General features: G+C 60.1%; 51 protein-coding genes, 1 other RNA gene and 2 pseudogenes. 35 read left to right on the forward strand and 19 right to left on the reverse strand.

The genetic code is table 11. The annotated features are described in order from the left end of the window. The first annotated feature begins 224 nt into the window (after positions 1-224). From ACTQXI_RS04975 to ACTQXI_RS05065, 19 genes are all read left to right on the forward strand, one after another. On the forward strand, positions 225-1,649 hold the full coding sequence (locus tag ACTQXI_RS04975) for a UDP-N-acetylmuramoyl-tripeptide--D-alanyl-D-alanine ligase (RefSeq protein WP_441048615.1): 1,425 nt from the start codon (positions 225-227) through the stop codon (positions 1,647-1,649). A 3-nt stretch (positions 1,650-1,652) separates the two neighbouring features. Beyond that, the gene (gene mraY / locus ACTQXI_RS04980; protein ID WP_154515238.1) at positions 1,653-2,672 is read left to right on the forward strand and encodes a phospho-N-acetylmuramoyl-pentapeptide-transferase; all 1,020 of its coding nucleotides are present in this window, start codon (positions 1,653-1,655) and stop codon (positions 2,670-2,672) included. A 9-nt stretch (positions 2,673-2,681) separates the two neighbouring features. Beyond that, positions 2,682-4,088 (forward strand): UDP-N-acetylmuramoyl-L-alanine--D-glutamate ligase, encoded by a 1,407-nt coding sequence (gene murD, locus ACTQXI_RS04985; protein ID WP_441048616.1) that lies wholly within the window; start codon positions 2,682-2,684, stop codon positions 4,086-4,088. Between the two features lie 36 nt (positions 4,089-4,124). Beyond that, complete coding sequence (ftsW, locus tag ACTQXI_RS04990) at positions 4,125-5,618, forward strand: putative lipid II flippase FtsW (protein WP_441048617.1); 1,494 nt, start codon at positions 4,125-4,127, stop codon at positions 5,616-5,618. After that, positions 5,608-6,723 carry an undecaprenyldiphospho-muramoylpentapeptide beta-N-acetylglucosaminyltransferase gene (gene murG, locus ACTQXI_RS04995; RefSeq protein ID WP_441048618.1) on the forward strand — a complete coding sequence of 372 codons (1,116 nt, stop codon included), beginning with the start codon at positions 5,608-5,610 and terminating at the stop codon, positions 6,721-6,723. Before ftsW ends, murG begins: the two co-directional genes overlap by 11 nt. A gap of 96 nt (positions 6,724-6,819) precedes the next feature. Then, positions 6,820-8,238, forward strand: coding sequence for a UDP-N-acetylmuramate--L-alanine ligase (murC, locus tag ACTQXI_RS05000; RefSeq protein ID WP_441048619.1), 1,419 nt, complete (start codon positions 6,820-6,822; stop codon positions 8,236-8,238). A 5-nt stretch (positions 8,239-8,243) separates the two neighbouring features. After that, positions 8,244-9,155 carry a UDP-N-acetylmuramate dehydrogenase gene (murB, locus tag ACTQXI_RS05005; RefSeq protein WP_154515248.1) on the forward strand — a complete coding sequence of 304 codons (912 nt, stop codon included), beginning with the start codon at positions 8,244-8,246 and terminating at the stop codon, positions 9,153-9,155. 187 nt (positions 9,156-9,342) lie between these two features. Then, on the forward strand, positions 9,343-10,377 hold the full coding sequence (locus ACTQXI_RS05010) for a cell division protein FtsQ/DivIB (protein WP_441548404.1): 1,035 nt from the start codon (positions 9,343-9,345) through the stop codon (positions 10,375-10,377). A 200-nt stretch (positions 10,378-10,577) separates the two neighbouring features. Further along, complete coding sequence (gene ftsZ / locus ACTQXI_RS05015; RefSeq protein ID WP_427719199.1) at positions 10,578-11,729, forward strand: cell division protein FtsZ; 1,152 nt, start codon at positions 10,578-10,580, stop codon at positions 11,727-11,729. Between the two features lie 210 nt (positions 11,730-11,939). Further along, on the forward strand, positions 11,940-12,740 hold the full coding sequence (locus tag ACTQXI_RS05020; protein WP_154515254.1) for a polyphenol oxidase family protein: 801 nt from the start codon (positions 11,940-11,942) through the stop codon (positions 12,738-12,740). Continuing rightward, on the forward strand, positions 12,737-13,573 hold the full coding sequence (locus ACTQXI_RS05025; protein ID WP_154515256.1) for a phosphate ABC transporter substrate-binding protein: 837 nt from the start codon (positions 12,737-12,739) through the stop codon (positions 13,571-13,573). Before ACTQXI_RS05020 ends, ACTQXI_RS05025 begins: the two co-directional genes overlap by 4 nt. 1 nt (position 13,574) lies before the next feature. After that, complete coding sequence (gene pstC / locus ACTQXI_RS05030) at positions 13,575-14,501, forward strand: phosphate ABC transporter permease subunit PstC (RefSeq protein ID WP_441033191.1); 927 nt, start codon at positions 13,575-13,577, stop codon at positions 14,499-14,501. A gap of 3 nt (positions 14,502-14,504) precedes the next feature. Beyond that, positions 14,505-15,410 carry a phosphate ABC transporter permease PstA gene (gene pstA, locus ACTQXI_RS05035; protein ID WP_427727613.1) on the forward strand — a complete coding sequence of 302 codons (906 nt, stop codon included), beginning with the start codon at positions 14,505-14,507 and terminating at the stop codon, positions 15,408-15,410. Between the two features lie 12 nt (positions 15,411-15,422). Beyond that, positions 15,423-16,226 (forward strand): phosphate ABC transporter ATP-binding protein PstB, encoded by an 804-nt coding sequence (gene pstB, locus ACTQXI_RS05040; protein ID WP_089571588.1) that lies wholly within the window; start codon positions 15,423-15,425, stop codon positions 16,224-16,226. Between the two features lie 92 nt (positions 16,227-16,318). Then, a complete protein-coding gene (locus ACTQXI_RS05045; protein ID WP_427719211.1) occupies positions 16,319-17,176 on the forward strand; it encodes a phosphate signaling complex PhoU family protein in 858 nt (285 codons plus the stop codon). Positions 17,177-17,296: 120 nt separating this feature from the next. Continuing rightward, positions 17,297-18,034: a YggS family pyridoxal phosphate-dependent enzyme gene (locus ACTQXI_RS05050; protein WP_441048621.1), complete on the forward strand. Its 738-nt coding sequence runs from the start codon at positions 17,297-17,299 to the stop codon at positions 18,032-18,034. A 60-nt stretch (positions 18,035-18,094) separates the two neighbouring features. After that, positions 18,095-18,823: a cell division protein SepF gene (gene sepF, locus ACTQXI_RS05055; protein ID WP_154515266.1), complete on the forward strand. Its 729-nt coding sequence runs from the start codon at positions 18,095-18,097 to the stop codon at positions 18,821-18,823. Positions 18,824-18,880: 57 nt separating this feature from the next. Further along, the gene (locus tag ACTQXI_RS05060) at positions 18,881-19,126 is read left to right on the forward strand and encodes a YggT family protein (protein ID WP_427719264.1); all 246 of its coding nucleotides are present in this window, start codon (positions 18,881-18,883) and stop codon (positions 19,124-19,126) included. A 62-nt stretch (positions 19,127-19,188) separates the two neighbouring features. Further along, positions 19,189-19,857, forward strand: a complete 669-nt coding sequence (locus ACTQXI_RS05065; RefSeq protein ID WP_154515270.1) for a DivIVA domain-containing protein — start codon at positions 19,189-19,191, stop codon at positions 19,855-19,857. Positions 19,858-20,022: 165 nt separating this feature from the next. Here ACTQXI_RS05065 and ACTQXI_RS05070 read toward each other — a convergent pair whose 3' ends face one another. From ACTQXI_RS05070 to ACTQXI_RS05080, 3 genes are all read right to left on the reverse strand, one after another. Beyond that, positions 20,023-20,553, reverse strand: a complete 531-nt coding sequence (locus ACTQXI_RS05070) for a nitroreductase family protein (protein ID WP_154515272.1) — start codon at positions 20,551-20,553, stop codon at positions 20,023-20,025. Between the two features lie 282 nt (positions 20,554-20,835). After that, on the reverse strand, positions 20,836-21,459 hold the full coding sequence (locus tag ACTQXI_RS05075; protein ID WP_427719219.1) for a DUF47 domain-containing protein: 624 nt from the start codon (positions 21,457-21,459) through the stop codon (positions 20,836-20,838). A gap of 66 nt (positions 21,460-21,525) precedes the next feature. Then, on the reverse strand, positions 21,526-22,575 hold the full coding sequence (locus tag ACTQXI_RS05080; RefSeq protein WP_427719222.1) for an inorganic phosphate transporter: 1,050 nt from the start codon (positions 22,573-22,575) through the stop codon (positions 21,526-21,528). 285 nt (positions 22,576-22,860) lie between these two features. Between ACTQXI_RS05080 and ACTQXI_RS05085 the strand changes: the two genes are divergently transcribed. From ACTQXI_RS05085 to ACTQXI_RS05100, 4 genes are all read left to right on the forward strand, one after another. Further along, a complete protein-coding gene (locus ACTQXI_RS05085) occupies positions 22,861-23,163 on the forward strand; it encodes a hypothetical protein (RefSeq protein ID WP_195838523.1) in 303 nt (100 codons plus the stop codon). Positions 23,164-23,243: 80 nt separating this feature from the next. Beyond that, complete coding sequence (locus tag ACTQXI_RS05090) at positions 23,244-23,939, forward strand: Bax inhibitor-1 family protein (protein ID WP_154515280.1); 696 nt, start codon at positions 23,244-23,246, stop codon at positions 23,937-23,939. Between the two features lie 136 nt (positions 23,940-24,075). Continuing rightward, the gene (locus ACTQXI_RS05095; RefSeq protein WP_441041701.1) at positions 24,076-25,191 is read left to right on the forward strand and encodes a TIGR02452 family protein; all 1,116 of its coding nucleotides are present in this window, start codon (positions 24,076-24,078) and stop codon (positions 25,189-25,191) included. 78 nt (positions 25,192-25,269) lie between these two features. Continuing rightward, on the forward strand, positions 25,270-25,929 hold the full coding sequence (locus tag ACTQXI_RS05100) for an SGNH/GDSL hydrolase family protein (protein ID WP_441016707.1): 660 nt from the start codon (positions 25,270-25,272) through the stop codon (positions 25,927-25,929). A 73-nt stretch (positions 25,930-26,002) separates the two neighbouring features. Here the strand turns inward: ACTQXI_RS05100 and thiD are convergent, their stop codons facing one another. Both thiD and thiC read right to left on the reverse strand, forming a co-directional pair. Beyond that, positions 26,003-26,833, reverse strand: coding sequence for a bifunctional hydroxymethylpyrimidine kinase/phosphomethylpyrimidine kinase (thiD, locus tag ACTQXI_RS05105; protein WP_427719233.1), 831 nt, complete (start codon positions 26,831-26,833; stop codon positions 26,003-26,005). Positions 26,834-27,010: 177 nt separating this feature from the next. Then, the gene (gene thiC, locus ACTQXI_RS05110) at positions 27,011-28,345 is read right to left on the reverse strand and encodes a phosphomethylpyrimidine synthase ThiC (protein ID WP_099431544.1); all 1,335 of its coding nucleotides are present in this window, start codon (positions 28,343-28,345) and stop codon (positions 27,011-27,013) included. A 171-nt stretch (positions 28,346-28,516) separates the two neighbouring features. Here thiC and ACTQXI_RS05115 point away from each other — a divergent pair, with 171 nt between their 5' ends. Further along, the gene (locus tag ACTQXI_RS05115; protein ID WP_154515290.1) at positions 28,517-29,032 is read left to right on the forward strand and encodes a hypothetical protein; all 516 of its coding nucleotides are present in this window, start codon (positions 28,517-28,519) and stop codon (positions 29,030-29,032) included. 40 nt (positions 29,033-29,072) lie between these two features. Here ACTQXI_RS05115 and ACTQXI_RS05120 read toward each other — a convergent pair whose 3' ends face one another. Both ACTQXI_RS05120 and ACTQXI_RS05125 read right to left on the reverse strand, forming a co-directional pair. Continuing rightward, positions 29,073-29,882: a YaaA family protein gene (locus tag ACTQXI_RS05120; protein WP_427795802.1), complete on the reverse strand. Its 810-nt coding sequence runs from the start codon at positions 29,880-29,882 to the stop codon at positions 29,073-29,075. Positions 29,883-29,985: 103 nt separating this feature from the next. Further along, on the reverse strand, positions 29,986-31,383 hold the full coding sequence (locus ACTQXI_RS05125) for an aminopeptidase (RefSeq protein WP_154515295.1): 1,398 nt from the start codon (positions 31,381-31,383) through the stop codon (positions 29,986-29,988). 166 nt (positions 31,384-31,549) lie between these two features. Here ACTQXI_RS05125 and polA point away from each other — a divergent pair, with 166 nt between their 5' ends. Next, a complete protein-coding gene (gene polA / locus ACTQXI_RS05130; RefSeq protein ID WP_441048622.1) occupies positions 31,550-34,300 on the forward strand; it encodes a DNA polymerase I in 2,751 nt (916 codons plus the stop codon). Between the two features lie 276 nt (positions 34,301-34,576). On the opposite strand, the gene ACTQXI_RS05135 is transcribed toward polA, so the two are convergent. Further along, positions 34,577-35,404: a Cof-type HAD-IIB family hydrolase gene (locus ACTQXI_RS05135; RefSeq protein ID WP_441048623.1), complete on the reverse strand. Its 828-nt coding sequence runs from the start codon at positions 35,402-35,404 to the stop codon at positions 34,577-34,579. Positions 35,405-35,958: 554 nt separating this feature from the next. Between ACTQXI_RS05135 and ACTQXI_RS05140 the strand changes: the two genes are divergently transcribed. The 4 genes from ACTQXI_RS05140 to ndk all read left to right on the forward strand — a co-directional run bounded on the left by ACTQXI_RS05140 (position 35,959) and on the right by ndk (position 39,929). Beyond that, on the forward strand, positions 35,959-37,185 hold the full coding sequence (locus ACTQXI_RS05140) for an argininosuccinate synthase (RefSeq protein ID WP_441048624.1): 1,227 nt from the start codon (positions 35,959-35,961) through the stop codon (positions 37,183-37,185). 234 nt (positions 37,186-37,419) lie between these two features. After that, complete coding sequence (locus tag ACTQXI_RS05145; protein ID WP_154515301.1) at positions 37,420-37,590, forward strand: hypothetical protein; 171 nt, start codon at positions 37,420-37,422, stop codon at positions 37,588-37,590. A gap of 118 nt (positions 37,591-37,708) precedes the next feature. Next, a complete protein-coding gene (gene argH / locus ACTQXI_RS05150) occupies positions 37,709-39,139 on the forward strand; it encodes an argininosuccinate lyase (RefSeq protein WP_441044739.1) in 1,431 nt (476 codons plus the stop codon). 385 nt (positions 39,140-39,524) lie between these two features. After that, entirely contained in the window at positions 39,525-39,929 is a 405-nt protein-coding gene (gene ndk, locus ACTQXI_RS05155; protein ID WP_055251725.1) for a nucleoside-diphosphate kinase, read from the forward strand. A gap of 177 nt (positions 39,930-40,106) precedes the next feature. Here the strand turns inward: ndk and rpiB are convergent, their stop codons facing one another. Beyond that, a complete protein-coding gene (gene rpiB, locus ACTQXI_RS05160; RefSeq protein ID WP_427719257.1) occupies positions 40,107-40,574 on the reverse strand; it encodes a ribose 5-phosphate isomerase B in 468 nt (155 codons plus the stop codon). 269 nt (positions 40,575-40,843) lie between these two features. Here rpiB and ACTQXI_RS05165 point away from each other — a divergent pair, with 269 nt between their 5' ends. After that, entirely contained in the window at positions 40,844-42,166 is a 1,323-nt protein-coding gene (locus ACTQXI_RS05165; protein ID WP_441048625.1) for an L-cysteine desulfidase family protein, read from the forward strand. A 354-nt stretch (positions 42,167-42,520) separates the two neighbouring features. On the opposite strand, the pseudogene ACTQXI_RS05170 reads toward ACTQXI_RS05165, so the two are convergent. The 5 genes and pseudogenes from ACTQXI_RS05170 to ACTQXI_RS05190 form a co-directional block, all read right to left on the reverse strand. Then, positions 42,521-42,703, reverse strand: a pseudogene (locus ACTQXI_RS05170) (helix-turn-helix transcriptional regulator); the annotation flags it as partial. Between the two features lie 146 nt (positions 42,704-42,849). Then, positions 42,850-43,203 carry a hypothetical protein gene (locus ACTQXI_RS05175; RefSeq protein ID WP_441031854.1) on the reverse strand — a complete coding sequence of 118 codons (354 nt, stop codon included), beginning with the start codon at positions 43,201-43,203 and terminating at the stop codon, positions 42,850-42,852. A gap of 100 nt (positions 43,204-43,303) precedes the next feature. After that, positions 43,304-43,924: a helix-turn-helix domain-containing protein gene (locus tag ACTQXI_RS05180; RefSeq protein ID WP_117762863.1), complete on the reverse strand. Its 621-nt coding sequence runs from the start codon at positions 43,922-43,924 to the stop codon at positions 43,304-43,306. A gap of 343 nt (positions 43,925-44,267) precedes the next feature. Beyond that, a complete protein-coding gene (locus tag ACTQXI_RS05185; RefSeq protein ID WP_117734980.1) occupies positions 44,268-44,459 on the reverse strand; it encodes an Arc family DNA binding domain-containing protein in 192 nt (63 codons plus the stop codon). Positions 44,460-44,523: 64 nt separating this feature from the next. After that, a complete protein-coding gene (locus ACTQXI_RS05190) occupies positions 44,524-45,543 on the reverse strand; it encodes an SPFH domain-containing protein (RefSeq protein ID WP_117734981.1) in 1,020 nt (339 codons plus the stop codon). 388 nt (positions 45,544-45,931) lie between these two features. Here ACTQXI_RS05190 and ACTQXI_RS05195 point away from each other — a divergent pair, with 388 nt between their 5' ends. Further along, a complete protein-coding gene (locus tag ACTQXI_RS05195) occupies positions 45,932-47,182 on the forward strand; it encodes an MFS transporter (protein ID WP_427719692.1) in 1,251 nt (416 codons plus the stop codon). A 1,407-nt stretch (positions 47,183-48,589) separates the two neighbouring features. Here ACTQXI_RS05195 and ACTQXI_RS05200 read toward each other — a convergent pair. From ACTQXI_RS05200 to trpS, 3 genes and pseudogenes are all read right to left on the reverse strand, one after another. Then, the gene (locus tag ACTQXI_RS05200) at positions 48,590-48,952 is read right to left on the reverse strand and encodes an MGMT family protein (protein WP_199407147.1); all 363 of its coding nucleotides are present in this window, start codon (positions 48,950-48,952) and stop codon (positions 48,590-48,592) included. A gap of 194 nt (positions 48,953-49,146) precedes the next feature. Beyond that, positions 49,147-50,010 carry an HAD-IIB family hydrolase gene (locus tag ACTQXI_RS05205; protein WP_233540280.1) on the reverse strand — a complete coding sequence of 288 codons (864 nt, stop codon included), beginning with the start codon at positions 50,008-50,010 and terminating at the stop codon, positions 49,147-49,149. Positions 50,011-50,146: 136 nt separating this feature from the next. Then, a pseudogene (trpS, locus tag ACTQXI_RS05210) lies at positions 50,147-51,185 on the reverse strand (tryptophan--tRNA ligase). Between the two features lie 298 nt (positions 51,186-51,483). Between trpS and ACTQXI_RS05215 the strand changes: the two are divergent. Further along, on the forward strand, positions 51,484-51,873 hold the full coding sequence (locus ACTQXI_RS05215) for a hypothetical protein (protein WP_441048626.1): 390 nt from the start codon (positions 51,484-51,486) through the stop codon (positions 51,871-51,873). A gap of 87 nt (positions 51,874-51,960) precedes the next feature. On the opposite strand, the gene ACTQXI_RS05220 is transcribed toward ACTQXI_RS05215, so the two are convergent. Further along, positions 51,961-52,719, reverse strand: a complete 759-nt coding sequence (locus tag ACTQXI_RS05220) for an HAD family hydrolase (protein WP_441048627.1) — start codon at positions 52,717-52,719, stop codon at positions 51,961-51,963. Between the two features lie 313 nt (positions 52,720-53,032). Between ACTQXI_RS05220 and rpsA the strand changes: the two genes are divergently transcribed. The 3 genes from rpsA (at position 53,033) to ACTQXI_RS05235 (ending at position 55,853) form a co-directional block, all read left to right on the forward strand. Continuing rightward, positions 53,033-54,199, forward strand: coding sequence for a 30S ribosomal protein S1 (rpsA, locus tag ACTQXI_RS05225; RefSeq protein WP_154515317.1), 1,167 nt, complete (start codon positions 53,033-53,035; stop codon positions 54,197-54,199). 343 nt (positions 54,200-54,542) lie between these two features. Beyond that, positions 54,543-54,904: RNase P RNA component class A (gene rnpB / locus ACTQXI_RS05230), an RNA gene on the forward strand. Between the two features lie 310 nt (positions 54,905-55,214). Beyond that, positions 55,215-55,853: a YigZ family protein gene (locus ACTQXI_RS05235; protein WP_195838524.1), complete on the forward strand. Its 639-nt coding sequence runs from the start codon at positions 55,215-55,217 to the stop codon at positions 55,851-55,853. A gap of 67 nt (positions 55,854-55,920) precedes the next feature. Here the strand turns inward: ACTQXI_RS05235 and ACTQXI_RS05240 are convergent, their stop codons facing one another. Further along, positions 55,921-56,367 (reverse strand): C-GCAxxG-C-C family protein, encoded by a 447-nt coding sequence (locus tag ACTQXI_RS05240; RefSeq protein ID WP_154515321.1) that lies wholly within the window; start codon positions 56,365-56,367, stop codon positions 55,921-55,923. Positions 56,368-56,431 lie beyond the last annotated feature (64 nt).

Here is a 56,431-nt window from a genome sequence, read left to right on the forward strand (position 1 = left end):
GAGTATGATGTCCAGCATCCCGTCCCCGTCTCTTCGATGTTGATGTTTGGCGACATTCATCTTAGGGCGGGGACGGGACATTATTACGTCAACGCTGGTCTAACGGAGAGTCCTGAAAAGGGCTGTCGATTAATCTGGAGGGTGTTCACATGCCCTGCACCACGCATGCGCGGCGCTGGGATACAATACGCCGATAGCATTATTAGGTTTACAGGGGAGCTGCAATGATAGAGATCGCCGTCAACAACCTCGCGGCCGCAACAGGGGCCCGGACCGTGACGGGAGAAGCCGATCGGGTATGCCGTGGGTGCGTTATCGACTCGCGCCAGGTTGAGGAAGGCACGATTTTTGTTGCCTTTCCGGGTGAAAAAGTCGACGGCAACGATTTTGCTTCCCGCGCCATGGAATCGGGCGCCGGTGCTGTTGTGATGACGCGCGAGCCCAACGCCGAGCTTGTATCGCTGGCTCAGCGTAAGGGCTGCGCCATCCTACACACCGATGATCCCGAGGAATTTTTGCTGCGCCTGGCACATGCCTATCGCACGCAGCTTGGCTGCCTCGTGGTTGGCATTACCGGCTCTATCGGTAAGACGACGACCAAGGATGTCCTTGCGGCAGTGCTTGCCAAGCGCTATCGCGTTTGGGCCACCAAGGGTAATTTCAACAATCTGATCGGTATGCCGCTCACGGTTTTGGCCGCTCCTGCCGACACCGAGGTGCTGGTTCTCGAGATGGGTATGAACCATTTTCACGAGATCGAGCGCCTTTCTCGGTCCGCCAATCCCAACCTTGCCATCGTGACCAAGATCGGCACCTCTCATATTGGAATCCTGGGAAGTCGCGAGAATATCGCCCGCGCTAAGTCCGAGATTGTTGGGGGCATGTGTGCCGCCGACGACCTTCTCCCGTTGCTGGTTTTGGGCGGCGAAGACGACTTCACCCCGTTCATTCGTGAGACGTTTGCCGAGCCCGCGGGTATCGACGTGATGCTGGCGGGTGTTTCAGATGTTGATGAGGTTTGCGCCCGCGGCATTCACATTGATGACGAGGGCCGCCCGGTCTTTACGCTTGACTTTGGCATGGGTGAGTCCGTTGACACCATGCTCGCCATTCCCGGCGTCCAGTCCGTTCCCAATGCCGTTAAGGCCGCCGCAGTTGCCTATCGTTTGGGTGTGACCCCCGAGCAGATCGACGCTGCCTTTAGGGGTATCGCGATTACCGGTCATCGTCAGGAGATCAAACACGCCAAGAGCGGTGCCCGCATTATCGACGACTCGTATAACGCCAGCGCCGAATCCATGGCTGCTGGCCTTGACCTGCTGTGCTCGCTTTCGTGTTCCGGCTCTCGAATGGCGATTCTGGGCGAGATGGGCGAAATGGGCGACGAGGCCCCCCGCATGCATGAGCTGGTGGGCGCCTATGCCGCGGCTAAGAAGCTCGATATGCTGGCGTGCGTGGGCGGTGAGCTGGCCGCTCGTATGGCCGAAGCCGCGCGCATGATGGGCATGGACGAGGACCGCATCCAGGTGTTCTCCGATTATCAGCAGGTGCTCGACCGTATGGCCGGCGCACTTGAGAAACATGACGTTGTGCTGGTCAAGGGCTCTCGCTTTGTCGAGCTCGACCGCTTTGTGGAAGGTGTGTGCTAGCCCATGTTCGGGAACCCCGCGTATCCTACATACCAGGCCTTTTTGGGACTTGGCATCGCCGCCGCCATTGCGCTGCTGCTCATGCCGTGGTGGATCAAGCTTCTTAAGGTCGAGGGTATCGGCCAGCAGGTCCGCGCCGATGGACCCAAACGCCACCTGATTAAGCAGGGCACGCCCACCATGGGCGGCGTTGTCATTCTCGTAGCCGTTTCGCTGACGTGCCTTTTGATGGGCAAGCTCACCACCGAGCTTGTGCTCGTGCTGCTTGCCACGCTTGCAACCGGCGTTCTGGGCCTTATTGATGATTTGACCTCTGTCACGCACGGTCGTTCGCTCGGCCTGACGCCCCACGCCAAGATGATTGGTCTCACCATTATCTGCGTCACGTTTACCGTGCTTGCCGTCAGCTGGTGCGGCGTTGCCCCCGAGATTCGTTTTCCCGGCGGTCTGACGATTGACCTCGGTATCTTCTCGACCACCATTGGTGGCCTTACCTTTCCGTGGCTCTACATCGTCTTTTGCTGGCTGATGATCGCCGGTCTTTCTAATGCCGTGAACCTGACCGATGGCCTTGACGGCCTTGCCGGTGGCACCTCCATGATTGCCATGCTTGCCATGGCTGCCATGGCGTTTTTGCACGGTGACGTAAACCTGTCTATCTTCTGTACCGCATGTGCTGGTGCTTGCCTGGGCTTCCTTTGGTTCAACTGCTATCCGGCGAGCATCTTTATGGGTGATACCGGCTCTCTTGCCTTGGGTGCGGCCTTTGCCTGCACGTCCATTATGACCAACACCGAGGTCGTCTCGCTCATCATCGGCGGCCTGTTTATCGTCGAGACCCTGTCGGTCATGATTCAGGTCGTCTACTTCCACTTTACGCATAAGCGCGTCTTCCTTATGGCGCCCATTCATCATCATTTCGAGAAGAAGGGATGGGCCGAGACTAAGGTCGTCATCCGTTTTTGGATTGTCGCTGCCGCTTTTGGCGCTCTGGGCCTTGCCCTGTTTTTCCAGTTGGGATAGTGGTTTTTCATGCCTCTTGCAGATTCCTTTAGCCTGCTCGTCTTGGGCCAGGGTAAGTCCGGTCTAGATGTCGCTCGCTGGGCGCTTGCGCACCCCGAGCGCGTGAGTACCGTTACCGTGTACGGCGGCGGCACGTCCGAGCCCAATGATGCCACGCGCTCGCTCGAGGCGCGCGGGGTATCGTTTGTCTACGGAACCGAGCAGGTCGAGGGCGCGTTTGATGTATGCGTGACGTGTCCGGGCATCTCGGAGTTCTCGGCATTCTTTAAGGCTGGCCGCGATCACGCTGCCCAGATCATGGGCGAGCCCGAGTTTGCCTACCGCCTGTCTCCCAAAAATTGGATCGCCATTACGGGCACCAACGGCAAGACAACCACCACGTCGCTGACCGACTACCTGCTTAAGGCAGCGGGCGAGGCGAGCGTTGCTGTCGGTAATATCGGTGAGCCTCCGGTGAACGAAATCGACGACCGCGCGCATAACGAGTGGTTTGTAGCTGAGCTTTCGAGCTATCAGATCGCAACGACCCAGGAGCTTCACCCCCGTGTGGCGGTGCTGCTCAACATCACCCCCGACCATCTGGGCTGGCACAAGAGCCATAAGAACTATGCGCTCGCCAAGATTAAGCTCTTCGAGAATATGGTCGATGATGACCTTGTGGTTATCGACGTCGAGGATGCCGGTATCCATGAATTCGATGAGTATGTCTACACGCCGGGTCGTCGCATCTGCAAGGTCGCCTTTGACGAGCCTGCGGGCGAGGACGCCGCATTTGTGCGCGATGACAAGATGGTCATTCGCCTGAAGGGCGTCGAGACCCCGCTCATCGCCACGTCCGAGCTCAAAATCTCCGGACATCACAATGTCATCAATGCCCTGTGCGCTGCCACGGCTGCCCTGGCCGTCGGTGCCGATGTCGACGGTGTGTGTCGCGGCCTGGCCTCATTCCAGCCGCTGGAGCACCGCGTTGAGCCCTGTGGCGAGATCGATGGCGTGCGCTTCGTCAACGATTCCAAGGCAACGAACACCGATGCGGTCGAAAAGGCCCTGACGGCGTTTCCCGACGACGACGTGATCTTGCTGCTCGGTGGTCACGATAAGGGCACGCCACTCGAGTCCTTCGCCCGCGTTGTCATGGACAACGTGCGATCGGTCGTCTGCTTTGGCGATGCGCGCGAGCGCTTTACCGCCGCTATGGACGAGGCCGATGTCGATGGTGACGTTGATATCGCTCAGGCTGACGACCTGCGCGACGCCGTCGACGTTGCCCGTTCGCTGTCGAGCCGAGGCGACGTGATCCTGCTTTCTCCCGCCTGTTCTTCGTTCGATGAGTTCTCGGGCTACGAGGAGCGCGGCCGCGTGTTTAAGGACTACGTGGCCCAGCTTGCCGCCGCAGCGAAATCGCAAATGGAATAGGGGCCGCCGGTGAGAGAGGAGAGCCCCCGACAAGGTATGAGGAGGCCCGACTCGGACCGTGCTTCCTCGCAGCGCAGTACGCCGCGTTCCGGTCGCAGCGGGCAGACGCTCAGCGAACGCTATATTGCCGGCGTCCCCGCCCGCATCATGCGCCCTCGTTTGATATTCATGGCGTGCCTGTTTACTTTAGTGTGCTTTGGTCTGCTGATGGTGTACTCGGCGTCATCGGTCGAGGCATTGCACGAGAACGGCTCGGCGACGTTTTTCCTGGTTCGACAGGCTACCTTTGCCGGGGTTGGCGTGCTTGCCATGGTTGCGATCGTTCGCGTCTTGCCGGACAGCTGGTTTGGGGAAAATGTACTTAGGATCTTCCTTATCGGCATGATTCTCTTGCTGTTTGCGGTATTTCTTGTCGGCAGTGGCAGCCGTGGCGCCACGCGCTGGCTCAACATCGCCGGTATTCAGTTCCAGCCGTCTGAGTTTTTAAAGCCGTTTGCCATCGCGTATTCGGCCATCATACTCGACCGTTTCTTTTCGCCCGGTGGCAACATCAACGAGTTCCTTCGTAAGATGGTCGTCTACTTGGGCATTTCGCTCTTTTTGATCTTTATCCAGCCCGATTATGGCACCGTCTTGATCATCTCGCTGACCCTCATGTGTATGGCGTTATTTGCGGGCCTAGACCCCAAGTTTATCATCGGCGTGATCATTCTCGTCATTGTCATGAGTGTGTTTGCGCTTGTTGCAGAGCCGTACCGCATGGTGCGTGTTCAGGTTGCCCTGAACCCTTGGGCCGACGAGTATGGCGATGGCTATCAGGCAACGCTTGCCATCATGGCGTTTGCTTCGGGCGGCTTGTTCGGCCGCGGCATCGGTAACTCCACCATGAAGTATTCGTATCTGCCCGAGGCACACAACGACTATATTCTGGCCATTATCGGCGAGGAGGTCGGTTTTGTCGGGACCGTGCTGCTCTTCCTGGTCTTTGCGATGCTGATTTACTCAGCGTTTCGCATTGCCGAACAGGCTGCGGACCGTCGCGGAGCGCTCATGGCATCGGGTTCCGCAGTCATTCTCGCGGTACAGTTTTTGATCAATGCGCTGGGCATCCTCAACGTGTTTCCCATGACGGGTAAGCCGCTGCCGTTTATCAGCTACGGCGGTTCGTCGATTATCGTATCGCTTATGCTTGCGGGGCTGATCTTGCGCGTCTCGCACGAGAGCGCCCGTCGTGATGAGTACGACCGTCGCCGCGAGAGCTTTGCCGTTATGGACGAGAGCACCGCCGGCGTGCCCCATGTGCGCGGCGATCGCCCTTCGCGCAACGGTTTTACCGTCTTGGATGGCTCTGCGTCCGAGCCGTCGGCTCGTCCGCGCCCGCGAACGGCTCCGCAGGGGCGTCCCCAACGCCCGAACCCCCGAAGCTCGGGCGGCGGATATAATCGAATCAATTTGAATTCGGACCCATCGGCGCGTCTGCGCACCGACGATCAGGGACCGCGCGTACGAAGGGATTTTCATGACCGATAAGATGACCGTTGCTATCGCAGCCGGCGGCACGGCGGGACATATCAACCCTGCGCTTGCCTTGGCTGAGGAGTTGCGCGACCGCGGACATCATGTTGTGTTCGTGGGCCAGTCGCACAAGCTCGAGGGTCGTTTGGTTCCCGAGGCCGGGTTCGATTTTGTACCTATCACGGTCACGGGCTTCGACCGTTCCCGTCCTTGGACCGCGCTGAGCTCGCTGTGGCGCGTCAATAAGGCCAAGCGCTCGCTCGCCAGCCATTTCTCAAAGGTTGGCAAGCCCGATGCGGCTATCGGTTTTGGTGCCTACGTCGAGGTCCCGCTGCTGGGCTGGTGCAAGGACGCGGGCGTTCCGTACCTGCTGCACGAGCAGAACTCTGTTCCGGGTCTGGCCAATAAGATGATGAGTTCCCATGCCGCCCGCGTGTGTATCTCGGTGCCGGCTGCGCGCTCTGTCTTTGAGCGCGAGGGCGACCCCGAGCATGTGCTTATGACCGGTAATCCGGTGCGCCGCTCGGTCATTGAGGGCGATCGCGCCCGCGGCCGCGAGGCACTTGGCGTGCCCGAGGATGCGACGCTGCTGCTCGTCTTTGGCGGTTCACTCGGTGCCCAGCATCTCAACGAGCGAGTAGCCTCGCTCAAGGGCGAGCTGCTGACCCGCGAGAATCTCTACATTTTGCATTCGACGGGAGCCGACGGCTTTGAGGACACCGAGCGCGCTTTGGCGCTGACGTCCGATGAGATGAAGCGCTATCGCGTCCAGCCCTACATTGACGACATGGGCGACATGCTAGCTGCAGCTGACCTGGTGCTCTCGCGCTCCGGCGCCTCGAGCGTGGCCGAGATTGCCGCCCTCGCCGTGCCTTCGGTGCTCGTGCCGTATCCGCATGCCACGGCCGACCACCAGACGACCAATGCGCGTTATCTGGTCGATGCCGGTGCCGGCGTGCTTTGTGCCGATGCCGATATCGATGCTCCGGCGTTTGCCGAGGAGCTGCTGCATCTGGTCGATGACGCCGCAGCGCGCGATGCCATGCGTCAGGCGGCGCGCGGGTTGGCTCAGGACCGCGCCGCCGCACTTTTGGCCGATGCGGTAGAGGGTTTGCGTTAGTTAGACGGGATATCGAGCTTGCGCTCGCGCGGATGAGGTAGGTGCGGTACAGTTAACGGGTTACAGGCAGTGTTTACGCAAGGAGTACACGAGCACATGGCTGATTCCCAGACTGCAACCTCCGCGCCCGAGTTCAAGAGCGCCCACTTTATCGGTATCGGTGGCGCCGGCATGAGCGGCATCGCTCTCGTTTTGCACGAGCGTGGCTATGCCGTTACCGGTTCCGACCTTAAGACCTCGCGCTACATTCGTCAGCTTACCCGTGCTGGCGTGAAGGTTCATGTGGGCCACGAGGCCGCCACGATCGATGAGGTCAAGCCCGACGTGGTCGTGGTCTCTACCGCTATTCCCGAGTCCAACCCCGAGCTTGTGCGTGCTCGCGAGCTCGGTATTCCTGTGTGGCCCCGCGCCAAGATGCTCTCGGCTCTGGGCCACGGCTACACCACCATCGCTGTTGCCGGCACGCACGGCAAGACCACGACGTCCTCGATGTGTGCCACCATGCTCGACCGCATGGGTCTGGATCCCAGCTTTTTGATCGGCGGTATCGTCGAGGGTTACGATACCAACGGAAAGAACGGCTCGGGTGACTACTTTGTCGCCGAGGCCGATGAGTCTGACAGCTCGTTCCTGTTCCTGAACCCCAACGTGGTCATCGTGACCAACGTCGAGGCCGACCATCTCGACCACTACTCGGGCATCGAGGAGATCGAGGCCACCTTTGCCAAGTTTATGGGCCTGGTTGGAGAGAGCGGTACCGTCATCGTTTGCGGTGAGGACCCGCATCTGGTCGAACTCGCCAAGTCGACGGGTCGCCACGTGCTTTCCTATGGCTTTGCCGAAACCAACGACGTCGTCTGCGTGCATCCGGATGTCAAGGGCATTCAGAGCGACTTTATCGTTCGCTTTGAGGATGGGACCGAGCATGCTGTCGAGATCAAGAGCAACCCCGGTCGTCACAACATGCTCAACGCCACGGCAGTGCTAACCGTTGCCCATGTCCTGGGTCTCGACGTCGACGCCGCAGCCGAGGCGCTTTCGAGCTTTGAGGGCGTCCGCCGCCGCTTTACCCATGTGGGCGATATTGACGGCATCACCGTGGTCGATGACTACGGCCATCATCCCACCGAGATCAAGGCGACGCTTGCCGCCGCCTCGTCGCTGGGCTATAAGCATGTTGACGTCGTGTTCCAGCCGCACCGCTATTCGCGTTTGCAGGCGCTGTGCGATGACTTTGCCGATGCCTTCGCCAATGCCGATAAGCTGCTGCTCATCGATGTGTTCTCTGCCGGCGAGATGCCGATTCCGGGCGTAACCTCCAAGATGCTCGCTGATACTGTGCGCGCCAAGCACCCTGGCAAGGAGGTCGTGTACTGCTCCAGCCGTCTCGAGCTCAATCGTGAGCTCGATAAGATGGTAGGTGAGGGCGATCTGCTGCTTACTATGGGCGCCGGCGACGTTACGACCGTTGGCCCCGAGTTCATCGAGTATCTGACTGCCAAGAAAGACGCTTAGCCCCTATGGGTCTGTTTAACGCCGTCATGGCGCTTTCGGGCATGATCGACACGGATGTAGTCGAGGATGAACGCCTTGCGCGTCATACGAGTTATCGTATCGGCGGCAAGGCCGACCTCTTCGTGACGTGCCATAGCTATCATGCCCTTCGTCGTGCCGTGGCAGTACTCGACCGTGAGCAGGTGCCGTGGGTCATTATCGGCAAGGGATCTAATCTGCTCGTTGCCGATGCGGGCTATCGCGGCGCCGTCATTTCGCTGGGGCGTGAGTTTCAGCGCACCGTTGTTGCCGAGGACGGTTGCACGCTGACCGTTGGCGCGGGCGTTATGTTCGCACGTTTGGTCAACGATGCCCTGTCGCGCGGGCTTTCGGGCCTTGAGTTTGCGGTTGGCATCCCCGGCTCGGTCGGCGGCGCCGTATCTATGAACGCCGGTACGCGTACCGAGTGGATAGGTTCGCTTGTCGAGGATGTGGTCACGTTTGACCCGGCATCCGGCATTAAGCATTATGCGGGGTCCGAGATTGCCTGGGGCTACCGTGAGTGCAGCCTGCCGCGTAACGAGATTATTCTCGAGTGCGTGCTTAAGCTCAAGCCTGCGCCTAAGGCCGACATTCGCGAGCGTATGGAGCGGTACCTGACGAGGCGCAAACGCACGCAGCCCATGGGTCGCGCTTCTTGCGGGTCGGTCTTTCGCAATCCACCCGACGCGAGCGTTGGCAAGCTGATTGAGGATTGTGGATTAAAGGGTTTTTCGGTTGGCGGTGCGGAAGTTTCGCCCGTACACGCTAATTTTATCGTTAATAACGGTACCGCCTCGGCCGATGACGTGGCCGCGGTTATCAGGCATGTGCACGGAAAGGTGAGGGAGGCGTATGGCATCGAGCTCAGACCGGAAGTCAAATTCCTCGGCTTCTAGAGCATCGAAACCTACCTTCCGCCGCGCCGGAGGGCGTTCCGGCGCACCCGTCCAGCCTCAACGCAAGCCCCCTGTGTCCTCCAAGCCCGCTGGATCCGTACGGTCCGCCAAACGTCCGGTCGTCGGCTCGCAACTTGGTGGACGCCCTGCCGCAAAAAAGACGGTTCACCCGGCTCCGCGCCCCTCGGTGACGCCTAAGTCGGCGATGGGTGCCAAGCCCTCTCGCCCCATAGTGACGCCCAAGCCCTCGCTGGGGGCTAAAGCGACGCATCCCGGTCGTGCGTTGGGCGCTGCCAAGCCGCGCTCGTTGACGTCGGTGCCCGCCACTAAGGCACCTGCGACCAATAAGGGTATCAATCCGCTGTCGTCGCTTGGCGCCATGGCGAGTAAGACGTCCGAGGCCGCCTCTGCCGTTAAGGGCAAGGGCAAAATCGTGGGCGGTATCTTGGCGGCTGTGGCCGTGCTTGCCGTCGTTGCCATCGTCGTTATCAATTCCGGCCTGTTTGCCGCTACCGATATTCAGATCGAGGGCAGCGAGCATGTGACCAAGCACGATGCCATGCAGCTGATCAGTCTGCCCGAGAACACATCGCTCTTCAACGTAAATCCCGACCAGATTACCGAAGATCTCAAGCAGAACCCGTGGGTTTCGGGCGTGGACGTTCAACGGCAGTTTCCCCACACGCTCGTCATTACGCCGACGGAGCGCAAGGTCACCGCGATCGCTTATATAAGTTCCGACGATCTTGCCTGGGCCATCGGCGACGATGACACCTGGATCGCACCGCTTTCGACCTCTGTGGAGGTGGACGACCAGGGAAATGTCGTCACTTCGGGTGAGGGCGCCAACACATTGAGCGGCATCGATGCTGCGTTGGCGCTGGCCAAGCACTACGGGGCCGTGCTGCTTACCGATGTCTCGGCTGATGTCGAGCCGGTTTCGGGGCGGGCTGTTTCTTCCAAGGCCGTTAAAGCGGGCCTGGATTACGTGCGTGGTTTTTCCGGCGAATTCTTGGCGCAGATCAAGGATATTTCTATACCTTCGGTCGAGGCCATCTCGGCGAATCTTGATAATGGCGTTGAGGTCTCGCTGGGCGATTCTGATGATATCGCCAAGAAGGAACGCGTCGTGACCAAGCTTCTGTCGCAGGTAGAGGGCGTAACCTACATCAACGTTCGGTCTCCCGGCAACTATACGTTTAGAAACGCACCGACCGCTTAGCGTCGGTGCGTGGCTTTGTTGAGGGGCCATACCACGCCGTTTATCTGGTTTGTTTGGTTTTCACGGTCAATTATTTGACTGATACGTTCATAATGTGCAAACATAATACGGTTTACCTTTGCATTTACTTTCAACCTGAAGGTTAATGTGCGCAGGGGTCAACCCATGCTATGGCTATAACCTTTGTTCGGAGGACCGACATGCACGAGACAGAGATCAACAACTACCTTGCCGTCATTAAGGTGGTCGGCGTCGGCGGCGGCGGTACCAACGCGGTCAATCGAATGATCGAAGAGGGCATTCGTGGCGTCGAGTTTGTTGCCATCAACACCGATGCTCAGGCGCTCGCGATCTCTGATGCCGATATCAAGGTCCACATCGGCACCGACCTTACCCGCGGCCTGGGCGCTGGCGCCAACCCCGAGGTTGGTCGCAAGGCTGCCGATGAGTCCCGCGATGACATCGCCGAGGCGCTCGCTGGCGCCGACATGGTGTTCATCACCTGCGGTGAGGGCGGTGGCACCGGCACCGGCGCCGCTCCCATCGTTGCCGATATCGCGATGAACGAGGTCGGTGCGCTGACCGTCGCCGTCGTGACCAAGCCCTTCACCTTCGAGGGCCGCAAGCGTAAGAAGAGCGCCGAAGAGGGCATTAAGACCCTTTCCGATTGCGTCGACACCATGATCGTTATCCCTAACGACAAGCTGCTCGACATCGCCGAGAAGAAGACCACCATGCTCGAGGCCTTCGCGATTGCCGATGGCGTCCTTTCCCAGGGCACCCAGGGCATCACCGACCTCATCACCGTCCCGGGCATCATCAACCTGGACTTCGCTGATGTTAAGACCATCATGAAGCAGGCCGGCACCGCCATGATGGGTATCGGTACTTCTTCTGGGGACACCCGTGCCGTCGACGCCGCCCAGCAGGCTATTTCCAGCCCGCTGCTCGAGAGCTCTATCGATGGTGCTACGCGCGTCCTGCTCTCCATCGCAGGCTCCAAGGATCTGGGCATCCAAGAGATCAGCGACGCTGCCGACGTTGTCGCCAACGCCGTCGATCCCGAGGCCAACATCATCTTCGGTACCGTTGTCGACGAGTCCCTGGGCGATCAGGTGCGCATCACCGTTATCGCTACGGGCTTCTCCGACTCTAATGTCAACCGTCAGGACGAGCTCTTCGCTGCCCAGCAGTCCCAGAGCAAGGCTTCCGTTGTCGAGCCTCAGCGTACCGCTCCCGCTGCAAGCTCGGCTCAGTCTGCCCCGACCCGCAATGTCGGCGGTACGGAGCTTCCCAATTTTGGTAACGACCAGTTTGAGCTTCCCGACTTCCTTAAGCGTGGTAGCTTCTAGTTCGTTTTTCTCAACGACCTGCACGGGGTGTATCCATTTGGATGCACCCCGTTTTGTTTCTCGTTTGTAAACGAAAGTCTCCAATCTCTTTACGTTCCCCTTACGTTTGGTTCCTACCGCTGCGGGTATCCTTTTGTAGAAGTATGGCAGCCGTATGGCACGGACTGCTGCGGCTTGGCCGCGATACCTGTGTTATTAGGAGGCTTTAGTATGGCAGCACGTGCGGACAACGTTTCGCGTGTCGACCATGATGGAGTTACGTTGGTAGAGGGCGCGACGCACGATGTCCGCTTTGCCTTCACCGAACGCACTGGCGGTGTTTCCGAAGATGCGTACTCCTCACTCAATCTGGGCTCGCATGTTGGCGATGACCCCTTTGCCGTTCAAGAAAATCGTCGCCGCGTACTCGAGGCCATGGGTATTGCCGAGTGCGAGCACAACCTGCTTGTCCCCAATCAGGTACACGGTGACAATGTCGTGACGGTGACCTCGAACGGCGCCGATGATCTCGAGAACATTCGCGAGCAGATTGCCGAGGGCTGCGATGCCCTCGTCTGCACGGCGCATGAGGTGCCCGTGATGCTTTGCTTTGCCGATTGTGTTCCCGTTGTGCTGGTGGCTCCCGGCGGCTTTGCCGTGGTGCATTCTGGCTGGAAGGGCACGATTGCGCGCATTTCCGCCAAGGCGTGCCAAGCGCTCTGCGAGGCGGCTGGCTGCAAGCCAGACGACATCTCTGCCTATATTGGGCCCCATATCCTGGGTGACGAGTACGAGGTGTCCCAAGAACTTATGGACCGCTTTGCCTCCGAGTTCGCGTGCATCGATGCTGCCGCTTCTCGTATGCTCGATCTTTCCGCCGCCATTCGCGAGGCGCTGATGGACGCCGGCGTCGAAGCGAACGGCATTGTGGATACCAAGCTCTCCACCGTTCGTCAGAACGACCGCTTTTATTCCTACCGCAACGAGGGCGGCACCTGTGGGCGCCATGCTGCGATCGGCGTGATGCTATGAGAAAGATCGCGTCGGTCCTAAGCGCGGCAGTGCTCACGCTTACGCTGTGTGCCTGCTCCTCGGGATCTTCCACGTCTTCTATCACCGTGGCCGGCTCGACCACCTGCCTTCCCATTGCCGAGATTGCGGCCGAGGGCTTTAAGGAGGAGACCGGCACCGACGTGCTCGTCTCTGGCCTTGGCTCTTCTGCCGGTATCGAGGCCGTCAGCAACGGCACGGCTGACATCGCCAGCTCGTCTCGTGGCCTCAATGCCGACGAGCAGAATCTGGGCCTGACCCCGATTGTAATCGCGCACGACGGCATCGCAGTCATCGTGAACGACGATAATCCGGTCGACAACCTCTCGACCGAGCAGCTTCGCGACATATACGCCGGTAAGATTACCAACTGGAAGGAAGTCGGCGGAGAGGACCTGAAGATTCAGGTTATTAACCGCGATGAGGCGTCCGGTACGCGCGAGGCCTTCCGTACCATCGTGATGGACGGCACGCCGTTCGATCGTCGCTCTGCCGTTCTTTCGGGCACGGGCCAGGTACGCGATGTCGTGTCCCGTTCGCGTGGTGCCATTGGCTACATCTCGCTGGGTTTTGTCGAGAGCCTCAACGCTAAGACTTCGGTTAAGGCTGTTTCGGTCAACCATGTCGAGGCATCCGAGAAGACGGTCGCAAGTGGCGGCTACCCCATCTCGCGCGACCTTTACTTCTTTGTGAAGGGTACGCCTTCGCAGCGTGCACAGGACTACATTGACTATGTGACGTCGGAGAAGATGGACAAGCAGATTCGCGAGGCGGGCTTTATTCCCGTCACCAACGACGGAAAGGGGAGTGAGTAGCATGGAAGCACAGGAAACCCCCCAGATTGAGCGAGAGGCTCAGGCGCCCAAAAAGCGTGAGTTGGCGTTGGTGTCGCGCAGCACCTATCTCAAAGAGAAGGCGCTGCAGTGGATTTTCTTTGCTTGCGCGTTCTTGGCGGTCGTCACCGTCATCCTGATTTTTGTCTTTACCACGTACTCGGCGTTGCCCGTCTTTACCGACATCGGTCTGGCGGACTTCTTTAGCTTTACGTGGGCGCCCTCCGAGGGCCACTACGGCATCATGTCGCTGCTGGCGGGCTCTGGTCTGGTGACGGTCGGTGCGCTCGCCATGGGTGTGCCCCTGGGTGTGGGCACGGCCGTGTATCTGGTCGAGATCGCCGGCAAGCGCGTGCGCAGTCTCATCAGCCCCGCCGTCGACCTGCTGGCGGGTATCCCCTCCATCATCTACGGTTTCTTTGGCATGGTCATCATCCGTCCGTTTATCGCGCAGCTGACCGGTGGTCTTGGCTTTGGTGCGCTGACAGCGTGGCTCGTGCTCGCCATCATGATCGTTCCCACCATCACCACGCTCACCATCGATGCCCTCAATTCCATTCCCATGGGCATTCGCGAGGCATCCTATGCCATGGGTGCCACCAAGTGGCAGACCATCTACAAGGTCGTGCTGCCTGCAGCCAAGTTGGGCATCGTCGATGCGATTGTCTTGGGCATGGGTCGTGCCATCGGTGAGACCATGGCCGTGCTCATGGTCGTTGGCAACGCTCCGGTCATCCCGGACAGCATCTCGAGCCCCATCTCGACGCTCACGAGCCAGATCGCGCTCGACATGAGCTATTCCTCGGGCCTGCACCGCTCGGCTCTGTTTGGCATGGGCGTGGTCCTGTTTATCATTTCCGCCGCATTGGTGGGCATCGTCCGTCTGATTTCCAAGAAGAAGAGGGGGTAGGCTATGTCCGATTCCGTTGACACGACGGTCGATACGACCTCGTCGCGCGAACGCATCAAGCGTGCCCTTTCCCATGGTAAGAAGGGCCGCATCAACAAGGATCTGTCCAACAAGATTATGCTCGGCGTGTTTCGCGCCGCGGCCTATATCACCACGCTGGTGCTGGTCGCCATCATCGCCTACGTAGTTATCAACGGTCTGCCGCACATCTCGCTCGACTTTATCTTTGGCTGGCCGCAGGGAGTAAACGCCGAGGGCGGCATTTGGCCCACTATCGTCTCGACCGTCTACGTGACGGCGCTCGCCATGCTCATCTGCACGCCGGTTGCCGTCTTGGCTGCGGTCTATCTGGCTGAATATGCCAAGCAGGGCAAGGTTGTCGACATCATTCGCTATGCTGCCGATGCCCTGGCCTCGGTGCCCTCCATTGTTATGGGCCTTTTTGGCTACGCCTTGTTTGTCGAGGCCATGGGCCTGGGTCTTTCGATGGTTTCGGCCGCCCTGGCGCTCGCACTTCTGATGCTGCCCATTGTCATGCGTACCACCGAGGAGGCAATCCGCGCCGTTCCGCGCTATATCCGTTGGGGCGCATATGGCCTGGGTGCCACCAAGTGGCAGGTCGTCTCCAAGATCGTGCTTCCTTCGGCTTTTGGCCGCATCGCCACCGGCATCGTACTTGCCATCGGCCGCGCCATCGGCGAGACCGCCGTGGTGCTCTACACCATGGGCCAGGCCATCAACCTGCCTATTTCGCCGCTCGATTCCGGTCGCCCCATGACCGTTCACCTTTATCTGCTTGCCAATGACGGCATCAACATGAACGCAGCCTACGGCACCGCGCTTTTGCTGATGGCGATTATTCTGGCCTTCAACCTGTTTGCGCGTTATCTGTCGCGCAAGCGCCGCTAGTTAAGGAGTCCCATGTCCGTCTATCAGTCCGCTCCCACGCTGGAGCAAGCGGCCATCACGGCCAAGGATTTCAACTTTTGGTACGGTGACTTTCATGCGCTGACGGGGCTCGACCTCAACATCGCCAAAAACGCCATTACCTCGTTTATCGGCCCTTCGGGCTGCGGCAAATCGACGTTTTTGCGCTGTATCAACCGTATGAACGACCTTATCGAGGGCACGCGCGTCGAGGGCACCATGACGCTCGACGGCAACGATATCTATGCCGAGGGCGTCGACCCGGTCGACCTTCGCCGCCGCGTGGGCATGATTTTTCAGCAGCCCAACCCGTTCCCTAAATCCATCTACGAGAATGTTGCTTTTGGCCCTCGTCTGCAGGGCGTGACTAGCAAAAGCGACCTCGATGACATCGTGGAAGAATCGCTCAAGCGCGCCAACCTCTGGAAAGAGGTATCCAATCAGCTCAACAAGGATGGTTTGGCGCTCTCGGGTGGTCAGCAGCAGCGTCTGTGCATCGCGCGTGTGCTCGCGGTGCAGCCCGATGTCCTTCTGATGGACGAGCCCTGCTCCGCCATCGACCCCACGTCCGTCTCCAAGGTCGAGGATCTGATGGCCGAGCTGGCGCCCGAGATGACGATCATCATCGTCACACATTCAATGCAGCAGGCAGCCCGCATTAGCGACTACACCGCCTTCTTCTTGCAGGAGGTTGCCGGCGAGCCCGCCACGCTCATCGAGTATGGTCAAACCGACGCGATCTTCACCAGCCCGGTGGATTCGCGGACGGAAGACTATATCACCGGCCGCTTTGGCTGATCGGTGCGACTAGTCCCGAGCCGATCGGACCTGGTCCGGTGCGTATTCACTGTGCGGGCGGCATGACCGCACCCAACTGATTGGAGTGAACCATGCGCAAACTGTTTTCCCGTCAGCTCGTCGAGGCTCGTCACGAGATGTTGAGCATCTACGAGGCTGTAGACCTGGCTCTTCACGACGCCGTGAAGGCCTATGTGACCGACGACCGCAAGCTCGCCACCAAGACCAAGAAGCGCACGCTTTCGATTGACGCGCGCTGCGCCAACCTGGAGGCCGTGTGCTACAACCTGATCGCTACGCAGTCGCCGGTCGCCTCCGACTTCCGCTTGCTGCAGACAATCATCTACGTCGACTTTAACCTGCAGCGCATGACCGATAAGGTTCGCCAGATCTGCCGCGCCACGCGTCATATGGTCAAGGCCGATATCTCGCTGCCCCAGGAGCTCGTCGGTACGGTTGAGGCCGAGGCCGAAGCCGTATACCAGGTGCTGGGCTCGTCGCTTTCCGCGCTCGTCACCAACGACATGTCCATCATCTGCAACTTGGCCGTCGAGGACGAGCCGGTGCATGCGGCCTATGAGAAGTTCTTCCGTACCTTCAACCGCATGGACGCGGGCGAGTTTATGGACGACGACAGCAATTATGACGATCTGCGCCGCGCCATCATGGTTTCGCGCTACCTCGATCGCATCGCCTCGATTTCCATCGATGCCGCCTGCCGTCTGACCTTCCTTTTGACCGGCCAGCGCATGAACGCCGGCGATATCGCCCGTACGGACGAGGATGAGCTCGAGAGCATGCGCGTACCTTCGGGCGAGGGCGTCATCATGAGGCCAGCTGTCGATGCGCGCTTTGTTGCCAAGGTACCCGCTAACGAGGTGAGCGAGGGTCTTCGCTACCTGCTCGAGCACCTCGAGGACGAGGACGATACCGAGGATGACGAGGAGTAGGGTAGCTCCGTTCGTCGAAAGATTGTAAATACCTAAGTGAGCGCGGCCTTGCACATGCAGGGCCGCGCTCTTGCGTTAGCATGGGACTACTTGTATGGCTGTTAGCGGAGGCGATTGGCAATGGATAATTATTTGAACGTGATGCGCGCTCGCCGCGAGCAGATTCTCGAACGCTTTTATGCCGCACTCGATCGCGTGGGCCGTCCACACAATGCCGCACGTCTGATTGCCGTCTCCAAGACCGTTGGCGTCGATGAGACCGTTGCCGCCATCCAGGCAGGGTATCGTCATTTTGCCGAGAACCGTCCGCAGGAGCTTGTTCGCAAGCTTGCGGGGCTGGCGGAGCATCCGGAGCTGCCCGAGGTGCGCTTCGATATGATCGGTAATCTTCAGACCAACAAGATCAATGCGGTGCTGGGTGCGGCCGAGCTGATTCATTCGGTGGGGTCGCTTCATTTGGCGCAGGCTATCTCGAGCCGTGCCGTCCGCAAGATTGAGGCGGGCGAGCTTTCTGCTCCGCAGCATGTGCTGATCGAGGTCAATGTAAGCGGGGAGGAGTCCAAGGGCGGCTTTTCGCCCGATGAGGTTCGTGCCGCGGCTGGCGAGCTTGCGGAACTTGAGGGAATTTGTGTGCAGGGGCTTATGACCATGGCACCCCGGGGGAATAAGGATGTGGCGCGCCGCACCTTTGCCGGGCTGCGTGAGTTGAGGGATGAGCTGGAGACGGCACACCCCGATCTGTGTCTGCCTGAGCTTTCTTGCGGCATGAGCGAGGACTTTGAGCCTGCCCTTGAGGAAGGCTCGACGCTTGTTCGCCTGGGCAGGGTAGTATTCAGCCCGGAGTTTGAAGTAAAATAAGAGCCTGAAGTGCGCGCTGATTGTCAGAGCGCCTGCATTAGACCGTGAGAGGACACAACCATGGGTTTCCTTGACGAAATTAAAAATAAAATGCACCTAGGCGGCCAGCAGGGTTATGACCAGGGTTATGGCCAGGATGATGACTACGGTTACGATGACGGCTATGACGACGGCTATCAGAACAACGGCTACAGCGGTGCTTCGGGCGAGGGCTTCTACACGCAAGATGAACCGAGCAATGGACTGCTGGGGCAGACACGCCGCGGAGAGGCTGAGTCGGTTGCTGTGTACACGCGTTCCGGTCAACTGATCGGCGACGACTCCCGTCACGCTACGACGTACAATCCGCCTTCGCGCTCTCAGGATGCCGCTGCGGGCGGTTATCGTCCCGGCGCCTATGACACGCCGTCAAGCTACGCCGAGAACGCTCGGGTCCGCGCTGCCGCTGTGCCCGCTCCTGCTTCAACGCCGAGCGATGCCTCTGCCTATGCGAGCAATATCATCAACGCCACGCCTCAGTTGCCGGCCTACGTTCTTCGTCCGGAGAGTTATGACGACGTGGAGACGGTCGTGCGCCGCGTGCGTACCAAGCAGCCTGTCGCGCTGATCTTTGTGGGCGTTCGCACCGAGGTCGCCAAACGCGTCCTGGACTTTAGCTATGGCTTTGCCTGCGGCCTGGGCGCTTCGGTCAAAGAAGTGGGCGACCGCGTGTTTATGGTGCTGCCCGCCGGCTGCGAGGTCAAGGATTCGGATCTTAAGAAGCTTCGCGCCGACGGCTACCTTAAGTAAAGACAAGACGAGGAGATTCCCATCAACATCTACACCATCGTTCAGCTTGTCAACACGCTGTTTAATTTTTATTCCACGTTGATTGTGGTCTACTGCTTTATGACGTGGATTCCCATGAAGCAGGGTGGTTTGCTACAGGATATCGCGGCGGTGCTCGACGGCGTTTGCGGCCCTTGGCTCAACCTGTTTCGCCGGTTTATGCCGCCGATGGGCGGTATCGATTTTTCACCGGTCGTTGCGATTATTGCGTTGCAGTTGGTGCAGAAGCTCATTCTGCAGCTACTTATAGGTATACTCGTATAGGACTGGCTCAGTAACCTATGTCGGGCGCTTAGCGCCAAGGCGATGATAAAGGAGAACTTGTTATGGCTATTACCCCTGCTGACATCCAGGCTCAGACCTTCTCTGAGGCCAAGCGCGGCTACGATCCCGCCGAGGTCGACGTCTTCCTGGAGACCCTGTCCTCCGAGGTCGACGCTATGCTTGCCAAGATCGTTGATCTTAAGGGTCGCCTGACCGCCACCGAGCAGCAGCTTGCCGATACGCAGGCTCAGCTTGCGCAGGCCCAGGATTCTGCCGCTCAGGCTGCCCCTGTCGCCACTCCCGCTCCCGATTTCTCCGCTCAGGAGCGTCAGATTTCCGCCGCTCTCATTGCGGCTCAGCAGACCGCCGAGGCGATTGTCAACGACGCTAACGAGAATGCTGACCGCATCCGCAACGAGGCCGACGCCAAGGCCCGCGAGGTCATCCGTCAGGCCCTGACCGAGAAGCAGGCCGAGCTCGAGGAGATTGACCGTCTGAAGGCTTCCCGCGAGGAGTTCAAGGCCGAGTATCTCAAGCTCATTCAGCACTTTATGGACGATGCTCAGAATTCCTTCCCGGCCGATCTGCTGGCTTCTACGCCGGTCGGTTCCGCGGCTTCTCCTGCCGTGACCATGCCTGCCGCCGAGCCGCTGCCTGTCGCTGATCCGGTTGTCCCCGTGGCCGACCCCTTCGCCCCGATTGACAACTTTGCCGCGGACGACCTGGACTAGCGCCAAAACTACAATCTAGCTCTTAAAAGGAGCTCGCGCTTGCGAGCTCCTTTTTTGTAGCTGTATACGGGTTGGGAAACAAAACGCCGAGCTCTGCGTGCGATAGGGCAGAACTCGGCGAACGTTTGAGCGGTAAAAGGTAGATTTTAGGGCATGGGCCAAAAACTACTTGAGAAGGAAATTGGATAGAGGAATGGTGCGGGCCTCGCGATGCTCGGGGTCGGCGATATGGTCGGCGGGATAGCCGCAGACGAGCATGTGGTAGGGATAAACGCCCTCGGGCAGGTTGAACTGCTCGCGGGCTAGCTCGGGCTTAAAATGGCATACCCAGCACGTTCCCAGGCCCTGTTCCTCGGCCTCCATCATCATCTGATCGCAAACAATCGAGGTGTCGATAGCGCTGGAGTTCATCTGATCATAGGGACGCACCCAAGCATCGTTGGTAACGCTGCAAACGAGGAAGATGAGCGGAGCGCCAAAGATGGACCCATCACGAGCAAACCGAGGCTGACAAGCAGCTGCCTTTTCCAGAAGCTCAGGCGTATCCAACACCATCACACGGGTTGGATGATTATTGCAAGCAGAAGGAGCAATGCGTCCAGCCTCAACAATGGTATCCACCACAGCCTGCTCAACAGAACGATCCTCAAACAAACGACAAGAATACCGAGACCGAGCCAGATCCATGTACGACATACAAGCCCTCCAACAATTAAAAATCAAACAAACCCAAAGTAACCTAAAGAGTACCCAAAGCAGCAATCAGTCAAACGCTCACCAAGGGCCAAAGTGTCCGAGCGGGTACCAAAGGTCCCTTCAGCCAAACCCCCATTGCGCTAAAACTATCAGCCAAAGTTCCAATGGTGATACGTAAGGCGAAGGGCCGGCACCTGTTTACTTTCGAACGACTCTGCTACGCAGCCGGAGTGAGAAAGCAAACAGGTGCCGGCCCTTCGCCGCCGGGACGCGTACCCCCAATTAACTGTTCTTCATGACAATCGAATCCACGACATCGGCCACATTCTCGCAGCAGTCGGCGCAGTACTCCAAGAAGGCGTACACGTCACGCCAGGCGATGACCTCGAGCGGGTCCTTGCCGTTGACGTGCAGGTTACGCATGGCGTTGATGTAGAGTTCGTCGGCCTCGGACTCGATGGTGTTGATCTGGATGACGAGCTCGCGCAGCGTTTTGGACTTGCGGTAGTTGGGCAACTCGACCATCAGGTCCTTCATGGCGCGGCAGGCGTCGGTCACCTTGTGGGCGATCACGATGGCATCAGGGTGGATGCTCTGGATGTTGGTGAAGTAGAGGCGCTGCACGACGCCCTCAATACGGTCGAGCACGGTATCGAGCGAGCAGCTCATGAGGTTAAGGTCCTCGCGCTCAAGCGGGGTGATAAAGGCCGTGAGCAGGGCGTCTTCGAGCTCATGGTGCTTCTTGTCTGCTGCATGCTCAATCGCATGCATCTTCTCGAGCATGTCGTGGATCTGCGCGGGGTCAAAGTTCTCAAAAATCTTGGTGAGCAGCTCGGCTGCCTGAACGGCGAAGTCGGCGCAGGCGACGTAGTTGTCAAAGTAGAACGAATCGGGTTTCTTTGCCATGAGTGATCCTTTCGGGGCGAAGACGGGTGGGCGAGGTAATGCGGTCCGGATGGACATTCGGTTTGACTAGAGGAACATCATGAACAGCCTGGCCATGACAAAGCTGATGAGTCCACAGGCGGGGAAGGTGAAGAACCACGTGAACATCATGTCCTTGACCACGCCGAAGTTGATGGCCGAGAGGCGCTTGACGGCGCCGACGCCCATGATGGCGCAGGTCTTGATGTGCGTGGAGGACACGGGGATACCGGTGAGCGTGGCAAGCAGCAGGTTTGCGGCTCCTGCCAGGTCGGCAGAGAAGCCCTGATACTTCTCGAGCTTAACCATGCTCTGGCCGACGGACTTGATGATACGCTCACCGCCCACGCTGGTGCCGATGCCCATGGTGGCCGAGCACAGCAGCATGATCCAGATGGGGATGCCGGCGTCGCCGACGCCGGTCTGTCCGTTGGCAAAGGCGACACCTAAAAAGAGCACGCCGATGAACTTTTGTCCATCCTGCGCGCCGTGCATAAAGCTCATGGCCGCGGCGCTCGCGATCTGAGCATATTTAAAGAAGACGTTGGCACGTCGCCTGTTGGCGGCAGCGAAAAGAATCGAGACGAGCTTGCACAGGACCCAGCCCATGACAAAGCCCAGACCGATGGAGAGCGCCAGGCCGTAGATGACCTTCATCCACTCGTGGACATTGACGCTGCTGGCGCCGCCGAGGGCGATGGCAGCGCCGGTTAGGCCGGCGATGAGGCTGTGGCTCTGCGAGGTGGGGATGCCAAAACGCGATGCCGTGGCGCCGTAGACGACGATGGAGAACAGGGCCGCGCAGAGGCACGCGAGCGCCATGGTGCTGTTTCCGCCAAAGTCGACGATATGGGAGATGGTGTTGGCAACGCTGGCATTAAAGTGCGTCATGATGAGCACGCCCAAAAAGTTGAACGCGGCACTCATGAGAATAGCGGCGCGGGCGGGCATGCAACGCGTGGTGACACAGGTCGCGATGGCGTTGGGCGCGTCGGTCCATCCGTTGACGAAGATGGCGCCGAGCGCGAGGAACACGGTGACGGCAAGGACTGGGTTCGAAACAAGTTGGCCGAGGAAGGCTGAGAACGTTACGTCCATATATGGGCTTTCTCGAAGTTTGCAGAAACGTTACAAAAACATGATAAATCGTATCACCTCCTGCGGGTTTCTTTACCGAGTTCTGACGGGAGAAGTGAATTTTTTGGCACTAAAATTGAATATTAGCCCTGTTGACCGCGGGTGTTCTTTTTGCTAATACGCCGTGAGGACACGTGCGCTCGCTCCGACACCCCAAAACCACAGTCTGTTCGCTTTACAATATGCAAACATGCGTTCGATAATAGGGGCATGGAATATCGACAGACAGATGGCAAAACTCGGCGCGTGCACAAGCAGTATGTGGACGTCGTGGCCCGCATCCTCGCGGGCGGACAAGTTGTGCCGGTTACCGTCTGCTGGGTCGACGGTCGCTGCTTTACGATTGACGAGATTGTCTCGTCTACCGGTTTTGGCCTGACGGTTCACGGCATTCGTACGGCAACCTATAAGGTTCGTTTTGGCGGACATACGACCGAGCTGTATCTGGAAGACCAGGCGCGTGAGCGACCGGATGGCTCGCAGGCTCATCTGATGCGGTGGTGGGTGTGGGCGTTCGACCGCACACTCGAGAGTGAGCGCCGTGGGTAAGAGCGCGCGCCATTCGGGTACAATGGCAGGAATCTTGTCACCTACGGCGCTGTCGCGGCGCTTTTTGAAAGGACGAAATTATGAACGATATCCAGGGCTATCAGAACGGCCCCATCGAGACCGGCGCAAGCCGTGCCAAGGAGATGTCGCCGCGCGCGTACAACCTTGCCATGTCTGCCCTGATCTTTTTGGGTTTTTGCGCTATGGGCGCTGGCGCCTACTTTACGGGCACCATGTCGTTTGCGCGCATGATGATGAGTGGCGCCGCCCTGCCGCTGGTCTTTGGCTCGTTTATCCTGACCATTGTCGGCATCGTCATGATGTCGGCCGCCGCCAGCAAGCAGTCCGTGGGCCTGTCGCTCGCGGGTTACGCGATCTTTGCGAGCACCTTTGGTCTGACCGCGTCGTTTGGCCTTGCCAACTACGACCTGCCCACCATCAACACCGCCTTTATCGCCACTGCCGCCATCACCTTTGTCTTTGGCGCACTGGGCGTGACCTTCCCCAAATTCTTCCAGCGTGTGTACGGCATTGGTTTTGGCATTCTGCTTGCCACGATTCTGGTCGAGATCGTGCTGATGTTCATGGGCGTCTCGCAGACCATCACCGACCTGATCGTGATTGTGGTGTTCGCCGGCTTTATTGGCTACGACACCTATGTGGCCACGACGGTGCCGCCCACGCTGCCCAACGCCGTGCTCATGGCGTCCAACCTGTTCGTGGACATTATCAACGTGTTCCTGCGCATTCTGAACATCCTTGGTCGTCGCGACTAGTGCCAGATTGCAGCGGTGCTTGCCGCGCGCAAATCGATGCGAAAGGCGGTCCTTCGGGGCCGCCTTTTTTGTACGCGGCGGGGTATCATGGATGGGAAAAGCCGATAGCGGCAGCGACCGAGAAAGGTGACCACTTATGGCAGACGTCGACAACAGGAACCGTAACCGTAGGCCCAACCGCGCGGGACAGCCCAATCCCAAGCGCGAGGCCCGTGCCAAGGCCGCCGAGCGTCACGTGGCGACTGTGTCCGAAGCGTGCGCAAAGGATATCGAGCGCTCGCTTGCCGGCGTGCGCGAGTTCGAGGGCATGCCTGCCGGATTTGTCGCGGCGATGAAGGCTAAGGCCCAGGTGGCTGCTGCCGAAGAGCAGGTTGCCGATGAGTCTGAGGCCGCCGAGGTTGCGCCTGCCGAGACCGAGGTCGTGGCCGAGCCTGTGCCCGCAGAGGAAGCCACGGAGACCGAGCCCGCGCCTGCTGCCGAGGAGCCCGCTCCGGTCCTACCCGAGGTCACCGTGCTCGACGCCTCTGCCACGCAGGCCATTCTGGATAACGGCCGAGGCTACGCGCAGTTCTGCGACATGGCCGTGCTCGCCTTTGCCTCGTTCACCAACCCGGGCGGTGGCTACATCCAGGGCTATCTGGGTCAGGAGGCCACGCTCTGTGCCGATTCGTATCTGTACAATGTGCTCGATAAGCAGCGCAAATGGTACGGCGAGAACCGTCGCCGCAACATCAACTGTGAGCTGTACCGCAACCGTGCGCTGGTGGTGCCTGCGGTGCGCTTCGACCGCAACCACGTGCATGCGTACGCCGACGTGATCGTTGCCGCCGCGCCCAACGCCAAGCGCGCTCGCCAGGAGTATCGCGTGGGTGACGATGCCCTGCTGGACGCCCTGCGCGATCGTATCCGCTTTGTGCTGGCCATCTGCGACGAGCTTGGTCGCGAGAAGCTCGTGCTGGGCGCCTGGGGCTGTGACAACAACGGCTTTGACGCCGAGGCCGTGGCCGAGCTCTTCCGCAAGGAGCTCTCATCGGGCGACTTTAAGGTCAAGCAGGTCTTCTTTGCCGTGCCCTCTACGCGCTGGGACGAGGATTTTGCCAAGTTCGAGCACGTGCTGGCAAGCTTCCCCGAGCGCAACGAGGAGTCCTATGCCCAGGTTGCCGCCCGTGCCGCGGCCGCCCGTGCCGCCGAGCAGGCTCATGCCGCTGCCGAGGATGACGAGGATGATGACGACTGGCGCAAGTATCTGTAATCGGTGCGCGCTGACAGATAGGTCGAGCCGGCGGGAGGGGCTGCTCCCGTCGGCTTCTTGCTGAAGGAGGGGTTTGCGATGAAAAACGTCCTGTGCTTTGGTGACAGCAATACCTATGGCTACGATCCGGCGGGCATGCGCGATGGCACCGCGGTGCGCTATGCGCACGATGTGCGCTGGTGCGGCGTGGCCCAGCGCGACCTGGGCGAGGGCTGGCATGTGATTGAGGAAGGTCTAAACGGCCGCACGACGGTGCGCGACGATATGTGCCATCTGGACACCAATCTCAACGGCATCCGCGCGTTGCCGATGCTGCTCGAGGCCCATAAGCCGCTGGACGCCATTGTGATCATGCTGGGCACCAACGACTGCAAGACGGTCTTTAACGTGACGGCTTCCGATATCGCCCGTGGCGCCATGGCGCTGATTCGCGCCGTCCGCGCGTTTCCATGGACCGACGCTGCGCCCTGCCCGCGCATTCTGCTGATGGCGCCTATCAAGATTAAACCGCAGATCGCCGATGTGTACATGACCGACTTTGACGAGCGCTCCGTCGAGGCCTCGGAGCATTTTGCCGAATACTATGCGTATGTCGCTGAGCAGTTTGGCTGCGACTTTTTGAATGCCGCCGATTTTGCCGAGCCGGGCGATATCGATTATCTGCACATGATGCCCGAAAGCCACGAGAGCCTGGGCCACGCCGTGGCAGCCAAGCTCCAAGAGATGCTCGGTCAGTAGCGCAGCCCCAAACCACACAAAGGGGACAGGCGCCTTTGCGGTGGTTTGTGAGGTGGTTTTGGTTGCTGGCTTTTTAGTACTGCCACATGTGGTTGACGGGGCCGGAGCCCTTGCCCATGTTCAGGCCGGCGGCGAGAGCGCCGGTTAGGTAGGCCTTGCCGGCGTTGACGGCATCGGCAAGATCCATGCCCTGGGCCAGCGCGCAGGCGATGGCGGACGAAAGCGTACAGCCGGTACCATGCGTGTTGTCGGTCTCGATGCGCTTGTGGCGGAACCACGTGGTGAGCGGATCGCCCAGGTGGTTGCCCTCGTCATCGAGCGGCGCGGGCTCTGCTAGCACATCGTTGGCCTCGTTGACAAAATGCCCGCCCTTAACGAGGGACGCGCAGCCAAAACGGCGGGTGAGGAGCATGGCGGCATTTTGCTGTGTGCGCTCGGAATCGACCTCGTAGTCGAGCAGCGCCATGGCTTCGGGAATGTTGGGCGTGATGACGGTCGCCAGCGGGAACAGGCGGCGTGTAAGCGCTTCGGCGGCGTCCTCGGCGATGAGACGAGCGCCCGAAGTGGCGACCATGACGGGGTCGACGACGATATTTTGTGCGTCCCAGGCGCTCAGGCGGTCGGCTATGACTTCGATAATCTCGGCAGAAGAAACCATGCCGATCTTGACGGCACTGGGGCGGATATCGTCAAAAACGGCATCGATCTGCGCCGCGACAATATCCGGGGAGATGTTCTGCACGGCGGTGACGCCTAGGGTGTTCTGTGCGGTGATGGCCGTGATGACCGTCTCGGCATACAGGCGGTGCGCCGTGATGGTCTTGATGTCGGCCTGAATGCCGGCGCCACCGCTGGAATCGGATCCTGCGATGGACAGGACAGCTGGTACCTTACTGCGATCCATGTTCGCTCCCTTGTTCGGTCGGATTCAAATGGGTCTCCTGCCCGCATTATAAAGTTGCCCGGGCCGGCTGTATGCCGATCCCGGGCGGGTGGTGCAATCTTTACGTAAATGAAAGAAATTGTTCACACGTCAACAATTGACGAACGCCTTGTGGCCGATTATGGCTCCGGTGACGAGTTAGTCCTCCATGCCGAGGTCGATCGTCGTGCCCTCGAACACCTTGTTGACGGTGCGGACGGCGCACATCTTGCCGCACATGGTGCAGGTGCCCTCGGTGGCAGCAGGGGATTCCTCGTAGCGCTTCTTGCCGGTGACCGGGTCGAGCGCGCACTTCCACATGGCGTCCCAGTCGAGCTTGCGGCGTGCCTGGCCCATCTTGTCGTCCATGTCGCGGGCGTGGGGCACCTTTTTGGCGATGTCGGCGGCGTGTGCGGCAATCTTGGTGGCCATGAGGCCGTCGAGCACGTCCTGGGCGTTGGGCAGGCACAGGTGTTCGGCGGGCGTCACGTAGCACAGGAAGTCGGCGCCGGAACTGGCGGAGATGGCGCCACCGATGGCTGCGGTGATGTGGTCGTAGCCCACGCCGATATCGGTCACCAGCGGCCCGAGCACGTAGAACGGGGCGTTGTGGCACAGGCGCTTCTGCAGTTTCATGTTGGCGGCGATCTCGTCGAGCGCCATGTGCCCCGGGCCCTCGACCATGACCTGGACGCCGGCGGCCCAAGCGCGCTTGCACAGCTTGCCCAGCTCGATCATCTCGGCGGTCTCGGTGGCGTCGTTGGAGTCGTAGAGGCAGCCCGGGCGGCAGGAGTCGCCGAGCGAAATCGTCACGTCGTACTCGTGGCAGATCTCGAGCAGCTCGTCAAAGTACTCGTAGAAGGGGTTCTCGTTGCCGGTGACCTCCATCCAGCCAAACAGCAGTGAGCCGCCGCGGCTGACGATGTTCATGAGACGGCCGGTCTCCTTAAAGGTTTTGGTGACCGACTTGTTGATGCCGCAGTGGATGGTCATAAAGTCCACGCCGTCCTCGGCGTGCGCGCGCACGACCTCGAACAGGTCGTCCTTGGTAAGCTTGACAAGCGGCTTTTCCATGTAGCCGATGGCGTCGTACATGGGGACGGTGCCCACCATGAGCGGCGTCTCGTCGATGAGCTGCTGGCGGAATTGGCGCGTCTTGCCCGAGTTGGAGAGGTCCATGATGGCGTCGGCGCCAAAGTCCTCGGCAATCTTGACCTTCTTCCATTCCTCGGCGGCATCGGCCTTGTCGCCCGAGATGCCCAGGTTGACGTTGACCTTGGTAGACAGGCCCTCGCCGACGCCAAAGGCGCGCATGCCCTTTTTGATATGCACGATGTTGGCGGGAATGGCGATGCGGCCGTCGGCCACGCGCTCGCGGATGTACTCGGGGTCGCGATGCTCGCGCTCGGCAACCTCCTTCATCTGCGGTGTGATTTGCCCGGCGCGGGCGAAGTCGATTTGCGTGACGAGCTTGGGCTCGGTCTGTGTGCTCATTGGCACGGCTCCCTTCGTTGGCATTACCCATATCAGGTTTGCGGGTCAGGGCGGGCGCGCCCAGTCTCAGCCTGCCGTCTTGTCCTGCAAGCTCCCCGTTTATGTGGTGGGCTCAAGTATAGCTCGAATGGGTACGATTGACGCGACGAGCATGCCCGCGGGGAGGCGAACATGGAAGACAAGCATCTGTATCGAGAGACGCAGTGGGATGTGTCGGCCGAGGAGAGCCGCGCCCATCATGGGCTGGTCGCAATTGGTTTCGCGATTCTTGTCGTGATGGTGATTGCCTGTTGTATCTGGACATTTGGCGGGCGTGGGGGAGTTTCCTGGACGTTTGAGGCGGACGATAGCCTGCCGATTATGACGGCGAAGGTCGCGGGTGGCAATACCGTTGCCGCGCCGGGCGACTATTGGTATCCGCGCGACAAGTTTGTGCAACTGCAGCTGAGCGGTGGTTCCATTCCTGGTGAAGAGATCGAGCGTGTGACCTTCGATGCGTCGCTTAGGACGCTGTCGGTCGAGCTCAAAGATCAGGGGGATGTACCCACGACCATGGATATAGCCCTGACGGAATGGCGCCTGGAGCCTCCGTCGGGTGTTGAGGCGTCCGAGGTGGAGCACGTTAAGGTTACCTACCAAGATGGCTCGACGAGCGAGATTGCAAAAGCCGACGGCCTGGCGGAATAGACGCCGTGCCTAGGCAGCACATTCAAAAGTAGTGGTAGTCCTACAAGGCCTGTTCGTTCAGGAAGACCAAAGTGTTTTTATTTGAAAGCTCGGGAAAGTAACGATAACCAACGTCGAACGCGGTGAGCCCGCTTACATCCTCGAACTTGTTTTCTGCCATCCAGCGCACCATGGAGCCGCGCGCTTTTTTGCTGGCGGTCGAGCGTTGGATGGGCTTGCCGTTGCGGATGCCTTCGCCAAAGAGGCATGTGACGACCGTGGCGTCGGTGGTGAGGCGGGTCAGAACGGCTTTGGCGTATTCCGCGCTGGCGAGGTTGACGATCGTGGCGTTGGAGCCTGCCGGAGCGATGACCCGTGCGAGCTTGTCGCCCCAAAACGCGTAGAGGTCTCGGGCATCGTCGACGGCAAGCTTCGCGCCCATCTCCAGCCGATACGGTTCAACGGCATGAAAGGGGCGTACGCATCCGTAAAGGCCCGAGAGGATCCACAGATGGTCTTGCAGCCATGCGAGCTGTGCGGAATCCATCACCTCGGGCGCCATGCTTTGGTATTGAATGCCGTGATAGGACATGACGGCAGGGGAGAGGTGACGGGCGAGTGCGGGATTGTCGAGATCGCCGCTTTGCAAGATGGGCTCGAACTCATGCAGGGTGTTGAGGCAGGGCCCCAGCAGTTTGTCACTCACGTTCCACAGCGCCTGCAGGCTGCCGCTGCCTTCATTCCGCTCGATATCTAGCAGTGCGCGGTGGAGGCGAGCCGTCTCGCGCACAAAGGGTGGAATGCCCAGGACTTCAAAAGCATCTTGGGCCGCGCGCATCTGCTTGGCGGGCGAAATGATGACCTGCAGCATGGACTCTCCTCTGCCAAAAAGGAAGTGGCGGTGTAATACGGTCTGTTTTGGCCGTTTATGGGCCAGTTTAGTCCGTATCTCACCGCAACTGATGAAGGGTTGATTAGGCGCGCTCGATGAAGGCCTTGTAGCCGCGATAGGCCTCGTAGATATCGGCCTTGTTGGCGACCTCCCACAGGGCGTGCATGGACAGGACGGCAACGCCGGAGTCGATGACGTTCATGCCGTACTTGGCCATGATGTAGGCGATGGTGCCGCCGCCGCCCGCGTTGACGCGACCGAGCTCGCAGGTCTGGAAGTCCACGCCGGCCTCGTCCATAATGTCGCGGATGAGAGCCATATACTCGGCGTCGGCGTCGTTGGAACCGCCCTTGCCGCGGCTGCCCGTGTACTTGTTAAAGCACAGGCCGCGACCCATAAAGGCTGCATTCTTGGTCTCGAACTTGCCGGCGTAGCCCGGGTCGAAGCCGGCGGACACGTCAGAGGAGAGCATGCGGCTGTGGGCGAGTGCGCGGCGCAGGGCCAGCGGGCTGCCCTCGCCGGCGAGCGTCATGATCTCGGCGACGGTGTTCTCGAAGAAGCGGCTTGTCATGCCGGTGGCTCCCACGGAGCCAATCTCCTCCTTGTCGACGATGAGCGTGATGCTCGTGCGCTCCACGTTGGCCACATTGATCTGGGCGAGCATGGAGGGGTAGGCGCAGACGCGGTCGTCGTGGCCATAGCCCAAAATCATGGAGCGGTCGAGGCCCATGTCGCGGGCGGGGCCGGCGGGCACGACCTCGATTTCGGCGGAGAGGAAGTCCTCCTCCTCGACGTCGTACTGCTCCTTGAGGATATCCAGGAACATCTGCTTGACGGGCTCGGTGGGAGCGTCCTTGTCGTCCTCGTCAAATTTTACGGGACGGCCGCCCACGATCACGTCGAGGATCTCGGCGTCGACGGCGTCCTTGGCGGGCTTGGACATCTGCTCGCTCGAGAGGTGGATCAGCAGGTCGGAGATGGTAAAGACCGGATCGTCGGCCTTGTCGCCGATGTTGATGTCGACGGTGGTGCCGTCCTTTTTGCAGATGACGCCCACGAGTGCGAGCGGGGAGGCCACCCAGTGGTAGCTCTTGACGCCACCGTAGTAGTGCGTGTCGAGGTAGGCCATGTCGCCGGCCTCGAAGGCGGGATTCTGCTTGAGGTCCAGGCGCGGCGAGTCCACGTGGGCGCCCAGGATGTTAAAGCCCTGCTCGAGCGGGGCGGTGCCCAGGTTGACGAGCATAAGATCCTTGCCGTGGTTGGCGGCGTACACCTTGTCGCCTGCCTTGAGCTCGCGGCCTTCGGCGATCACGGTCTCCAGGTCGACGTATCCCGCCTCCTCGGCCATCTTGATGCCGGTCTTGACGCACAGGCGCTCGGTCTTGTTCTCGCTCAAAAACTGCTTATAGCCGCGGCAAAGCTCCTCGAGCTCCTCGATTTGCTGTGGCGTGTACTTTTTCCATGCGCAGGGACGCTCCATGACGCAGGCTCCTTTCGGATCGATCGTGCTGGTTGTTGTACCGTGAGCCATCGTATCACTCGGGAACGCGCGGTGGCGGGGGAGCTTGATGTGCGGTGGCCGCGGGGCGGGGAGCGTGTAAACTGGAGTGAGCAAGCCGTGCCCAGTCCAAAGCGAGGTATTCAATATGTCTGACAAGCGCCGCACCTTTGCCGTTATCGACGGCAACTCGCTCATGCACCGCGCCTTCCACGCCGTGCCGCCGACCATGAACGCGCCGGACGGTCGTCCCACCAACGCGATCTTTGGCTTTCTGAACATGTTTCTTAAGATGATCGATGCCTTTAGCCCCGACGGTGTGGTCGTGGCGTTTGACAAGGGCAAGCCGCGCGTGCGCATGGAGATGCTGCCGCAGTACAAGGCGCAGCGCCCGCCCATGGACCCCGATCTGCATGCGCAGTTTCCCATGATTAAGGAGCTGCTCACGGCGCTCAACGTGCCAATTCTGCAGTCCGAGGGCTGGGAAGGCGACGATATCCTGGGAACCATGGCGCGCCTGGGTGAGGAGGCCGGCTGCGACATGCTGCTGGTGACCGGCGACCGTGACATGTATCAGCTTGTGACCGAGCACGTCAACGTGGTCTCGACTCGCAAGGGCCTGTCCGACGTGGCGATCATGACGCCCGAGAGCGTGGACGACCTGTATCACGGCATTACGCCGGCGCTCGTGCCCGATTTTTACGGCCTGAAGGGCGATACGTCGGACAACATTCCCGGCGTACCGGGCATCGGCCCCAAAAAGGCGAGCGCGCTCATCGCGCAGTACGGCAGCTTGGACGAGGTCATTGCGCATGCTGACGAGGTCAAGGGCAAGATGGGCGAGAACCTGCGTGCACACATCGACGATGCGCTGCTGAGCCGCAAGGTTGCGACCATCCGCACCGATGCACCTGTCGAGCTCGACTTTGACGCGACGTCCTTCCCATCGTTTTCTGCCGATGAGGTGTCCGCGGCGCTGGGCGCACTTGGCATTACGGCCATGCAGAACCGGTTCCTGGCGCTGATTGGCGGCGAGGGCGGGGTCGTGCCCGCTGCCAGCGCGTTCGAGATACCCGCGGTTTCGCGTGCCGCCGCCGGCGATGCTGAGGCACTTGCTGCTGTGGCGGCCGAGATCTCTCGCACGATTGATGCGGGCGAGTGGGTCGCCGCCGTGGTGGACGATGACAAGGAGGAGGGTGCGCTCTTTGGCCTGACGCGTACGCTGTGGCTGGCGACGTCCAAGGGGCTCTTTGCGCTCGAGGAACCCGATGATGGCACGCCTGCCGCTGTTGAGGGCTTCAATTCTGCCCACGGCGTTATCGCTGGCGTGCTCGCGCGCCTGTTTATGGAGGGCCGCGTGGCGAGCCCGGACATGAAGGCGTTGCTGCATGAGCTTTCGCCCATCGATTCTTCTGAGCCCGAGCTCATGGACCCGCTGGCAGTCGATTCCGTGCGCATCTTTGATACCGTGGTTGCCGCGTACCTGTTGGATTCCGACCGCTCCGAGTTTGACGAGGCATATCTGGCCGATACCTATCTGCAGATGGCGCTGCCTGCGGCGCGCGGTGCGGATGGTGCTGGCGAGGACGCTCCTGCTCCTGCTGCCCGTACCGTGGCGTTGACGCTGGCACTCGTGGCGCCGCTTCGCGACCGCATGGCCCGCGAGAACGCCGCCAACGTGTTCGATGGCATTGAGATGCCGCTCGTGCCGGTGCTTGCCAAGATGGAGCGCGCGGGCATGCTCGTAGATCCCGACCGGCTGCGCAGCCTGTCCGAGGGCCTGGCGACCCAGATCACCGAGGTCGAGCGCAGCATTCGCGACCTGGCAGGTGATGAGACGTTTAACATCGGCAGTCCCATGCAGCTCTCGCACGTGCTCTTTGACGTTATGGGGCTTCCGACCAAGGGCCTCAAAAAGACCAAGCGCGGGTACTATTCGACCAACGCCAAAGTGCTGAGCGACCTTGCGCGCGACCACGAAATCGTGCGCCTGATTTTGGACTGGCGTGAGAAGTCCAAGATTAAGTCGACCTATCTGGATACGCTAGGTCCGCTGCGCCGTGGTGACGGTCGCGTGCACACCACGTACAACCAGACCATCACGGCAACGGGTCGCCTGTCCTCGAGCGACCCGAACCTGCAGAACATCCCGACGCGCTCTGAGCTGGGCCGTACCGTTAAGACGGCGTTTTCGGCAGGCGAGGGCAGCGTCTTTTTGGCGGTGGACTACTCGCAGATCGAGCTGCGTCTACTCGCGCATCTCTCGGGTGACGAGCACCTGGTGCGCGCCTTTAACGAGGGCGAGGACTTCCATGCCGAGACGGCCGCGCGCGTGTTTGGCGTTTCCGTGTCCGAGGTAACGCCCGACCTGCGCAGTCGCGCCAAGGCCGTGAATTTTGGCATTGTGTATGGTCAGCAGGCGTACGGTCTGTCGCAGTCGCTGCACATCTCGATGGCCGAGGCGCGTGGCATGATCGATCGCTACTACGAGGCCTACCCGGGCGTGCGCACGTTCCTCGACAACGTGGTGGCGCGCGCCAAGCAGACGGGCTACGCCGAGACCATGTACGGTCGCCGGCGTCATATTCCGGAGCTCAAGGCCAAAAACCCGCAACTCCGTGGCTTTGGTGAGCGTACGGCCATGAATCACCCCATGCAGGGCACCGCCGCCGACATCATCAAGATCGCGATGGCCCGCGTAAGCCGCCGCCTGGAAGAAGAGGGCTTTGCCGCCCACATGATCCTGCAAGTGCACGACGAACTGGACTTTGAGTGCCCCGTCGACGAAGTCGAGCGCCTCACCGCCATGGTCCGCGACGTCATGGAGCACGTAGTAGACCTCCGCGTACCCCTCATCGCCGAAGCCAGCACCGGCATAACCTGGGCCGACGCGAAATAGGAAAGCGCCCACAGTTCCAAAGTAACTAAAGGCAGAAGGGGGCTCCTTGCCAACAAGGAGCCCCCTTCATTCCAAAAAATCAGCCAAGCATCTAGACACCCAAGACGCCATCTAGGCGGCAAGCAAGTCACCCAAGGACCTGGCCGGGCGAGGCGGGTAAGTTTTTCGTAGATTCCGCACGAGCCGGAAAGCACTTAATGTGCTTTCCGAGCGAGCCCAGGACCTGACCGAACGAAAAACTTACCCGCCTCGCCCGGCCAGGTCCGACGAGCAACGTTACCGAGCCGCCAAGATGGCGTCGATGAGCGTCAGTACGCCCCCGTCGTTGTTGCTCGGAATGCGCCACTTGGCGTGCGCATTCATATGCTCCTCGGCATTGTCCACGATAAAGCTATGCCCGACGCGCTCGAGCATAGGGATATCGTTGTAGGTGTCGCCCACGGCGGCGGCACCGGCGATATCGATGCCCAAGTGCTCGCACAGGTGCGCGACGCCGGCGCCCTTGTCGACGCCCAGGTTCATAAAGTCGATCCACTCGCGGCCCGCATTGGTGACGTAGAGCTGATCCGAGAACGCGGGGTTATAGGTCTCGCGGAACGCAGGCTCAGCGTCGTAGGCGGGGAAGAAGATCGAAATCTTGTTGGACTCGAAATCAATGCCCTCAAAGCTGTCGACGTAGTTGATTGTGTTGTAGTAGACGCTGATCTCGTCGTGGTATTGATGGTCGCGGGCAAGCACGTAGAACTCGTCGAAGCAGCACAGGACGGGAACGGCGCGAGAATCCTCCGAGGCACGAGCGAGCACCTGTTGATACAGCGCCACATCGATGTTGCTCTTATAGATATAGTTGCCGCGATATATCACGCACGCGCCGTTATCGGGGCAAAAAGCGATGCGGTTCTTGATGCCCTCGAACATCTCCTCGAGCTTGGGGGCGGGACGTCCACTGGCGGGGCAGAATACGATGCCGGCTTCGGCGAGCTTGTCCAGGCGTTCGTCAAGGCCTTGCGGCAGCACGCGCTCGTCGGTCAGCAGCGTCTTGTCCATGTCGACGGCGATGAGCTTAATGTTTCCGATATTGGCGTCCGATTCGTAAGTTTGCATAAAAGCGAGCCTTTCGTTTCGAAATTGTTTCAGACGTTATAACCAACAACTCGTAACCAGGCGTATTTTCGCAGGAACGGAGCGTATTTGCACTGCATTTCACAAACTAATGAAAAAACTTTTCAGAAATTTGAATTTGTTGCTTGTGCAGCAGGCACTTTAGCGTAATATAGCGACCATCGAAAACGGAGACGGCAAAAGAGCCGCTTACCGAGGAAAAGGTACCGTTTGCGATATTAGAATTGCGCCCGGCGATGTGTGAAAGGAGAGGCAGATGCAGTTCGTACAGATCATCATCACTGCAGACAATGCTCTCCGACGCCAGCGCGCAATTTCCCGACGACGATAACAATCGTCTCTGTCCGCATGGGGCGAATTGCCTCAACAGAGTCATTTTAAGGTCGTTGGGTTTTAGCACGACATTGCTGCATGTTTCTAGGGCATGTATGTGCTGATTTTTGCTATTTAACCTGATATTGCACGGTACGTGACCTTGAAATGACTTGCAACTGACCGATGTTCTAACTAGCTACCAAGGGCGAAAGGAAACAGCCATGAGCAAGGAAAAAGTAGTTCTCGCATATTCCGGTGGTCTTGATACATCCGTATGTGTCAAGTGGCTCCAGGACGAGAAGAATCTCGATGTCGTTTGCGTCTGCGGCAACGTGGGCCAGGAGGAGACCGGCCTGGATGCCAAGAAACAGAAAGCGCTCGACCTGGGCGTTCTTGATTGCCAGGTGCTCGACCTGCGCGACGAGTTCTCCGATGAGTTCCTGACCAAGGCCATCGCCGCAAATTCCATGTACGAGAACAAGTACCCGCTGCTTTCCGCTCTGTCTCGCCCGCTGCTCGCCAAGAAGCTTGTCGAGGTCGCCCACGAGTTTGGCGCGACCTACGTCGCCCACGGCTGCACCGGCAAGGGTAACGACCAGGTTCGTTTTGAGGCTGCCGTCAAGGCCCTCGACCCCGAGCTTAAGGTTATCGCCCCGGTTCGCGAGTGGGATCTGAAGTGCCGTCCCGACGAGGTCGCCTATGCTCACGCCCACAACGTGCCGGTTCCCGAGGGTGCCAACGACAACCCCTATTCCATCGACGACAACCTGTGGGGTCGTGCCATTGAGTGCGGCCACCTGGAGGATCCCTGGAACGAGCCGCTCGACGACGCCTGGGTTATGACCAAGAATCCCGAGGAAACGCCCGACACCCCGACCTACACCGAGATTGAGTTTGAGGCCGGCAAGCCCGTCGCCGTCGACGGCAAGAAGATGAAGCTCTCCGAGATCGTCATCGCCCTCAACAAGATTTCGGGCGATAACGGCTTTGGTCGCCTGGACCTGGTCGAGGATCGTCTGGTGGGCCTCAAGAGCCGCGAGTGCTATGAGGTTCCCGGCGCCCTGACGCTTATCACCGCCCACAAGGCACTCGAGGATATTTGCGTCGAGGGCGATCTGCTCAAGACCAAGATTAAGCTCGAGCAGGATTGGGCCACCGCCGTGTACAACGGCCAGTGGTACAGCCCGCTCAAAAACGCACTCGACGCCTTTATGGCCGATACCCAGAAGTTCGTGACCGGTACCGTTCGTCTGAAGTTCTTTAAGGGCAACTGCCATGTTGTCGGCCGCAAGAGCCCCTTCAGCCTCTATGACTACGGTCTGGCCACCTACGACCGCGACACCACGTTTGACGAGAAGGCCAGCGCCGGCTTTATCGAGATCGACACGCTGTCGCTCAAGACGTGGGCCAAGGTCCAGGGTCCCAGCTCTGCTGCCGCTCAGGCTTAAGTCTTTCTCCCTTGGTATCCGCGCGGCCCATCCGCGTGATACATAACGGGCGCATGGGGTCCCTACCTTTCGTTATGCTTGCTGACACTTCTTAACATCGGTGGCCCCTACATTCCGCCCGCATATATGATGCCGCGTCTGCGGCTGAGTCCGAGCCCCGCCGGGGTTGTCCGGCGGGGCTCCTTCTATCAATTTGGCGGCTCTGCGCCTATATATATCTGAGGAGTATCCATTATGTTCAATGCTATCGCGCATGCTTTACTTGCCCTCGCGCCCGAGTTCGATGCTGCAAAGGTCGAGGATGTCCCTATGAGCCTGAAGGCATGGATTGACGGCTCGGCAAGCAACGGCTGGCGGGAGTCGATGGGCGCCAAGTGCCTGGTGCGTCACTTCTTTGCAAATTAGCCACATGGTCTCGCGCTCGGTGGGGAATGTGCAAAACTAGCGGTTGATAAATCGCTTTAGCGACATGGCGCTTTGCTTTGGGCGCTTGTTTTGGTATTTAGAGAAAGGGGACGGTTCCATGGCTCTTTGGGGCGGTCGTTTTGAGACAGGCGTGGCCGAGGTCACGCAGGAGTTTGGCGCGTCGCTGCCGGTCGACAAACATCTCTATAAGCAGGATATCGCTGGCTCTAAGGCACATGCCAAGATGCTGGCGGCCCAGGGCATTATCAGTGCAAAGGACGAGCAGGCGATTGCCGAGGGTCTGACCGCAATCGAACAGGATATCGATGCCGGCAACTTCACCTTCGATATCAACGACGAGGACATTCATATGTCCATCGAGAGCGAGCTGACCCGTCGCATCGGCGAGGCAGGCAAGCGCCTGCATACCGGGCGTTCGCGCAACGACCAGGTGGCGACCGATACGCGCCTGGGCGTCAAGGCGCTGGCCAAGGAGCTCATGGAGGCCAATCTTGAGCTGCGCCACGTGCTGGTGGATGCGGCCAAACAGTACAACAAGGTGATTCTGCCGGGTTACACGCACATGCAGCATGCTCAGCCCGTGCTGCTGTCGCATCATCTGCTGGCGTATTCTTGGATGTTCGCGCGCGACTTTACACGCCTGAAGGCCGCCTTTGATGCTGCCGACAACTGCCCGCTGGGCGCTGCCGCGCTTGCCGGTACGAGCTATCCGCTCGATCGTCAGATGACGGCCGCCGAACTTGGCTTTGCGGGCGTGATTCCCAACTCGCTCGATGCGGTTTCCGACCGTGATTTCCTCCTCGACCTGCATTACGCCGGCTCCGTCATGGCGATGCACCTGTCGCGTCTTTCCGAGGAGATCGTGCTGTGGTCGAGCTCCGAGTTTGGCTTTATCACGCTCTCCGACTCGTATTCCACTGGCTCGTCCATCATGCCGCAGAAGAAGAACCCCGATTTTGCCGAGCTTATCCGCGGCAAGAGCGGCCGAGTCTATGGCAACCTGGTGCAGCTGCTCGTGACCATGAAGGGCCTGCCGCTCGCCTATAACAAGGACTTGCAGGAGGACAAGGAGGGCGCGCTCGATACCGCCCATACGCTCATGCAGTGCCTGTCCGTTATGGCCGGTATGATCTCGACCTGGACCGTCAACGAGGATGCCATGGCGCGCGAGTGCGGCGTGGGGCACCTTGCCGCCACCGATGTTGCCGATTACCTGGCCAAGCGTGGCCTGCCGTTCCGCGAGGCCCACGCCGTGGTGGGCCATTTGGTCCTGATGTGCGAGAAGCGCGGCTGCAATCTTGAGGACCTGCCGTTTGAGGTGTTCCAAGAGGCAAGCCCGCTCTTTGAGCACGACATTACCGAGGCGCTCGACATCCCGTCGATTGTCGCTGCACGCACGACCGAGGGCGGTACCGCCCCTGCCGCCGTTGCCGTGCAGCTGCAGCGTGCCCAGGCACAACTCGTTGCCGATGAAGGTGTGCTTGGATCGCTGACCAAGGTCGTCGAGATGGGCCACGGGGCAAAGTAAGGGTTTAGTTGAAGCGGCTTTGGCCATTTATTGATAAATCGTTTTTGCTTTTACGGGCGTCTGTTGCTGCGGGCGCCCGTATTTTGTTGTAATGGGGAAGGGGCTTGTCGAGAACTTCTGTAGGACCTTTGGGCAGGTTGTGAAGGGGGTACGTTCACGGGCGGCAACCGACCGTCCGCTCGGTTCGGTGCGGTTGATGCGCGGTCGGATGGTACTCTAATCGGGCTTCGAAACAGAAGTGACACATATGGAACGTTTTAATAAATTGTAGTGTTTCAATAAACAGTTTTTTGTTTAACTGCAGCTAAAACTCTGTTACGATGCAGTCCAGGCGGGTGCCGGAATGGGACTTGGGCACGCGCGAACCTACTTGAAAGGCTACCTTATGGCTATCGAGAAGACCTTCATCATGATTAAGCCCGACGCTGTGCGCGATCGCAAGATCGGCGAGATCGTCGCTCGCATTGAGCGTAGCGGCCTTGTCATCGAGCGCATGGAGATGACCACGCTCGAGCGTGCTACCGTCGAGGAGCACTACGCCCATCTGGCCGACAAGCCCTTCTTTGGCGGTCTCTGCGACTTTATGACGAGCGGTCCGGTCGTCAAGATGGTCGTTTCCGGTCTCTCCGCTGTCTCCAAGATGCGCACCCTTATGGGCGCTACCAATCCGCTTGACGCTGCCCCCGGCACCATTCGCGGCGACTTCGCTGTCGATGTCAACGCCAACGTGATCCACGGCTCCGACTGTCTGGAGAACGCCGAGATCGAGATCAAGCGCTTCTTTGGCTAAACCAGCTTTGACTCCTCAAAGCTGTTAGCGTGTGGCTTTGGCGCCGCGGAATTCCATCCGCGGCGCCCTTTTTATTCCAGTAGATTTCTAGGTATATCCCAAAAATCTACTAAACAGCCCCCGTCCGGATGTGTGTTCCGGACGGGGGCTGTCGTTAACGTATGGTGTTGTAAGTCTTTAGGCCTCGTCGACGACCTTGAGTCCGCGGGTCTGGTCGATCTCGTTGATGAGATTGACGCGACGCTCGTGGCGGCCGCCCTCAAACTCGGCATCGAGCCACTCGTCGACAATCATCTTGGCGAGCTCGGAGCCCACGACGCGGGCACCAAAGGCGAGCACGTTGGTGTTGTTGTGCATGCGGGAGAGCTTGGCGCTGAAGGGCTCGGAGCACACGACGGCGCGTACGCCCTCGACCTTGTTGGCAGCCAGGCTAATCCCGACGCCGGTGCCACAGATGAGGATGCCCAGGTCGACGTCGCCGTTGGCAACGGCCTTACCCACCTTGTAGCCGGCGATGGGGTAGTCAAAGCTCTCGGAGGTGTCGGTGCCAAAGTTCACGACCTCGCAGCCGCGCTCCTTCAGGTGCTCGGAGATGATGTTCTTGAGCTCGACGGCGGCGTGGTCGTTACCGATACCGATCTTCATGGATGCTTCCTCTCTGGTCTGTGCGGCGAGATTGCTAAAGGTTTTACCGCGTTCGACTGCATGATAGCGCGACTTTTGTGTAAACGCTCGGGCGTTTTTTGCTCAAACGCTTTAGCATGCAATAAGACCGGCTTCTCATGAATAATGCCGCTAATTTGTGCTCGAGCGCCGTCTGCCGGAACCATGGTTGTGGTTTTTGATGCATTGTTATCAAATAAAATAGCGAACTATTTTGAGAGCCCAGCCCGTTATACAAGTAGGAGATACCTATGCCTGCCGATTCCTTTCGTGATACCGCGTTTTGCGATGTTTTGAACCGCGAGCTTGTCTGTGCGCTCGGCTGCACCGAGCCCATTGCCGTTGCCTATGCAGCGGCGCTGGCGAGCCAGACGCTCGGCTGCGAACCCGATCATATGGATGTTGCCTGCTCGGGCAACATCATCAAGAACGTAAAGAGCGTGACCGTGCCTAACTCGGGCGGTATGCATGGTATTGAAGCCGCGGCCGTGCTGGGTGCCGTGGGCGGCGACGCCAAGAGCGCGCTCGAGGTGCTCGAGAGTGTTGACGATAAAGACCGTGCTCGCGTGGCCGAGCTCCTCGCCGATGCCGGCTACTGCGATGTGTCGCTTGTCGAGGGCGTGCCCAACCTCTACATCAAGGTGACTGCCACAGCCGGGGGGCATACCGCGGTCGTCGAGATTACCGACCACCACACCAATGTTACGTGCCATACACTCGATGGCATTCCGGTGTGTGGCAAGTCGGCGGGGGAGTGTGCCGCCTGCGCCGAGCGCGTCGTGGCCGAGCGTGCCGCCGATAACGCCGATACGCCCATGTCGATTGAGTCTATCATTGACTTTATCGAGGACGGCGATGTTGAGGGTGCTCGCGCTGCCGTTGAGCGTCAGATCGAGCTGAACGGTGCCATTAGCGCAGAGGGCTTGGCGCACGCTTGGGGCGCCGAGGTGGGCCGTACGCTGCTGGGCGCTCGTGCCGACGACGTCGCCTGCCGTGCGCGTGCGCGTGCCGCCGCCGGGTCTGACGCCCGTATGAACGGCTGTGCGCTACCGGTCGCCATTGTGTGCGGCTCGGGCAACCAGGGTATTACCTGTGCGTTGCCCGTTATGGAATATGCCGACTACCTGCGCTGCGACCACGAGCGCCTGGTGCGCGCCGTGATGCTGTCCGATCTTATTGCTGTGCATATCAAGAGCTATATTGGTGCGCTCTCGGCGTTTTGCGGTGCTATTTGCGCTGCGTGCGGTGCCGGCGCGGCGATTACCTGGCTGTGCGGTGGCACGCGCGAGCAGATCGGCGCGACGGTCTCCAATACGCTCGGTAACGTGGGCGGCATCGTGTGCGATGGCGCCAAGGCAAGCTGCGCCGCTAAGATTTCCGCTGCCGTTGATGCGGCGATTCTGGGCCACGATATGGCCATGCAGGGCCGCGGCTTCCGTGCCGGCGAGGGCCTGATTCAGGATACGGTGGAAGAGACGATCGCCAGCATGGGCTATGTGGGCCGCGTTGGCATGAAGGATACCGACGTCGAGATCCTCAACATCATGATCGGCAAGACCATCGTCGACTGCTAGGGGCTCTGGGGCACTGCATCTTGTTGTTGAAACTATCGCGCTTGTGGCTGTAAAGCACCTGTCTGCATTGCGGACAGCGAGGATCTCGCGGTATGTCACCAGGTCGTTCTCGCGCTTGATGCGCTCGAGGACGGTTGCGACAACAAGCGCCGCTATCGCCGGCAGGAACGCCGCAGCCGCGGCGACGCCGGCGCCCCAGGTGCCCTCCATCCAGTTAAACGCCGGCGACAGTATCAGCGCGAACGCCACCGCCAGCAACGCGAGCATCAGCACGGCCAGCCATAGCATCCGCGTTCCCATGCGCTTGCGATCTCTTTCGACTGCCTCTTCCATAACGGTCACGTCTCCCTTCACGAGCGTGTCTATGGAGGTGCCGAACAGGATGCTCAGCATGAGCAGGCTCTGGACGTCCGGATACGTCTTGTCCCGCTCCCAGTTGCTGATCGTCTGACGCGATACATAGAGCTTCTCGGCAAGTTGCTCTTGCGAGAGGCCCATCGCCTCGCGCCGCGTCTTGATCTGGTTGCTGATGTCCATCGTCACCTCCCGGTCGTGAAGGAGCGTCCCGCGAACACGTAGGGTGCGCTATCGAATCTGTTGTACATCATATGCGGCAAGGCTTGCCGGGCGCTGCAAAAACTGTTTTGCACGGGGTTTACCTGCATGATTGTTGCTGCGATGGCTTAGCGATGTTGTCGAGCAGTCATCCAAGTGTACAGGCCCATGGCGGCGTAGCCGATTGCGGTATAGGCAACCCCATGGAACGCAAGGTCCTGGCTGCCCTCGACCTTGAGGGGAAACAGGACCGCGGGTCCGATTCCGAGCGCCGCGGGTACCCAGAAGAGCGTCCTCGCGGAGTTCGCGGCGAGCAGGCCGAGGGTGATTGCAGTTGCGGGGAGCACGGGGTAGATCAGCGCCATCATGGCGATCATGCCGGCATCGGGTGGGACGACCCTCACCAGGAGGACGGGGATTGCCCAGCAGGCGCCAACGATTGCGATCAATGCGATGAGGGACGCGCGTACGGTGACGTTCATGGGGCACCTCCTAACGGGAATCGCCCCCATTCTGGCATACATCTTCAGAATGGGGGCTAAGGGGGATACCATTTCGGGGAACGGGTGCGTACCCGCGCTTTTAACTCAGCATCTTGGCGAGCATGCCGATGCCGACGCCCACCAGTCCGCCGGCGATGGCGCCGATGATGATCTGCACCGCGTTGCGCGTGCCCTTGACCCAAGGGTTCATCTCGCGCTCACGGCGCCCCTCGAGCGTGTCGCGATCGACCTGCTCGCCGCGGCTAAACGCCAACACCTCGCGGTACGTGACGAGGTCGTGCTGCTTCTTCATGCGTTCCATATACACGAACGCCACGAGCATCACGACGAGCGCCACGGCGGCAAACGCCGCGGTGGGCGCGATGTGCATGCCCCAGCCCCATTCGAACTGGAACGCCGCCCACGCGCTCAGCACCAAAAACACGACCGCACTCACGACCGTGATTGTGGATAGGGCGTTGTACTTCTTGACCGCTTCGTTCATTACCTGTGCCATGGTTTCCACATCTCCTTTGATGAGGGAGTCCACGGTCACCCCGAACACGTTGGAAAGCAGCAGCAGGCTCTGGACATCCGGATACGTACGGCCGCACTCCCAGTTGCTGATGGTCTGGCGCGACACGTAGATGCGCTCCGCCAGATCGTCTTGGGACAGTCCGAGCTCCGTGCGATGCTCCTTGATGTGCGAGCCCAGCTCCATGCGTTTGCTCCCTAGAGGGTCGGGGCGACCCCTGTCGAGAGCCACCATGTCATTGACGCGAGCATCGTACCATCAAAGGTCTTTATATTTGACCCCCACGGGGCAAAATCGAGCTGTCAAAAGGCTTTATATACGACATCTAGCTGGGAAAAGAACGGTCCCCAAAGGCGGATGCCTCCGGGGACCGGTTGGTGCGTATAGAGGGGGCGAGCTTGCTTTGGGTTGGTGTTGGCCCCGCCGTTCGGCTCGACTTTGGAGCGGCGGGGCTCAGCTCTGCCTCGACCGCGGCGCGGGGCGCGGCTTTGTCCCGACGTCGGCAGCGGCCGAGCCCTGTCTTCCCGGCTTAGCCCTCTTCGCCTTTGGGCGTGCCCTTGAACGAGGGCTCTTTCTTCGGCAGCCTTCCCGCGCGTTTGAGGGCGTCTCGCAAGATCCATTCCACCTGACCGTTGGCGCTGCGCATCTCATCGTCCGCCCAGCGTTGGACGGCCTCCCAGATAGCGGGGTCTATACGGAGTGGATACTGCTTGCGTGCCATGACGTGCCTTCTTGTCGAATGTGCAATTTTGCACCCGTCCCCAAATTACTCATTGGTGTTGGGGTTAGTACAGCGAGCCTGCGTTGAGCACCGGGTGCGCCTCGGATTCACCGCAGAGCACCACCATGAGGTTGCTGGCCATCTGCGCCTTGCGCTCGTCGTCGAGCTCGATGGTGCCGCCGGCAGCCATCTCCTTCACGGCCATGTCGACCATGGAGACCGCGCCCTCGACGATCTTCTTGCGTGCGGCGATGACGGCCTCGGCCTGCTGGCGGCGCAGCATCGCCTGGGCGATCTCAGGGGAGTAGGCGAGGTGCGTGAGACGTGCATCGTCGACCTCGACGCCGGCGGGCGCCAGGCGCATCGCGAGCTCGCGGCGCAGGGCTTCGGAGACCTCTTCCACATTGGCGCGCAGCGTGATGGCGCCGGCGGCATCGGACTCGTCCTCCAGGTGGTCGTAGGCGTACACGCTCGCCACGTGGCGCAGCGCCGTCTCGGCCTGCATGGCGACATAGCTCTGGTAGTCGTCGACGTCGAAGAGCGCCTTGGCGGTATCGGCGACGTGCCACACCACGACGGTTGCGATCTCGATGGGGTTGCCCATTTTGTCGTTGACCTTCAGGCGCTCGCCATTCAGGGTGCGCACGCGGGTGGAGATGGTGGTGGGGTTGCCCTTGGCGGCCTTCTGCGCCGCGGCCTTGGCGGCCTTGGAATCACTCATCTCGAGCTCGATCATCTCGCCGATCCCGGCCGATCCGCCCATGCTCTTGCTAAAGAACGGGTTGGCCCAGAAGAAGCCCTCGTCGCGGACGGTGCCCACGTACTTGCCGAACAGGATGCACACGCGCGCCTGGCCGGGCTGCAGCGAGAAGAATCCGTTGAGTGGGATGAACCACAGGCAAAACGCGAGGATGCTGAGGCCGAGCCCCCATCCGTAGACTGCGGGCGCGTCGACGCCGTCGGGCGTGCTCGCGAGCCCGATGGTGCTCCAGATAAAGAGGCCGATGATGGCGATGAGCGCCACCGCCACGGCGACGAGCATGCCGTAGCCCGACTTGGCCTTGAGTTGCTTTTCCACGCTCATTGTGAGTTCCTTTCACGACTGCGCCGGCGTTTGCGTGACGTCCCCGGCGCCGCGCTCCAGATTGCGATGGGGAGGAGGCGAGTCCCCGAGCAGTCCGTGCGACTGCTGATTGCATTGTGATATCACATTGAGACCAAGTCAAGGAGAATCGGATGCCGTCTCTCATGGCATAAGTGGTTCGGGGCGCCCGGCATCTACGCTCCGTAGAGGTCTTCCTGTTGCATCTTGGCTCGCAAGTCCCTATAATAGCTCCACTCACGGCTGAAGGTTTACCTCTAGATTTGGAAAGGGGAGCTGCACCATGCTTGCTTCCATTTGGCTCTAGCCACGGTCGCGTGAGCGACCGGTACTTCGCTGCATGCCACCGATCGCATCAAAGGATTATTCCATGACACAACCGAACCCCTGCGCTTCTTGGAAGCGCTCGCTCGCCATCGTCTGGATCGGCGAGTTCTTCTCCGTGCTCACGAGCTCCATTCTGCAGATGGGTCTCATCTGGCACGTCACCCTCACCACCGGCTCCGCGAGCGCCCTGTCGTTCGTGAGCCTGGCGGCCTTCTTGCCCATGGCGCTCCTCGGCGCCTTCGCGGGCACCATCGTGGACCGCACGTCCATCAAGCGTCTCATGATCGGCGCCGATCTCTTCATCGCGGCCGTGAGCCTCACGCTTGTCTTCGGCTCGCTTCGGGGCGACCTTTCTGTCGCCGTTGTGGCGGCGGTGCTGTTCGTCCGTGCGCTGGGCAGCACGCTCCATACGCCCGCCTTCAACGCGCTCACACCGCTCATCGCCCCGCCCGAGGTGCTCGGCAAGCTGGCGGGCATGCTGCAGTTCATGCAGTCGGGTAGCTATATCATCGGCAACGCCATCGCCGCGGCGGTCTACCCGGCGTTTGGTCTGACTTTCATGATCGCGCTCGATGTCGCCGGGGCGGTGCTCGCGAGCATCGCGGTGGCGACCTCCGGCATCAAGACGCCGGCGCCCGAGCGCCATACGCCCGAGGAGAACGCCGAGGCGTCGCACCGCGCGGTGCGGGCCTTCCTATTGGAGACGGCCAACGGGTACCGCGAGCTCAAACGCCATCACGGTCTGTTCGCCATGCTCTGGATCGGCTTCGCCTTCTCGGTCCTGTTCTCGCCCATATCCGCGCTGTTCCCGCTCATGGTGTTCGACCATTTTGGGGGCACCACTACGCAGTCGGCTATCGCGGAGATCGCGTTCTCGGTCGGCATGATCGCGGCGAGCGGCTGGATCGGGGCGACGGGTGGCCTTAAGAACCGCGCTCTTTCGTGCACGCTGGCCATCGGCCTCATCGGAGCCGCCGCGCTCGCGGGCGGCCTCGTGCCCCCTTCCGCGCTCGTTGTGTTTCTGGGGCTTACGTTCGCGATGGGGGTCTCGAGTCCGCTGTACAGCGCGCCGCAGATGGCGCTCATGCAGGAGCGCGTCGATCCCGAGTGCATGGGCCGCGTCTTCGGTCTGTACGGAGCGGTCTGCAGCTGGGCTATGCCCGTGGGGCTCGTCGCATCGACCTTGTTCGCGGACGCCATCGGCGTAAGCGCGTGCTTCGTGCTCATCGGTGCTGCAATGGTGATCCTAGCAGGCATCACCTGGGCGATCCCGAGCATCCGCAAGATTGGGTAGCGCTCTGGCGGAGTGCGTTTCGTTTCGGACGGCTCGTAGGGTCGCTGCGACGTGAAGGGTGGTCGACGGTGCGCCTGCGAGGGCGCCGTCGACCACCCTTTTGTTTAATTCGTCTGGCCCGGCGCCGATCATCATCTGTTCGCCGGGCGATTGCGATGCCGCCGCTTGCCGATACGCGGCTCCTTACGTTGTGCGCATCCCATCGTTCTGGCAGCGTTTCCTGCAGTTAATCTCCAGAGCTCGAGGCGGTGGCCCCTATGAGTAATCTGCTCGAATCCATTCTGCGCGTCGGTATGACCGTGTTCATCGTCGGCCCGCTCACTGCATGGGTCGCCCGCCGCGGCGCGAGCGAGCGCAGCGAGGCAACGGACAGCCTCGATTGCTTCACGGTGCGCATGCCCGCAGCCATCCGCACGATCATCGCCTGCTGCGCCGTCGCGTTCGAACTGCTCATGCTGGGTGTCTACGTCTGGCAGGGCGTCTCGCTGGGCGAGTGGGACCACGAACTTGTGTGGTTCGGTCATGCCATGGCGCTCGCGGGTATGGCTATCTGGGCCTTGCTGAGCATCCCGCGTATCGACGTGGACGGTGGGCGCATTCTCTCGCGTAACGCCTTCGGCATCCGCAAGGAGACGACGTTTGGCAACATCACCCGTGCAACGCTTCACGCGCAGATGATGAGGATCGACCTGTTCGAGGGCGACCGGAAGTTCTGCTCGATAAGCCTCGAGGGGGTGTGCTCGCTCAACCTCCTCGCCCGTCTGGAGGAAGAGGGCATCGAAGTCTCGGACGCCGTCGACGGTCCCATGACCAAGGCGGGCCTGTGTTGGTCTGCCATCAAGCCGTTGACGATTGTTTTCAACGGCATGGCCCTCGTCTTCTCGCTCGTCCTCGCCTTCATGGCGGTCTTCACCGACGAGGGTGCGCGCCTGCTCGTGCTCATCCCGTTCCTGTTCCTGTTCATAGGGGGGTTCCTGCCCCTGCTCATGCTCGGCATGCCGGCCCGCGGCATCCTCGAGATCGGCAGGCAGGAGCGCGCGCTCGGTTTCTCCTTCTCCGAGGAGATGGCAAGCCGAGGTGCCACGGGTACTTCGCTTGTCGATGACGATTGGTTCATCGAGATCAGCAACGCCCGCGTCGTGGCGTTTCGCCGCGATTACCTCAAGAAGATCACGGCGCACGAGAACAGCGAGAGCGGCGACCGCTGCACGGTGACCACGAGGGGTGGTCGCAAAATCAAGGTGTATGCAAGCGGGCAGCACGCTCGAGGACCTGCGCACGTGGTTCAAACAGGGTGCCAAGGTCAGAAGCACACTCGACCGCGCGGGGGACGCACTCGAGGCGACCGTTTGATTGGGTTGCCTGCCAAGGATCCAAAACGGGAAGGGGCGCTGTCGGCGCCCCTTGTCATACCAGGCCCGCTGGCCAGCGAGAGGCCTGCAGGTCGACATGTCCGTTGGCGAGGAAGGCAACGCCTTCGTCCTCGAGCAGTGTGCGCTGCGCCTCGGGCCCACCGAAGGCGAACCCCTCCGCGAGGCGTCCGTCGGCGAATACGATGCGATGACAGGGGATGGTGCCGGGTTCCGGATTGACGTGCAGGGCGTATCCCACGTATCGGGCTCGACGGGGCTCACCAACGAGCTTGGCGATCTGACCATATGTGGCAACCATGCCGCAGGGCACCTGGCGTACCATGTCGTATACGCGGTTGAAGAATCCGTCGGTGTCCCGGTCTGCCATGCCGCCCTCACTTTCAATCGATATCGCCATTGTAGTCAAGAAAGGCGCCCCACATGCGCGGGGCGCCTTTCCAAAGAGGTGTTGCGCGAGGGGAGGGAAGGCGCAACGTTCGTGTCGAAGGTCTTTAATTCGCCTGTGCCTTCATTAAGTTAACTGTAGCTAATTCTCTGAGACCCAAGTCGTAGACCGACGAGCACACAGCCTCTCCATAAGTTAATCAAGGGTTACAAATAGAAAGACACAGTGACATGTGGTCGTTGGGGTTCAAGGAATCGCTCGATGAGTTCGGAGAACGCACCCTCAGTCCCAGCCGTTTCAAGGACGACATCGCAATACGGCCGCACGTCGTCGGTGACATTCGCCACGCCGACGCCCAGTCCCGCCGCCTTGATCATGGAGAGGTCGTTTGCGGAATCACCAACGGCGATGACCTCGGACATCGGAATTCCCAGCATATCGGCAAGGCGCGTGAGCCCCGTCCCTTTGTCAACGCCTGCGGGCATGAGTTCGAGGTAGCGCTTGGAGGAGAAGGTGATGTCAACGCCGAGTCGCTCGGCCATCGGCGCGAGCTTGCGGCCCAATTCCTGCAGCTCATCGAAGTCCCAGTCGACGTACAGGATCTTCACGATGCCACGGCCTTCAAGGAATGAGAGGTCGGGATGGTCAGATCCGCGAAAATGAGTGACCCCGGTGATCGATTCCAGATAGTCGCGCTCCCGTGTGGGTGCGTCATTCACGAACACGTGGCCGTCGGCGACGTTGACGTGCATGCAGAGTCCGAGTTCGAGCCCCTTTGCATAGATCGCGTTCGCGCATTCGTTGGAAAGGCCGCAGGTGGTGAGCGGGGTGGGGTCTCCCACGCGGTTGATGAAGCCGCCGTTATAGGAGAGCACATAGCCGTCTTCGATCAGCTCGCGGGCCTCCCCCGAGAAGTTGTCCATGATAGAGGAATACCATCGCCCGCTCGAAGGGACGAACAGCACACCGAGCTCCCTCATGCGTTTGAGTGCTCGGAGATTGGACGCCGGGATGGCGTGGTCGGCATCGAGAAACGTCTCATCCATATCGCTGGCAACAAGTCGGTACATGCAATCCCCCATACAACGTAAAAAACGAGGCGGGCTTATTATCGCCCACCTCGTAAGACCTTGGCTATGTCGAAGGCGTGGACACGTGAAGATGGCCCATTCGCGTGTCGCGGCGCGTTTCCGCGAGCCGGATGGCTTAGTACACCATGCCCATGGCCTCGCGCACCTCGGCGAGCGTGGCCTCGGCGACCTCGTTAGCGCGGCGGTTGCCCTCGTGCAGGACGTCCTTGACGTAGTCCATATCCTGCACGAGCTCCTCGCGGCGCGCGCGGATGGGGGCGCACGTCGTCGGTGACGTACTTCTTGAGCGCGCCTGCGCCGCCCATGCCGATCTCCTCGGCGATCTCGACCTCGGAGCGGCCGGTGCAGATCGCGGCGGTGGAGAGCAGGCCGGACACACCGGGACGGGCTTCGGGGTCGAACGTGATCATGCGCTCGCCGTCGGTCTGGCTCTTCTTGATGCGCTTGGCCGTCTCCTCGGCGGTCATGGAGATGTTGATGGCGTTGCCGTAGGACTTGCTCATCTTGCGCCCGTCAAGGCCGGGCAGCAGCGGCGTGTCGGACAGCAGCGCGTCGACCTCGGAGAACACCTTGCCGTAGCGGTTGTTGAACTTGCGTGCGATGGTGCGGGTGAGCTCGATGTGCGGCAGCTGGTCGCGCCCGACCGGCACCACGTTGCCCTTGCAGAACAAGATGTCGCACGCCTGGTGCACGGGGTAGGTGAGCAAAAGGCCGGTGAGCTCATGGCCGCTGGCCTCCATCTCGGCCTTGACGATGGGGTTGCGCTGCAGCAGGGCCTCGGAGACGAGCGACAAGAACGGCAGCATGAGCTGGTTTGCCGCGGGCACGGCGGAGTGCGTGTAGATCATCGTCTTGTCGGGGTCCAGGCCGCAGGCCAGGTAGTCGATGACCATGTTGTAGACGTTGTCCTAGATGTTGTCGGTGCTGTCGCGGTCGGTGATGACCTGGTAGTCGGCGATGAGCACGTTGGTGTGGACGCCCATGTCCTGCAGCTCGACACGGCTCTTGAGCGTGCCGAAGTAGTGGCCGAGGTGCAGGCGGCCGGTGGGGCGGTCGCCGGTGAGCATGGTGTACTTCTCGGGGTGCTGCGGCAGGTCGGCGCGGATCTGGTTGCTGCGCTCGAGGCTGACCTCATAGCTGAGCTCGTTGGGCATGCTGTCTCCTTTTGGGTTGAGTGCCTGGCCGGCATTGTCGGTCTTGGTTGAAGATGAAGCTACCAGAGAAACGGCGTCTCTTGCCGGAATCAACGATGGTTTTCGCCGTGTCGTCCCGCAGGGTCGTTTCCCTTCTTGGGAAGGAGCCCCTCGATATGCTCGAGCCGCTCCTCATGGGCCGCGTGCGCCGCGCGCTCCTCGGCGGCGAAAGCGGGGTCTTCGGGCGTGACGGTCTCATCTCGCTGTCGACTCCGGTACCACCGCGACGGCGCTCCTGAGCCTGCTCGTCGACAAGCCGGTGACTATCTACACCACCAACGGCTATGCATGTCGGTTTACGGGCGAGCTTGCTGCTAAGGTGGTGGTAATTGGCGGCGACTTCAACCCCGTTACCTGCTCGCTCACCGGTCCTATGGTTGAGAGCGCGCTGCGCGAGCTGTACTTTGACCGGGCGTTTATAGGTGTCAATGCGGTGGACGAGGACCGCGGCATCATGACGCCAGGTTATCCCGAGGCTATCAAAAAACGTATCGTGATGCAGAATTCCCAAGCGAGTTGCGTACTCGCCGATAGCTCCAAGTTCCACGTGTTTTCAAATGTAAAGGTGTGCGACCTGGAGGGCTTTACTGTTATTTCCGACAGGCGCGACTCCAAGATCGGCGAACGCGTCAAAATGATCACGGCCTAGGACACTGGGGCATCGCATCTTGCCCTCAAGCCGTTGCCCACGTAACGAAGCGTGGGGCAAACGTGCGCCCCATTCCTGATTTGGGGACTAGCTTAGTTCGTTGGCTACTTGGTGCTCGTAGAAGGCATCGATTACGGCGTTAAAGTCGCGGGCGAAGTCTTCCATGGTTCCGCGCCAGGTGGCTCGACTGGGTTTTCCCTGGCCAACATAGGCAGTTTGAATACCGCAGGCGGGGCTGGGGAAGTCGCGCTTGGGGTCGTTGCCCACCATAAGGACCTCGTGCGGTTCGAGCCCCATGGCCTGCAGCTGCTCCAGGTAATAGGTGGCATCGGGCTTGCAACGGGTGGCGTTTCCCATGTGCGTCACGAGCTCAAAGGGGGCGTCGGCCAGGTCACCCCAACCCATGCGGCATTCGATGGCCCCCTGGGGAAAGCTGGGGTTGGTAAAGAGTGCGCAACGCAGTCCTGCGTCCCGTACAGCCTGGAGTGCGGCGTGTGCACCCGGCATGGCGTGGGCATTGATGGCATCGTCATTCTTGTACGGGAGAACTTCGCGTTCATAGTAGGTAAAAGCCTCATTGATGAGTGGGTCCGAGAGGCAGATGCCGCACCTGCGCTCGACCTCGGTGCGGTAAAACTCAAGATTGGTGCGATTGTCCGTGCCGCTTCGGCGATTGGCGTTGAGGTCGACCAGGATAGTGCCGAGGCGTGCCATCGTGCCACCGCGGCTGCATCGTCCGATATCCGCGAGCATTGACGAGACATCCTTAAAATAGCGAAGGATAAACGCGTTGAGATTGATGCTAAGAAGCGTCTCGTCCATATCGAAAACGACTGCTTTGAGCACGCGGGCACCTTTCTCGAAAAATCGTTTAGAACGTTGGCTCCGGATACTTTACCCCAAAGCCGTATACTCAACTGCTTATCGTCAACTTATGGAGACGGTCGTTCACAAGATTGCGAAAAAGTCTCCATACGAGTAAAAAATCGCAGTTCACGCTTGAAATCGAAGTGATTTCCACGTAACCTATACGAACGTGATTGCATAAGCGTCACATTAGTATCTGTCGGCTCCCGAGTGTTCCTAAACGTTGTGTGCTTGTCGCACCCTTCTGTAGGTCCTAGCAATCGGGGCCCCGTAGTTCGAAAGGGGTCCACCTTTGAGTGAGATTCAGAACTCGTCCATTTTCTCTCTTGACGATGTCAACGAGGAGGAGATGAACAACCTCATCGACGGTACGATTACCGACTTTGATGAGGGCGATCTCGTTAACGGTACTGTCGTTAAGATCGAGCATGACGAGGTGCTCGTTGACATCGGATTCAAGTCCGAGGGCGTTATCCCGGTCCGCGAGCTGTCCATCCGCAAGGACGCTAACCCTGCAGACATCGTTGCACTCGGTGATTCCATCGAGGCCCTGGTTCTCCAGAAGGAGGACAAGGACGGTCGTCTGGTCCTTTCCAAGAAGCGTGCCGAGTACGAGCGTGCTTGGAACCGCATCGAGGAGAAGTTCAACTCCGGCGAGAACGTCGAGGGCGAGGTTATCGAGGTTGTCAAGGGCGGCCTGATCCTCGACATCGGCCTGCGTGGCTTCCTGCCCGCTTCCCTCGTCGACCTCCGTCGCGTCAAGGACCTCACCTCCTACATGGGCACCCGCATCGAGGCCCGCGTCATCGAGATGGACCGCAACCGCAACAACGTCGTTCTCTCCCGTCGCGTCGTGCTTGAGGAGTCCCGTAAGGCCGAGCGTTCCGAGATCCTGTCCAAGCTCAAGTCTGGCATGCGTCTCCAGGGCACCGTTTCCTCCATCGTCGACTTCGGCGCCTTCGTCGACCTCGGCGGTATCGACGGTCTCATCCACATCTCCGAGCTCTCCTGGAACCACGTCAACCATCCTTCCGAGGTTGTCAAGGTCGGCCAGGAGGTCGAGGTCGAGGTTCTCGACGTCGATCTCAACCGCGAGCGCATCTCCCTGGGTCTCAAGCAGACCACCGAGGATCCGTGGCGCGCACTGGTCAAGAAGTACCCCGTCGGCGCTATCGTCGAGGGCACTGTGACCAAGCTTGTCCCGTTTGGCGCTTTCGTCGATCTGGGCGAGGGCATCGAGGGCCTGGTGCATATCTCCGAGATGGCCAACAAGCACGTCGACCAGCCTTCTCAGGTCACCCACGTGGGCGACAAGGTTCAGGTCAAGGTCATGGAGATCGACCTCGACCGTCGTCGTATCTCCCTGTCTATGAAGTCCGCTGCTGAGACTCTGGGCGTCGAGATCGAGGTTACCCCGCTGCCTTCCGAGAAGAAGGACGAGGAGACCGACGCCGAGTAAATCGGTTTGACGATCACTTGCTTTAAGGGATCCGTCCGCAATGGACGGGTCCCTTTTTGCGTTTGCCGGTGAGGTGCGCAATGCTACTCGTGCGCAACGCTGTCCGGGCTGTTCACGGGGGCTATTGGGTTGTCGGTGCATGAAAATGCCGACATCCCGCCTCGGGGAGGAGGCGGGAACGCACCGAGTAGACGGAGGGGTGCGGAGCGCGGTCGCGTCTCGACTGGCGACGTTGCCCATCGACGACCCTATTGTACCGCATGGCATGGTTCTTGGCATATCGTGTCGAACGCTTGTGTTGTGCCTTTGCCTGCGGCAACGGTGTGTTACACTCTTGCACTGCTGAGTGGGCCAGACGGTCGCGCGATGTGCTGCTTGCGGCACGCGTGAGGAAAGTCCGGGCTCCAGAGGGCGGGATGCCGGCTAACGGCCGGGCGGAGTGATCCGACGGAAAGCGCCGCAGAAAAGAAGACTCCCACCTGCGCCGCAAGGCGTAAAGGGAAAAGCTGAAACGGTGGTGTAAGAGACCACCAGCGTCGTGGCAACACGGCGGCTTGGCAAGCCCCATCCGGAGCAAGCGCGAATAGGAACGCTATGGGCCGGCCCGGTCCGCGTTCGGGTAGCGTGCGTGGAGCTGCACGGTAACGTGCAGACAAGATAAATGACCGTTCACGACAGAACCCGGCTTATAGGCCCACTCGGCACTTTGTTGACGCTGCGACGGCGTCAGCTGGCCGATTTGGCGCTCATTCGTCGGTCGCCGCCATAAGGCGTGCTCCCTCCTCTTTCGGGCCAAATCGACTCAGCTGACGCCGTCTCGCTGTTTTTGCCTGGCCATCGGCAGCCTCATTTCTGTTGCAATCTCGTCTTTCAAGGCACCTTGCTCGCGCTGACGGGTTCTCGCTGTTGGTGACGGCATCATTGGCGTTTTCGCTCTTGTTGGCGAGGACAACGGTGCTGTCTTTGCCGTATTATTGAGGCTGTTTGTTGCCGCGCTTAGTTTTGTTGAGGGGCTTTGTTGGACAGCTACTTTACTCTGCGATCGAATATTGAGGCTTCTGGCGAGTTTGTGGATCGCAAGAGCCGGTTTATTGCCCAGCTGGTCCATATTGAATCCGAGGATGAGGCGAATGCCTTCATCGAGATGGTTCGCAAGCGTCATTACGACGCTCGACACAATGTTCCCGCGTGGATTTTGGTCGATGGACGCGAGCGTCAGAGTGATGACGGTGAGCCGAGCCGCACGAGCGGCATGCCGACGCTCGAGGTGTTGCGCGGCGCTGGGCTCAAAAATGTTTGCTGCGTGGTGACGCGCTATTTTGGCGGCACGCTGTTGGGGCCCGGTGGCTTGGTGCGCGCCTATACCGCGGCGACGCAGGCGGCGGTGGCAGCTGCTCAGGAGGCAGGGCAGGTCGTTGAGATGACGAGCGTCGTGCCTGTTGACGTGCACGTGGCCTATCCGCAGTATGAGCAGGTGCTTCGTTTGGCGCAGGATTCGGGTGCCAAGGTTTCGGATACCGATTACGCGGATGCCGTGACGATTCATTTGGTGTTTAAGGCGGGGGAGCAGGAGCCGTTTTGCGCTAAGATGCGCGAGCTTATGGCGGGGCGCGAGGAGATTGAGGTCGGCGCTCCCAAATTTGCCGAGTTCTAACGGCGACGGCCGGCGTGCTTTTGGATGAATCCCAAGCACGCCGGCCGTCGTTTTCTGTTGCCGCTGTTTACTCGGCGAGCTGCTTTAGCACATCGCAGGCGATCTCGATGGCGTCGTCGATGCAGCCGGGGCAGCTGCGGAGCGGACCATTGTCCGATCCGATGCCCTTGAGCGTGCCGCAGACGGTCGTCGTGTTTTTCGTTTTAAAACGCTTGGCGATTTCGCGCGACAGCTTGTAAGTCTGGCCCTTGGTCTTGGGGTTATCCATGCCGTCGCTCATTACAAAGCCCATGATGGCCACGGCGCCCGAGATGGCGCCGCAGGTCTCGGTCATGCCGCCCATGCCGGCGCCAAAGCCCTCGGTGAGGATAAAGGCGGTCTGGGGGTCGAGCCCGACGGCGGGTGCGAGCGTGCAGGCGACGGCCTGTGCGCAGTTAAAGCCACGGGCGTGGTATTCGGCAGCCTGAGCCTGACAGGCGGTGATGTCGAGCTGGGCAGTATCGATTTGCTTCATCGTTGTCTCCTCGGTAACGGTGTACTCGCCTATAGTACCCTTGCCGATGCATTTGTTCATCGAA

This window comes from Collinsella sp. LCP19S3_C9, from assembly GCF_052121575.1.
In the GTDB taxonomy this organism is placed as follows: Bacteria; Actinomycetota; Coriobacteriia; order Coriobacteriales; family Coriobacteriaceae; genus Collinsella.

Excerpts from the sequence above, each read along its gene's own strand:
- pstC (WP_441033191.1), top strand. The coding sequence starts at position 13,575 with ATGGAAGCACAGGAAACCCCCCAGATTGAGCGAGAGGCTCAGGCGCCC.
- ACTQXI_RS05190 (WP_117734981.1), bottom strand. The coding sequence starts at position 45,543 with ATGAGCGTGGAAAAGCAACTCAAGGCCAAGTCGGGCTACGGCATGCTC.
- ACTQXI_RS05025 (WP_154515256.1), top strand. The coding sequence starts at position 12,737 with ATGAGAAAGATCGCGTCGGTCCTAAGCGCGGCAGTGCTCACGCTTACG.
- ACTQXI_RS05205 (WP_233540280.1), bottom strand. The coding sequence starts at position 50,010 with ATGTACCGACTTGTTGCCAGCGATATGGATGAGACGTTTCTCGATGCC.
- ftsW (WP_441048617.1), top strand. The coding sequence starts at position 4,125 with ATGAGGAGGCCCGACTCGGACCGTGCTTCCTCGCAGCGCAGTACGCCG.
- ACTQXI_RS05180 (WP_117762863.1), bottom strand. The coding sequence starts at position 43,924 with ATGGAGCTGGGCTCGCACATCAAGGAGCATCGCACGGAGCTCGGACTG.
- pstB (WP_089571588.1), top strand. The coding sequence starts at position 15,423 with ATGTCCGTCTATCAGTCCGCTCCCACGCTGGAGCAAGCGGCCATCACG.
- argH (WP_441044739.1), top strand. The coding sequence starts at position 37,709 with ATGGCTCTTTGGGGCGGTCGTTTTGAGACAGGCGTGGCCGAGGTCACG.
- ACTQXI_RS05050 (WP_441048621.1), top strand. The coding sequence starts at position 17,297 with ATGGATAATTATTTGAACGTGATGCGCGCTCGCCGCGAGCAGATTCTC.
- murC (WP_441048619.1), top strand. The coding sequence starts at position 6,820 with ATGGCTGATTCCCAGACTGCAACCTCCGCGCCCGAGTTCAAGAGCGCC.
- murG (WP_441048618.1), top strand. The coding sequence starts at position 5,608 with ATGACCGATAAGATGACCGTTGCTATCGCAGCCGGCGGCACGGCGGGA.
- ACTQXI_RS05070 (WP_154515272.1), bottom strand. The coding sequence starts at position 20,553 with ATGTCGTACATGGATCTGGCTCGGTCTCGGTATTCTTGTCGTTTGTTT.
- ndk (WP_055251725.1), top strand. The coding sequence starts at position 39,525 with ATGGCTATCGAGAAGACCTTCATCATGATTAAGCCCGACGCTGTGCGC.
- polA (WP_441048622.1), top strand. The coding sequence starts at position 31,550 with ATGTCTGACAAGCGCCGCACCTTTGCCGTTATCGACGGCAACTCGCTC.
- ACTQXI_RS05165 (WP_441048625.1), top strand. The coding sequence starts at position 40,844 with ATGCCTGCCGATTCCTTTCGTGATACCGCGTTTTGCGATGTTTTGAAC.
- ACTQXI_RS05140 (WP_441048624.1), top strand. The coding sequence starts at position 35,959 with ATGAGCAAGGAAAAAGTAGTTCTCGCATATTCCGGTGGTCTTGATACA.
- ACTQXI_RS05065 (WP_154515270.1), top strand. The coding sequence starts at position 19,189 with ATGGCTATTACCCCTGCTGACATCCAGGCTCAGACCTTCTCTGAGGCC.
- ACTQXI_RS05115 (WP_154515290.1), top strand. The coding sequence starts at position 28,517 with ATGGAAGACAAGCATCTGTATCGAGAGACGCAGTGGGATGTGTCGGCC.
- ACTQXI_RS05125 (WP_154515295.1), bottom strand. The coding sequence starts at position 31,383 with ATGGAGCGTCCCTGCGCATGGAAAAAGTACACGCCACAGCAAATCGAG.
- ACTQXI_RS05045 (WP_427719211.1), top strand. The coding sequence starts at position 16,319 with ATGCGCAAACTGTTTTCCCGTCAGCTCGTCGAGGCTCGTCACGAGATG.
- ACTQXI_RS05020 (WP_154515254.1), top strand. The coding sequence starts at position 11,940 with ATGGCAGCACGTGCGGACAACGTTTCGCGTGTCGACCATGATGGAGTT.
- ACTQXI_RS05185 (WP_117734980.1), bottom strand. The coding sequence starts at position 44,459 with ATGGCACGCAAGCAGTATCCACTCCGTATAGACCCCGCTATCTGGGAG.
- murD (WP_441048616.1), top strand. The coding sequence starts at position 2,682 with ATGCCTCTTGCAGATTCCTTTAGCCTGCTCGTCTTGGGCCAGGGTAAG.
- ACTQXI_RS05120 (WP_427795802.1), bottom strand. The coding sequence starts at position 29,882 with ATGCTGCAGGTCATCATTTCGCCCGCCAAGCAGATGCGCGCGGCCCAA.
- ACTQXI_RS05240 (WP_154515321.1), bottom strand. The coding sequence starts at position 56,367 with ATGAAGCAAATCGATACTGCCCAGCTCGACATCACCGCCTGTCAGGCT.
- ACTQXI_RS05080 (WP_427719222.1), bottom strand. The coding sequence starts at position 22,575 with ATGGACGTAACGTTCTCAGCCTTCCTCGGCCAACTTGTTTCGAACCCA.
- pstA (WP_427727613.1), top strand. The coding sequence starts at position 14,505 with ATGTCCGATTCCGTTGACACGACGGTCGATACGACCTCGTCGCGCGAA.
- ACTQXI_RS05195 (WP_427719692.1), top strand. The coding sequence starts at position 45,932 with ATGACACAACCGAACCCCTGCGCTTCTTGGAAGCGCTCGCTCGCCATC.
- ftsZ (WP_427719199.1), top strand. The coding sequence starts at position 10,578 with ATGCACGAGACAGAGATCAACAACTACCTTGCCGTCATTAAGGTGGTC.
- sepF (WP_154515266.1), top strand. The coding sequence starts at position 18,095 with ATGGGTTTCCTTGACGAAATTAAAAATAAAATGCACCTAGGCGGCCAG.
- mraY (WP_154515238.1), top strand. The coding sequence starts at position 1,653 with ATGTTCGGGAACCCCGCGTATCCTACATACCAGGCCTTTTTGGGACTT.
- rpiB (WP_427719257.1), bottom strand. The coding sequence starts at position 40,574 with ATGAAGATCGGTATCGGTAACGACCACGCCGCCGTCGAGCTCAAGAAC.
- ACTQXI_RS05175 (WP_441031854.1), bottom strand. The coding sequence starts at position 43,203 with ATGAACGTCACCGTACGCGCGTCCCTCATCGCATTGATCGCAATCGTT.
- ACTQXI_RS05200 (WP_199407147.1), bottom strand. The coding sequence starts at position 48,952 with ATGGCGATATCGATTGAAAGTGAGGGCGGCATGGCAGACCGGGACACC.
- ACTQXI_RS05090 (WP_154515280.1), top strand. The coding sequence starts at position 23,244 with ATGAACGATATCCAGGGCTATCAGAACGGCCCCATCGAGACCGGCGCA.
- ACTQXI_RS05145 (WP_154515301.1), top strand. The coding sequence starts at position 37,420 with ATGTTCAATGCTATCGCGCATGCTTTACTTGCCCTCGCGCCCGAGTTC.
- ACTQXI_RS05095 (WP_441041701.1), top strand. The coding sequence starts at position 24,076 with ATGGCAGACGTCGACAACAGGAACCGTAACCGTAGGCCCAACCGCGCG.
- murB (WP_154515248.1), top strand. The coding sequence starts at position 8,244 with ATGGGTCTGTTTAACGCCGTCATGGCGCTTTCGGGCATGATCGACACG.
- ACTQXI_RS04975 (WP_441048615.1), top strand. The coding sequence starts at position 225 with ATGATAGAGATCGCCGTCAACAACCTCGCGGCCGCAACAGGGGCCCGG.
- ACTQXI_RS05100 (WP_441016707.1), top strand. The coding sequence starts at position 25,270 with ATGAAAAACGTCCTGTGCTTTGGTGACAGCAATACCTATGGCTACGAT.
- ACTQXI_RS05135 (WP_441048623.1), bottom strand. The coding sequence starts at position 35,404 with ATGCAAACTTACGAATCGGACGCCAATATCGGAAACATTAAGCTCATC.
- thiD (WP_427719233.1), bottom strand. The coding sequence starts at position 26,833 with ATGGATCGCAGTAAGGTACCAGCTGTCCTGTCCATCGCAGGATCCGAT.
- ACTQXI_RS05075 (WP_427719219.1), bottom strand. The coding sequence starts at position 21,459 with ATGGCAAAGAAACCCGATTCGTTCTACTTTGACAACTACGTCGCCTGC.
- thiC (WP_099431544.1), bottom strand. The coding sequence starts at position 28,345 with ATGAGCACACAGACCGAGCCCAAGCTCGTCACGCAAATCGACTTCGCC.